This is a genomic window from Burkholderia sp. MSMB1078WGS, from assembly GCF_001528895.1.
GTDB lineage: Bacteria > Pseudomonadota > Gammaproteobacteria > Burkholderiales > Burkholderiaceae > Burkholderia.
Map to the genome: position 1 here is coordinate 1 of NZ_LPDI01000093.1, position 53,271 is coordinate 53,271.

The 53,271-nt window shown below is 67.6% G+C and carries 45 protein-coding genes and 1 other RNA gene; 33 read left to right on the forward strand and 13 right to left on the reverse strand.

Going from position 1 to position 53,271, the window contains the following annotated elements:
• Positions 1-210: 210 nt before the first annotated feature.
• Together WT24_RS22890 and WT24_RS22895 are read left to right on the forward strand one after the other, a co-directional pair.
• A complete protein-coding gene (locus WT24_RS22890; protein WP_060035951.1) occupies positions 211-954 on the forward strand; it encodes a hypothetical protein in 744 nt (247 codons plus the stop codon).
• A gap of 65 nt (positions 955-1,019) precedes the next feature.
• A complete protein-coding gene (locus WT24_RS22895; protein ID WP_060035952.1) occupies positions 1,020-1,832 on the forward strand; it encodes a hypothetical protein in 813 nt (270 codons plus the stop codon).
• A 6-nt stretch (positions 1,833-1,838) separates the two neighbouring features.
• Here the strand turns inward: WT24_RS22895 and WT24_RS22900 are convergent, their stop codons facing one another.
• The 3 genes from WT24_RS22900 to speE form a co-directional block, all read right to left on the reverse strand.
• Entirely contained in the window at positions 1,839-2,606 is a 768-nt protein-coding gene (locus tag WT24_RS22900; RefSeq protein ID WP_060035964.1) for a 16S rRNA (uracil(1498)-N(3))-methyltransferase, read from the reverse strand.
• Positions 2,607-2,623: 17 nt separating this feature from the next.
• Positions 2,624-3,040, reverse strand: a complete 417-nt coding sequence (locus tag WT24_RS22905) for a glyoxalase/bleomycin resistance/extradiol dioxygenase family protein (protein WP_060035953.1) — start codon at positions 3,038-3,040, stop codon at positions 2,624-2,626.
• 150 nt (positions 3,041-3,190) lie between these two features.
• Positions 3,191-4,048: a polyamine aminopropyltransferase gene (gene speE / locus WT24_RS22910; RefSeq protein WP_034206387.1), complete on the reverse strand. Its 858-nt coding sequence runs from the start codon at positions 4,046-4,048 to the stop codon at positions 3,191-3,193.
• Between the two features lie 211 nt (positions 4,049-4,259).
• On the opposite strand from speE, the gene tkt reads away from it, so the two are divergent.
• Both tkt and gap read left to right on the forward strand, forming a co-directional pair.
• Entirely contained in the window at positions 4,260-6,332 is a 2,073-nt protein-coding gene (tkt, locus tag WT24_RS22915; RefSeq protein ID WP_059500961.1) for a transketolase, read from the forward strand.
• 87 nt (positions 6,333-6,419) lie between these two features.
• Positions 6,420-7,430, forward strand: coding sequence for a type I glyceraldehyde-3-phosphate dehydrogenase (gene gap, locus WT24_RS22920; RefSeq protein WP_059500962.1), 1,011 nt, complete (start codon positions 6,420-6,422; stop codon positions 7,428-7,430).
• A gap of 76 nt (positions 7,431-7,506) precedes the next feature.
• Here the strand turns inward: gap and WT24_RS22925 are convergent, their stop codons facing one another.
• On the reverse strand, positions 7,507-8,397 hold the full coding sequence (locus WT24_RS22925; protein WP_060035954.1) for a LysR family transcriptional regulator: 891 nt from the start codon (positions 8,395-8,397) through the stop codon (positions 7,507-7,509).
• A gap of 151 nt (positions 8,398-8,548) precedes the next feature.
• On the opposite strand from WT24_RS22925, the gene WT24_RS22930 reads away from it, so the two are divergent.
• Together WT24_RS22930 and WT24_RS22935 are read left to right on the forward strand one after the other, a co-directional pair.
• On the forward strand, positions 8,549-9,322 hold the full coding sequence (locus tag WT24_RS22930; RefSeq protein WP_059500964.1) for an SDR family NAD(P)-dependent oxidoreductase: 774 nt from the start codon (positions 8,549-8,551) through the stop codon (positions 9,320-9,322).
• Positions 9,323-9,335: 13 nt separating this feature from the next.
• Positions 9,336-10,394 carry an L-idonate 5-dehydrogenase gene (locus WT24_RS22935; protein WP_060035965.1) on the forward strand — a complete coding sequence of 353 codons (1,059 nt, stop codon included), beginning with the start codon at positions 9,336-9,338 and terminating at the stop codon, positions 10,392-10,394.
• Between the two features lie 117 nt (positions 10,395-10,511).
• Here WT24_RS22935 and WT24_RS22940 read toward each other — a convergent pair whose 3' ends face one another.
• Positions 10,512-11,711: an MFS transporter gene (locus WT24_RS22940; RefSeq protein WP_060035955.1), complete on the reverse strand. Its 1,200-nt coding sequence runs from the start codon at positions 11,709-11,711 to the stop codon at positions 10,512-10,514.
• Positions 11,712-12,023: 312 nt separating this feature from the next.
• Here WT24_RS22940 and cynR point away from each other — a divergent pair, with 312 nt between their 5' ends.
• Complete coding sequence (cynR, locus tag WT24_RS22945) at positions 12,024-12,914, forward strand: transcriptional regulator CynR (protein ID WP_059500966.1); 891 nt, start codon at positions 12,024-12,026, stop codon at positions 12,912-12,914.
• Between the two features lie 43 nt (positions 12,915-12,957).
• Here cynR and WT24_RS22950 read toward each other — a convergent pair whose 3' ends face one another.
• Positions 12,958-13,680: a FadR/GntR family transcriptional regulator gene (locus tag WT24_RS22950; RefSeq protein ID WP_179949386.1), complete on the reverse strand. Its 723-nt coding sequence runs from the start codon at positions 13,678-13,680 to the stop codon at positions 12,958-12,960.
• A 211-nt stretch (positions 13,681-13,891) separates the two neighbouring features.
• Here WT24_RS22950 and WT24_RS22955 point away from each other — a divergent pair, with 211 nt between their 5' ends.
• From WT24_RS22955 to WT24_RS22965, 3 genes are all read left to right on the forward strand, one after another.
• Positions 13,892-15,211 (forward strand): C4-dicarboxylate transporter DctA, encoded by a 1,320-nt coding sequence (locus WT24_RS22955; RefSeq protein WP_059500968.1) that lies wholly within the window; start codon positions 13,892-13,894, stop codon positions 15,209-15,211.
• Positions 15,212-15,314: 103 nt separating this feature from the next.
• Positions 15,315-16,322, forward strand: a complete 1,008-nt coding sequence (alc, locus tag WT24_RS22960; protein ID WP_060035956.1) for an allantoicase — start codon at positions 15,315-15,317, stop codon at positions 16,320-16,322.
• A gap of 14 nt (positions 16,323-16,336) precedes the next feature.
• Positions 16,337-16,870, forward strand: coding sequence for an ureidoglycolate lyase (locus WT24_RS22965; RefSeq protein WP_060035966.1), 534 nt, complete (start codon positions 16,337-16,339; stop codon positions 16,868-16,870).
• Between the two features lie 94 nt (positions 16,871-16,964).
• On the opposite strand, the gene fur is transcribed toward WT24_RS22965, so the two are convergent.
• A complete protein-coding gene (gene fur, locus WT24_RS22970) occupies positions 16,965-17,393 on the reverse strand; it encodes a ferric iron uptake transcriptional regulator (protein WP_006753314.1) in 429 nt (142 codons plus the stop codon).
• A gap of 141 nt (positions 17,394-17,534) precedes the next feature.
• On the opposite strand from fur, the gene WT24_RS22975 reads away from it, so the two are divergent.
• The 9 genes from WT24_RS22975 (at position 17,535) to WT24_RS23015 (ending at position 26,753) form a co-directional block, all read left to right on the forward strand.
• Positions 17,535-18,329, forward strand: coding sequence for an outer membrane protein assembly factor BamE (locus WT24_RS22975; protein ID WP_059500970.1), 795 nt, complete (start codon positions 17,535-17,537; stop codon positions 18,327-18,329).
• Between the two features lie 65 nt (positions 18,330-18,394).
• Positions 18,395-19,192 (forward strand): 4-hydroxy-tetrahydrodipicolinate reductase, encoded by a 798-nt coding sequence (gene dapB / locus WT24_RS22980; protein ID WP_034206397.1) that lies wholly within the window; start codon positions 18,395-18,397, stop codon positions 19,190-19,192.
• 18 nt (positions 19,193-19,210) lie between these two features.
• Positions 19,211-19,879 carry a MotA/TolQ/ExbB proton channel family protein gene (locus tag WT24_RS22985; protein WP_059791861.1) on the forward strand — a complete coding sequence of 223 codons (669 nt, stop codon included), beginning with the start codon at positions 19,211-19,213 and terminating at the stop codon, positions 19,877-19,879.
• A gap of 24 nt (positions 19,880-19,903) precedes the next feature.
• Positions 19,904-20,344, forward strand: coding sequence for a biopolymer transporter ExbD (locus tag WT24_RS22990; RefSeq protein ID WP_060035957.1), 441 nt, complete (start codon positions 19,904-19,906; stop codon positions 20,342-20,344).
• Between the two features lie 181 nt (positions 20,345-20,525).
• Complete coding sequence (leuS, locus tag WT24_RS22995) at positions 20,526-23,120, forward strand: leucine--tRNA ligase (RefSeq protein WP_060035958.1); 2,595 nt, start codon at positions 20,526-20,528, stop codon at positions 23,118-23,120.
• A 38-nt stretch (positions 23,121-23,158) separates the two neighbouring features.
• Positions 23,159-23,710 (forward strand): LPS assembly lipoprotein LptE, encoded by a 552-nt coding sequence (gene lptE / locus WT24_RS23000; protein ID WP_006476923.1) that lies wholly within the window; start codon positions 23,159-23,161, stop codon positions 23,708-23,710.
• Positions 23,711-23,728: 18 nt separating this feature from the next.
• Positions 23,729-24,823, forward strand: a complete 1,095-nt coding sequence (gene holA, locus WT24_RS23005) for a DNA polymerase III subunit delta (RefSeq protein ID WP_059791857.1) — start codon at positions 23,729-23,731, stop codon at positions 24,821-24,823.
• A gap of 212 nt (positions 24,824-25,035) precedes the next feature.
• Entirely contained in the window at positions 25,036-26,307 is a 1,272-nt protein-coding gene (locus WT24_RS23010) for a glutamate-5-semialdehyde dehydrogenase (protein ID WP_059791855.1), read from the forward strand.
• A gap of 23 nt (positions 26,308-26,330) precedes the next feature.
• Positions 26,331-26,753: a CopD family protein gene (locus WT24_RS23015; RefSeq protein ID WP_095211718.1), complete on the forward strand. Its 423-nt coding sequence runs from the start codon at positions 26,331-26,333 to the stop codon at positions 26,751-26,753.
• 97 nt (positions 26,754-26,850) lie between these two features.
• On the opposite strand, the gene WT24_RS23020 is transcribed toward WT24_RS23015, so the two are convergent.
• On the reverse strand, positions 26,851-27,696 hold the full coding sequence (locus tag WT24_RS23020) for a MurR/RpiR family transcriptional regulator (RefSeq protein ID WP_034206404.1): 846 nt from the start codon (positions 27,694-27,696) through the stop codon (positions 26,851-26,853).
• 294 nt (positions 27,697-27,990) lie between these two features.
• On the opposite strand from WT24_RS23020, the gene edd reads away from it, so the two are divergent.
• From edd to WT24_RS23040, 4 genes are all read left to right on the forward strand, one after another.
• The gene (gene edd, locus WT24_RS23025; protein ID WP_060035959.1) at positions 27,991-29,847 is read left to right on the forward strand and encodes a phosphogluconate dehydratase; all 1,857 of its coding nucleotides are present in this window, start codon (positions 27,991-27,993) and stop codon (positions 29,845-29,847) included.
• A gap of 19 nt (positions 29,848-29,866) precedes the next feature.
• Positions 29,867-30,493 carry a bifunctional 4-hydroxy-2-oxoglutarate aldolase/2-dehydro-3-deoxy-phosphogluconate aldolase gene (gene eda / locus WT24_RS23030; RefSeq protein WP_059500978.1) on the forward strand — a complete coding sequence of 209 codons (627 nt, stop codon included), beginning with the start codon at positions 29,867-29,869 and terminating at the stop codon, positions 30,491-30,493.
• Between the two features lie 502 nt (positions 30,494-30,995).
• Positions 30,996-32,357, forward strand: a complete 1,362-nt coding sequence (locus WT24_RS23035) for a GntP family permease (protein ID WP_060035960.1) — start codon at positions 30,996-30,998, stop codon at positions 32,355-32,357.
• 13 nt (positions 32,358-32,370) lie between these two features.
• Complete coding sequence (locus WT24_RS23040) at positions 32,371-32,874, forward strand: gluconokinase (protein ID WP_059791853.1); 504 nt, start codon at positions 32,371-32,373, stop codon at positions 32,872-32,874.
• Positions 32,875-32,945: 71 nt separating this feature from the next.
• Here the strand turns inward: WT24_RS23040 and WT24_RS23045 are convergent, their stop codons facing one another.
• A complete protein-coding gene (locus WT24_RS23045) occupies positions 32,946-33,593 on the reverse strand; it encodes a TetR/AcrR family transcriptional regulator (protein ID WP_060035967.1) in 648 nt (215 codons plus the stop codon).
• 276 nt (positions 33,594-33,869) lie between these two features.
• On the opposite strand from WT24_RS23045, the gene WT24_RS23050 reads away from it, so the two are divergent.
• Positions 33,870-35,291: an FAD-binding oxidoreductase gene (locus WT24_RS23050; RefSeq protein ID WP_060035961.1), complete on the forward strand. Its 1,422-nt coding sequence runs from the start codon at positions 33,870-33,872 to the stop codon at positions 35,289-35,291.
• A 78-nt stretch (positions 35,292-35,369) separates the two neighbouring features.
• Here the strand turns inward: WT24_RS23050 and purB are convergent, their stop codons facing one another.
• The gene (gene purB / locus WT24_RS23055) at positions 35,370-36,758 is read right to left on the reverse strand and encodes an adenylosuccinate lyase (RefSeq protein WP_059500983.1); all 1,389 of its coding nucleotides are present in this window, start codon (positions 36,756-36,758) and stop codon (positions 35,370-35,372) included.
• Between the two features lie 252 nt (positions 36,759-37,010).
• Between purB and WT24_RS23060 the strand changes: the two genes are divergently transcribed.
• The 6 genes from WT24_RS23060 (at position 37,011) to WT24_RS23085 (ending at position 42,866) form a co-directional block, all read left to right on the forward strand.
• Positions 37,011-37,979 carry a LysR substrate-binding domain-containing protein gene (locus WT24_RS23060; RefSeq protein WP_059500984.1) on the forward strand — a complete coding sequence of 323 codons (969 nt, stop codon included), beginning with the start codon at positions 37,011-37,013 and terminating at the stop codon, positions 37,977-37,979.
• Positions 37,980-38,241: 262 nt separating this feature from the next.
• Entirely contained in the window at positions 38,242-39,528 is a 1,287-nt protein-coding gene (locus tag WT24_RS23065) for a Glu/Leu/Phe/Val dehydrogenase (RefSeq protein ID WP_059500985.1), read from the forward strand.
• A 220-nt stretch (positions 39,529-39,748) separates the two neighbouring features.
• Entirely contained in the window at positions 39,749-40,642 is an 894-nt protein-coding gene (locus tag WT24_RS23070) for a glutamate/aspartate ABC transporter substrate-binding protein (RefSeq protein ID WP_059501113.1), read from the forward strand.
• Positions 40,643-40,726: 84 nt separating this feature from the next.
• Complete coding sequence (locus WT24_RS23075) at positions 40,727-41,467, forward strand: amino acid ABC transporter permease (protein WP_059500986.1); 741 nt, start codon at positions 40,727-40,729, stop codon at positions 41,465-41,467.
• Complete coding sequence (gene gltK / locus WT24_RS23080) at positions 41,467-42,144, forward strand: glutamate/aspartate ABC transporter permease GltK (protein WP_059500987.1); 678 nt, start codon at positions 41,467-41,469, stop codon at positions 42,142-42,144. Before WT24_RS23075 ends, gltK begins: the two co-directional genes overlap by 1 nt.
• A complete protein-coding gene (locus WT24_RS23085) occupies positions 42,141-42,866 on the forward strand; it encodes an amino acid ABC transporter ATP-binding protein (RefSeq protein WP_034206415.1) in 726 nt (241 codons plus the stop codon). Before gltK ends, WT24_RS23085 begins: the two co-directional genes overlap by 4 nt.
• Positions 42,867-42,947: 81 nt before the next feature.
• On the opposite strand, the gene WT24_RS23090 is transcribed toward WT24_RS23085, so the two are convergent.
• Positions 42,948-48,221, reverse strand: a complete 5,274-nt coding sequence (locus WT24_RS23090) for an autotransporter outer membrane beta-barrel domain-containing protein (RefSeq protein WP_060035962.1) — start codon at positions 48,219-48,221, stop codon at positions 42,948-42,950.
• Positions 48,222-48,821: 600 nt separating this feature from the next.
• Complete coding sequence (locus WT24_RS23095; protein ID WP_059500989.1) at positions 48,822-49,736, reverse strand: class II glutamine amidotransferase; 915 nt, start codon at positions 49,734-49,736, stop codon at positions 48,822-48,824.
• A 203-nt stretch (positions 49,737-49,939) separates the two neighbouring features.
• Between WT24_RS23095 and pyrC the strand changes: the two genes are divergently transcribed.
• The 3 genes from pyrC (at position 49,940) to rnpB (ending at position 52,303) form a co-directional block, all read left to right on the forward strand.
• Positions 49,940-51,004: a dihydroorotase gene (gene pyrC / locus WT24_RS23100; protein WP_059500990.1), complete on the forward strand. Its 1,065-nt coding sequence runs from the start codon at positions 49,940-49,942 to the stop codon at positions 51,002-51,004.
• Positions 51,001-51,879: a DUF3025 domain-containing protein gene (locus WT24_RS23105; RefSeq protein WP_060035963.1), complete on the forward strand. Its 879-nt coding sequence runs from the start codon at positions 51,001-51,003 to the stop codon at positions 51,877-51,879. The genes pyrC and WT24_RS23105 overlap by 4 nt, the downstream gene beginning before the upstream one ends.
• A 12-nt stretch (positions 51,880-51,891) precedes the next feature.
• An RNA gene (rnpB, locus tag WT24_RS23110) (RNase P RNA component class A) lies at positions 51,892-52,303 on the forward strand.
• A 68-nt stretch (positions 52,304-52,371) separates the two neighbouring features.
• On the opposite strand, the gene WT24_RS23115 is transcribed toward rnpB, so the two are convergent.
• Entirely contained in the window at positions 52,372-52,836 is a 465-nt protein-coding gene (locus WT24_RS23115; protein ID WP_074801272.1) for an OsmC family protein, read from the reverse strand.
• Between the last annotated feature and the right edge of the window lie 435 nt (positions 52,837-53,271).

The following is a 53,271-nucleotide window of genomic DNA, read 5'->3' on the forward strand; positions in this document are numbered from 1 at the left end:
ACCGCCCGGTGCGGACCCGCATGCCGGGTGGTGTGGGAGGGGATCGGTCAGACTCTCTGACCGCCCCTATCCCGATCTGCACATATCGTGCGCGGTACGCGACCCGACACGAGCCTTTCATCGCACACTTTTTTCCGCGACAATCGGTCGGCCCGGGCTGCGGACGACGCGTCGGGCGCACACAATCATTCGAGAGAGGGCCGTCTTCCCATGATCGCTACCCGATTTGCGGCGCGCGCGCGTGCGCGTCGTCCGCTCGCATGCGCGCTGACCCTGTGCGCGCTGTCGTTCGGCATCCCGCCGGCCGCGCAGGCTGCGCTGCTGACCCCCGAGCAAACCGCCGACCTGTATCTCGGCGCATTCGTCAATGGCGACGCGTCGAAGGCCGAGCAGTTCAACGAGGCAACGCGTACGCACTTCGACGGCAAGGGTGTGCTCGACGTGGCGGAAGTTGCGAAGCTCGCCGACAAGGTGAGCGAGGCTATCGTCGCCTCCATCCTGAACAAGGTGCCGGCGACGGTGCGCGCAACGGTGAGCGGGCCGGCCACCGCGGCGATCGAGTCGTTTCAGCATGCACTCGCGCGTTCCGAGTGCAAGGCCACCGGCTCGACGCGGAAACCGAACGAATCCGTGGAAGGCGAATCGATCGCGACGGTCGAATTCGCATGCCGCGTCGCCGAGGTGGAGCCTGGCTTGCGGGCGCTGCGGGAGAAGGTCGACGAGCCGCGCTCGGAGGACGACAACGTGCGCGCGGCATACCTCGCGACGTTCCTGAAGGGCATGGTACCCGTGTTCGACCACGCGCAGACGAGCCGGCCGATGACGGGCCGGATCGACCTGCATGGCGCGGACGGCAAGGGCTGGATCATGGATTCCCCCGCTCAGGTGCTGCGGCCGGTCGTCAACGCGCTGATGAGCCAGATGCGGGACGCGGACGGCGACGCCGGCAAGTAATCGGCAGCGTCCGGGCTGTCGTGCACGTCGCCGGCGCGCCGGACATTCGAACGGGGGCATCAACGATGAACGCTTTCACGCGAGGGCTGCTGGTTGCTGCAGCCGTGGTTTCGATGGGGGGCGCGGCGGCCGCGAATGCCGTCGCGGCCGAACCGGCGTCGACGCCGGTTGCGTATCCGGCGGTAGAGCGGCTGCTGGCCGATTTGCGCACGCGCTCGACGCCCGGCCAATACGCGACAGTGGCCGGCGCGATTCACGCGTCGGCGGCGTTGGCCGGCCAGTTGAACGAACTGGTCGATGCGGGGCTGCTGACGCGCATCGCGGTCGACAGCGGCGAACCCGCGCTCGGCAGGACATCCGGCGCGTTGCGTAACGGGAGCGTCTGGATCCTGACGCCGGCCTTCGTCGACAGTCAGGCGCCGCGACGCCTGTCCCACGTCGTGCATGACGACGACATCCTGCCGGACAACATGGTCTTCGCGCTCGGCTACATGGCGTGGCGCGCGAAGCACGATACGGATGTCGGCCGCGAAGCCGCCGCATTGCGCGCATCGGGCGACAGCCCGGACGAGAAGAAGCGGCGCTGGATCGAGCTGAACACGCGGATCGACGCCGGCGGCTTCATCCAGGGCTGGAACGATACGGTCGATGCCGCCACGGTGCAGCACGGCGGCCGGCCGGTCGGTATCGCACAGGTCGTGCCGATGCTGATGAACCTGCGCTATCGCGGCCCACTGATCGAGGCGATCCAGGCGACGCCGCCGTTGCGGGTCACCGCGACGACCTTCTCGTTCGATCCGGCCAGCATCGATGCGCTTGCGCTGGCGCTCAAGGGTTCCGGCGTCATCGACATCGAGCCGTTCAACGCGGCGCGCTGACGCGCTTCACCACCCACCCCAGCGCGCCGCCAGCGCCGCGAGCACGGCCGCGCCGGCCGTCTCCGTGCGCAGCACGCGCGGCCCGAGCGACAGCGCGGTGAACCCGCGCGCACGGGCCGCGTTTTCCTCATCGGGCGACAGTCCGCCTTCGGGCCCGATCAGCAGCGTGACCGATGCCGCGGGTGGTGCATCAGGCAACGACGAAAACGGAATGCTTGCGCGCGGCGACAGCAGCAGCCGCAGTTCGCCGTCGCCCGGCGCGGCAGGCAGCGTATCGAGCCATGCGCCGAAGCCGCGTACTGCCGCGACGTCCGGCACACGGTTGCGTCCGCACTGTTCGCACGACGCGCGCACGACGCCGCGCCAATGCGCGACGCGCTTGTCCGCCCGTTCACCGGACAGCTTCACGACGCCGCGCGCGGTCGACAGCGGCACGACCGCCGCGACGCCGAGCTCGACGGCCTTCTCGATCACCCAGTCCATCTTGTCGCCGCCGGCGATGCCTTGCGCGAGCGTCACGCGATAGGGCGGCTCGGCTTCGACCGGTTCGAACGCCTCGATCTGTGCGATTGCGTTGCGCTTGTCGATCTCGACGAGCCGCGCGCGGTATTGGCCGCCCGTGCCGTCGAACAGCGCGAGCACGTCGCCGGGCTGCAGCCGCAGCACCTGCGCGTGGCGCGCGACCTCGGCCGGCAGCGCGAGCGTGGTGTCGGCGCGCAATGCCGCGTCGACGAAAAAGCGCGGCACGGCCGCGGTGGTGGTGGCTTCGTTCATGCGTGTGGCGGTGTCGGTCATGCGTCGAGGCGGCACCCGAGCGCCCAGCGGTAGCCGTCGAGATCCTCGATCTGCGCGAACCGGTCGCCCCAGAACTGATCCTGCGGCTCGCTCAGCGATTTCGCGCCGGCGTCGAGCGCGCGCTGCCAGGTGGCGTCGACGTCCTCGACATACAGATAGAACGATTGCGGCGCGACGGCGTTTGCGCGTTTCGGCGTCAGGGCCTTCGAGCCGAACGCGCCCTCGGGCGCGAACATCACGATCAACTGGCCGCGATAGGTCATCTCGACGTGCATGATCGCGCCGTCCTCGTCGTGCACGTCGCGCAGCTCGAAGCCGAATGCGGCCTTGAAGAAATCGATGGCCGCGCGCACGTTGCGCACGGTCAGGTACGGCGTCAACCAAGGCACGTCGGCCGGACGTGGATCGGTCATGAAAATCTCCTGTTTTCGCGGTCGAACGGTGCGTTGCGGCGCGGTCGGTCGAATGGCGTTCGCTGCATCCGGGTCGTTCCGGCTCCGCGTTTCGCAGGCGAACCATGCGAAGCCTCGAAGGAAAACGGAGCGATGCGGCCGTCCGGACGTTCAGCGGCGAACGCCCAGTGTATCGCGCAGCGCGCGGGGCAGGGCAAAGAGGGCCGCATGAAGTCGTGCATCGTAATAGCGCAATCCCTGCACGCGGCGCGCAGCGAGCCGTTCGTCGACGTCGTGCGCGAACAGCGCGGCCGCGTCGAGCGTGTCGCTCGCGATCGCCATCAGCCACTGCGAGCCGTACAGCGGCACATGGGCGGACAACGGATCGACGAACGCGAAACTCGCGCGCAGGTCGTCGAGCAGCGCGGCGATGCGCGTCGCATGGAACACCGGCGAGCCGAGATGCATCGAGATCGCGCCGCGCGGCGTGAGGATCCGCTTGAGTCGGGCGTAGAACGCCCGCGTGTAGAGGCCGGCCGCCGGCGAATCGGGCGGCGTGAGGTCGAACACCACGAGATCGAAATGCTCGACGGTCGACGCGACGAAATGCGCGGCGTCGCCGATCACCACTTCCACACGCGGGTCGTCGAGCGCGCCCTGGTGCACGTCGTCGAGATAGCGGCGCGCCATCCCGACCACCTCGTCGTCGAGTTCGGCGATCACGATCCGTTCGATGCATGCGTGCTTGAGCAACTGCCGCGCGGCGCCGCCGTCGCCGCCGCCGAGCACGAGCGCCTTGCGCGGCGACGGATGCGCGAGCGCGGCCGGGTGCGTCATGCACTCGTGATAGACGTACTCGTCGCCGACCGACGTCATCGGCCGGCCATCGAGCGTGAACAGGCGGCCGAGCTGCGGGGTGTCCCAGACTTCGATCTGCTGGTGCGGGGACGCGACGTGCGCGAGCCGCCGCGCATTCGGGAAGCCGTAGGTGGCGTCGGGCGTCGGGTGAAAGAGAAGGGTGGTACTCACGGGCAGGCCGCTGGGGCAGTTCCGACGCCTGAATTATAGGCGGCGGCCGGTTTGGCGGAAAACCGTGCCGGAACACGACGCGCCGACAAGGGAAATGTCGGCCCATCTGTTAAAATGACGAGCTTTGCAGCCCCGTCCGTTGGCTCCGTCCGCTTCGCGTCCGTCAGGCGCCGCACCGCGCGCCGGGAACGATTGACGCTCGAGCTTCCGGATGCCGCCGTGCTCCCGTTTCCTCGACTCGTTCTCCGGACTCGACATGACGACTTCGTCTCCCGCCTCCACCACCCTGATGGCCAACGCGATCCGTGCGCTCGCGATGGACGCCGTCCAGCAAGCGAACTCCGGTCACCCCGGCATGCCGATGGGCATGGCCGAAATCGGCGTGGCGCTCTGGTCGCGCCATCTGAAGCACAACCCGGCGAACCCGCACTGGGCCGACCGCGATCGTTTCGTGCTGTCGAACGGCCATGGCTCGATGCTGCTGTACTCGCTGCTGCACCTGACCGGCTACGACCTGCCGATCGAAGAGCTGAAGAACTTCCGCCAGCTGCACTCGAAGACGCCGGGCCACCCGGAATACGGGATCACGCCGGGCGTCGAGACGACCACCGGCCCGCTCGGCCAGGGTCTCGCGAACGCGGTCGGCATGGCGCTCGGCGAAGCGCTGATGGCCGACGAGTTCAACCGCGACGGCGCGAAGATCGTCGATCACCACACGTACGTGTTCCTCGGCGATGGCTGCCTGATGGAAGGCATCTCGCACGAGGCCTGCTCGCTCGCGGGCACGCTGAAGCTGAACAAGCTGATCGCGCTGTACGACGACAACGGCATCTCGATCGACGGCGACGTCGTGAACTGGTTCCACGACGACACGCCGAAGCGTTTCGAAGCGTACGGCTGGAACGTGATCCCGAACGTGAACGGCCACGACGTCGACGCGGTCGACGCGGCGATCGCGAAGGCGAAGCTGTCGGACAAGCCGACGCTGATCTGCTGCAAGACGGTGATCGGCAAGGGTGCGGCGACCAAGGCCGGCGGCCACGACGTGCACGGCGCCGCGCTCGGCGCGGAAGAAATCGCGAAGACGCGCGAAGCGCTCGGCTGGAAGTGGGAGCCGTTCGTGATTCCGCAGGAAGTCTATGCGGCATGGGACGCGAAGGAAGCCGGCAAGCGCGCCGAGACCGAATGGGACGCGACGTTCGCGGCCTATCGCGCGAAGTACCCGGCGGAAGCGGCCGAATTCGAGCGCCGGATGGCCAACAAGCTGCCGGCCGACTGGGCCGAGAAGGCTGCCGCGATCATCGCCGGCGCGAACGAGCGCGCCGAGACGGTCGCGACCCGCAAGGCGTCGCAGCAGGCGATCGAGGGCCTCGCCGCCGCGCTGCCCGAGCTGCTCGGCGGCTCGGCCGACCTGACCGGCTCGAACCTGACCAACTGGAAGGCGTCGAAGGCCGTGCGCGCGAATCCGGAAGGCGCGGGCGTGCGGCTCGGCAACCACATCAACTACGGCGTGCGCGAATTCGGCATGAGCGCCGCGATCAACGGCCTCGCGCTGCACGGCGGCCACAAGCCGTTCGGCGGCACGTTCCTGACGTTCTCCGACTACAGCCGCAACGCGCTGCGCGTGGCCGCGCTGATGAAGGTGCCGTCGATCTTCGTGTTCACGCACGATTCGATCGGCCTCGGCGAAGACGGCCCGACGCACCAGTCGATCGAGCATGTGTCGAGCCTGCGGCTGATCCCGAACCACGACGTCTGGCGCCCGGCCGACACGGTCGAGACGGCCGTCGCATGGACCCAGGCGATCGCCGCGGATCGTCCGTCGAGCCTGATCTTCAGCCGCCAGAACCTCGCGTTCAACCCGCGTACCGATGCGCAGATCGCCAACATCGAGAAGGGCGGTTACGTGCTGAAGGACTGGGACGACGAAATCGTCGCGCGCAAGATCATCCTGATCGCGACGGGCTCGGAAGTCGAACTCGCGATGAAGGCCGTCGAGCCGCTCGCGCAGCAGGGCATCGCGGCGCGCGTCGTGTCGATGCCGTCGACCAACGTGTTCGACCGCCAGGACGCCGAATACCGCGAACGCGTGCTGCCGCACGGCGTGCGCCGCGTCGCGATCGAAGCGGGCGTGACGAGCTTCTGGCACAAGTACGTCGGCCTCGAAGGCGGCGTGGTCGGGATCGACACGTTCGGCGAATCGGCGCCGGCCGGCGTGCTGTTCAAGTACTTCGGCTTCACCGTCGAGCACGTCGTCGAGACGGCGAAGGCCGTGCTGGCCTAAAAGCATACGCGACGCGCGCCGCCCGATGCGCGCGTCGCACCGTGAAGCTGCACGAAACGAATTTTTTCAGCCATCAGGAGATAGACCATGACGATTCGCGTCGCAATCAACGGCTACGGCCGTATCGGCCGCAACACGCTGCGCGCGTTTTATGAAAACGGCAAGAAGCACGATATCGAGATCGTCGCGATCAACGACCTGGGCGATGCGAAGACCAACGCGCACCTGACCCAGTACGACACCGCACACGGCAAGTTCCCGGGCGAAGTGTCGGTCGACGGCGACTACCTCGTCGTGAACGGCGACAAGATCCGCGTGCTCGCGAACCGCAACCCGGCCGAACTGCCGTGGGGCGAGCTGGGCGTCGACGTCGTGATGGAGTGCACGGGCTTCTTCACGACCAAGGAAAAGGCGAGCGCGCACCTGAAGGGCGGCGCGAAGAAGGTGATCATCTCGGCGCCGGGCGGCAAGGACGTCGACGCGACGATCGTCTACGGCGTGAACCACGACGTGCTGAAGGCCGAGCACACGGTCATCTCGAACGCATCGTGCACGACGAACTGCCTCGCGCCGCTCGTCAAGCCGCTGAACGACAAGATCGGCCTCGAAACCGGCCTGATGACGACGATCCACGCGTACACGAACGACCAGGTGCTGACGGACGTCTACCATGAAGACCTGCGCCGCGCGCGTTCGGCCACGCACAGCCAGATCCCGACGAAGACGGGCGCGGCTTCCGCCGTCGGCCTCGTGCTGCCGGAACTGAACGGCAAGCTCGACGGCTACGCGATCCGCGTCCCGACGATCAACGTGTCGATCGTCGACCTGTCGTTCATCGCGAAGCGCGACACGACGGTCGAGGAAGTCAACGCGATCATGAAGGAAGCATCGGAAGGCGCGCTGAAGGGCATCCTCGGCTACAACGACGCACCGCTGGTGTCGATCGACTTCAACCACAACCCGGCTTCGTCGACGTTCGATGCGACGCTGACCAAGGTGTCGGGCCGCCTCGTGAAGGTGTCGAGCTGGTACGACAACGAGTGGGGTTTCTCGAACCGCATGCTGGATACGGCCGTCGCATTCGCGAACGCGAAGTAATCCCGCACGTCGCGCAGCCGCCGCAACGCGGCCGGCGTGGCGGACGAACCCGGCCCGGGTTTCCCGGCCGGGTTTTTTATTGCCCGCCGTTCGCTGTCGCGTGTTCGATCGCGGCGACGAACGCGCGCTTCAGCGGGCCGTCGAGATCGGTCCACGCGAGACCGATGCCGCTGCGATGACCGGGCAGGTCGAGCGGCCGCGCGAGCACGTTCGGCGGCAGCGCGCTGGCCGCTTCCGCCGGGATCAGCCCGATCCCCATTCCCGCCGCGACGAGCGCGAGCATCGTCGTGAATTCCCCGAACTCCTGGGCGATCTCGAGCGTCGTGCCCGCGCGGCTCAGCGCGAGCAGCATGTCGTCGTGAAAGCCGGGCGCGTAGCGGCGCGCGAGCACGAACGCGGGGTGGCCGCGCAATGCGGCGGGCGAAATCGCATCGCGCGCGGCGAGCGGATGGCCGAGCGGCAGCGCGACGACGAAGCCTTCCTCGAGCACCACGCGGATATCGATGCCCGCATACGCGGCCGGCAGCCGGATCATGCCGAAGTCGATCCGCCGGTCGCGCAGCGCGGCGATCTGGTCGGGCGTCGGCATGTCCTTCAGCTCGAGCGCGATCAGCGGATAGCGCTTGCGCATCGCGCGCAGCACGGCCGGCAGCAGCGCCGGCAATACCGACGACACGAACGCGATCCGCAGCGTGCCGATTTCGCCGCGGCTCGACAGCCGCGCCATCTGTTCCGCGCGTGCAGCCTGCTGCAGCGTCGCCCGCGCTTCGGGCAGGAACACGCGCCCCGTGTCGCTCAGCTCGACCTTGTGCCGGTCGCGCTCGAACAGGCGTGCGCCGAGTTCCGCCTCGAGCGCCTTGATCTGCATGCTCAGCGCGGGCTGCACGATGCACAGGCGCTGCGCGGCGCGCCCGAAATGCAGCTCTTCCGCGAGCGTGACGAAGGCGCGCAATTGCTTGAGTTCCATGGGCGGCGGGCACGAAAGGACGGTAATCAGTTTTCATGATAACCGGATCAAGAAAGACCATTGGCGCGGCGCCCCGGTTGCGACGGAAGATACCGTTCACACGAGACCGGCCGTGACGGGCAGCCGGCTCGACGGGTACGAGGAGACATCCATGACTGACGCGCTTGACCGGTTCCGCCTCGACGGCCGCCGCGCGCTGATTACCGGTTCCGGCCGCGGGATCGGGCTGACGCTTGCCCGCGGGCTCGCGGAAGCGGGCGCGGCGATCGTCATCAACGATCGCAATGAAGAGAAGGCCGCGACGCTCGCGCGCCGTTTCCGCGACGAAGGCTTCGCGGCCGACCATGCGGTGTTCGACGTGACCGAGCACGCGCAGGTACGCATGGCGATCGACGATGTCGAGGCGCGCGTCGGCGCGATCGACATCCTCGTGAACAACGCGGGCATCCAGCGTCGCGCGCCGCTCGACGCATTCGACCCGGACGACTGGCATGCGCTGATGCGCGTGAATCTCGACGGCGTGTTCAACGTCGCACAGGCCGTCGCGCGGCACATGATCGCGCGCGGCCGCGGGAAGATCATCAACATCTGTTCGGTGCAGAGCGAGCTCGCGCGGCCGACGATCGCGCCGTATGCGGCGACCAAGGGTGCGGTGCGGATGCTGACCAAGGGGATGTGCGCCGACTGGGCACGTCACGGCATCCAGGCCAACGGCCTCGCGCCTGGCTATTTCGAAACCGAGCTGAATCGCGCGCTGGTCGACGACGCGGCGTTTTCGGACTGGCTGTGCAAGCGCACGCCGGCCGGCCGCTGGGGGCAGGTCGACGAGCTGTGCGGCGCGGCGATCTTCCTCGCGTCGGCCGCGTCCGATTTCGTGAACGGCCAGACGCTGTTCGTGGATGGCGGGCTGACCAGTGCCGTCTGACAAGGAGCGTGTCATGCGTATGCGTTGCATGTGTGTCGTGATCCACGGGCCGAACGACCTGCGGGTCGAGGAGCAGGACGCGGGCGAGATCGGCCCGGGCCAGGTGCGCGTCGACGTCGCGATGGGCGGCATCTGCGGCTCCGATCTGCATTACTTCCGGCATGGCGGTTTCGGCGCGATCCGGCTGCAGCAGCCGATGGTGCTCGGCCACGAGGTCGCCGGCACGGTCGCGGAAGTGGCGCCGGACGTGACGTCGGTGAAGGTCGGCGATCGCGTCGCGGTCAATCCGAGCCGGCCGTGCGGCGCATGTCGCTACTGCCTCGACGGGCTGCCGAACCAGTGCCTGGACATGCGCTTCTACGGCAGCGCGATGCGCATGCCGCACGTGCAGGGCGCGTTCCGCAACGCGCTCGTGTGCGACGCGGTGCAGTGCGTGAAGGTCGCCGATCACGTGCCGCTGTCGCTCGCGGCGCTCGCCGAGCCGTTCGCGGTCGGGCTGCATGCGGTGTCGCGCGCGGGCGCGCTGATCGGCAAGCGCGTGCTCGTGTCGGGTTGCGGGCCGATCGGCGTGCTGGCGGTCGCGGCGGCGCGCGTGCACGGCGCGGCGGAGATCGTCGCGACCGACGTCGTCGACGCGCCGCTGGACGTGGCGCGCGCGCTCGGCGCGGACCGCACGATCAACGCGGCGGCCGATGCCGGCTGGGTCGAACGCTACAGCGCCGACAAGGGCACGTTCGACGTGATGATCGAATGTTCGGGCAATGCGCGCGCGTTGCGCGACGGACTGGACGTGATGCGTCCGCGCGGCGTCGTCGTACAGCTCGGGCTCGGCGGCGACGTGAGCTTGCCGCAGAACGTCGTGGTCGCGAAGGAGCTGTCGATCTGCGGGTCGTTTCGCTTTCATGCGGAATTCGCGCTGGCGGTGCAGCTGATCAACGCGGGGCGCGTCGACCTGCGGCCGGCCGTCACGCGCGTGTTCCCGATGCGCGATGCGAACCTCGCGTTCGAACTGGCGGGCGACCGCCAGCGTGCGATGAAGGTGCTGATCGATTTCGCGAACGAGGCCGCGTGACGGTGCGGCGTCGGCGCGTCGCGACGGCTGCGGCATCCTTGGTGAAAAGGCACGCCCGCGATGCGCGCAGCGTGCCTTTCTCGTCGTGCGGCGCAAACGGATCGCCGGCCTGCCGCATCACTGCGTGACCCGTCGCGTGCCGACACGTTGCGATGCGAGCCACAGCGCGATCAGCGCACCCGACAGCGCGGCGCCCGCGACGCACACGCCGCGCCAGCCGTCGAGGCCGTACGCGACGCTCGCCGCGAACGACCCGAACGCGCCGCCGATGAAATAGCTCGTCAGGTAGATCGTCGTCACGCGGCTGCGTGCGTTGCCCGCGAGCGCATAGATCACGCTCTGGTTCGAGATGTGCATGCCCTGCACGCCGACGTCGAGCAGCAGGATGCCCGCGATCAGCGCCGCGAGCGAATGCGAGCCGGTCGCGATCAGCGCGAACGACGCGAGCACGGCCGCCGCGAACAGGCCGGTGGCCGCATTGCCGTGACCGCGATCGACGAGCCGGCCGGCCGACGTCGCCGCGAGCGCGCCGACCGCGCCGACGATCCCGAACAGGCCGATCTGCCCTTCCGAATAGCTGTACGGCGGTTGGCTCAGCAAAAACGTGAGGCCTGTCCACAGCAGGCTGAAGCACGCGAACACGAGCGCGCCGTAGGTCGAGCGCAGCACGATCGGCGGCTGCGCGCGCACCAGCGCGACGAGCGACTTCATCAGCGCCGCGTAGTCGACGCGCACGTCGCGGCGGTCCTTCGGCAGCTTCACGGCGAGCACGGCGGTCAGCGCGAGCACCATCGCGGCGGCGATGCCGTACACCGCGCGCCAGCCGAGCCAGTCGGCGATCGCGCCGGCCGCGACGCGCGCGAGCAGGATACCCAGCAGGAGCCCGCTCATCACGGTGCCGACCGCGCGGCCGCGCGAGCGCGCATCGGCGAGCGACGCCGCGAACGGCACGAGCAACTGCGTCGAACAGGTGACGAAGCCGACCGCGACGTTCGCGACGACGAACATCGTGAAGTTCGTGCTGGACGCGACCGCGATCAGTGCGACGACGTTGAGCATCAGCAGCCGCACGATCAGCGTATGGCGATTGACCGCGTCGCCGAGCGGGACGATCAGCAGCAGGCTGGCCGCATAGCCGAGCTGCGTCAGCGTGACGAGATAGCCGAGCTCGGTCGGCGCGCGCCCGAAGCTGTGCGCGATCGCGGCGAGCAGCGGCTGCGCGTAGTAGATGTTGCCGATGACGATGCCGCACGCGCACGCGAACAGCAGCGTCATGCCGCGGGTGAGGGGAGGGTGGTCGTCGTGATGCGGTTCCATGATCGCGAAAAACGGCGGCGCCGGCCGGCGGCACGGGCCGTCGGTTGCGCGGGGTGAAGGAAATCGGGGGCCGGCGTCGACGGATCGGCGGTGAGCCGAAGCGCGCCGGGCGGACCGCGGCCGAGCCCGGATCGGGCGGGCGGCGGATCGCCGTGCGGCGGGCGGAAGCAGGGCGGGCCCGGGCGTGCCGCTTCCATGCGGCGACAGCGGCGCTGCACGGAGGCGGATGTGCGTATGATGCGGGTATCGACCCATAGCGTCCAAGACTGGATCGTTATGGTCTCTATTGGCAAAACCAATACGTTGGTTGCGATGCTTCTCCGCCACATCCGCTATTTCCTGGCCGTCGCCGAGCAGCGCAGTTTCACGCGCGCGGCCGATGCGCTGCACGTGTCGCAGCCGACGCTGTCGCAGCAGGTCCGCCAGCTCGAGGAAACGCTCGGCGTGCAGTTGTTCGACCGCTCGGGCCGCACGGTGCAGCTCACCGAATTCGGCGAGGTCTATGCGCGGCATGCGCGCGCCGCACTGCACGCGCTCGATACCGGGCAGCGCGCGCTGCACGACGTCGCCGATCTCGGCAGCGGCTCGCTGCGGCTCGCGATGATGCCGACGTTCGCGGCTTACCTGAGCGGCTCGCTGATCGACGCATTCCATGCCGACCATCCGAACGTCGCGCTGACGATCGACGCGATGCCGCAGGCGCGCATCGAGGCGCTGCTCGCCGACGACCGGCTCGACGCCGGCTTCGCGTTCATGCCGCCGCGCGCGCCGGACATCGACGCACTGCCGCTGTGGGACGAGCCGCTCGCGCTGGTGACGGGGCGCACTCACCGCCTCGCGCGCCGCCGCCGCGCGCTGACGCCGGCCGAGCTCGGCGGCGAGCCGCTGGTGCTGCTGAGCCGTGCGTTCGCGACGCGCGAGCACATCGACCGGTATTTCGTCGAGCACGGCGCGCGGCCGTCGATCGCGATCGAGACGAATACGGTCAGCGCGGTGCTGGAACTCGTACGGTGCGGCCGGCTCGCGACGGTGCTGCCCGACGCGGTCGCGCGCGAGAGCGGCGACCTGTGCGCACTGGAGATCGATCCGCCGCTGCCGACGCGCACGGCCGCGCTGCTCACGCGCAAGGGCGCGTACCGCAGCGTCGCGGCGCGCGCATTCATCGAGCGCGTGCTCGCCTATCGCGATTCGTCGGAACGGTGACCGGCGCGGCCGGCCGGACGGGCAGACGGCGGCGCGGGGGGAATTACGTGCCGGGCGTCGGGAAGAATACGCCCGCGCGCTGTGCGGCGTTCGCGATGTGCGTTTCGATCGCGATGCCGGCGGCGGCCGCATCGCGCGCGATCAGCGCGTCGACGATCGCACGGTGCTCGTGCCAGGTCGACAGCAGCAGTTCGCGGCGGTAGAACGGCATGCGCTGGCTTTCCTTCATGATGTCCGCGCTGCTGCGCAGGATGGATTCGATCGCTGCGTTGCCGGCCAGATGGATGATCCGCATGTGGAAGTCGAAGTCGAGCCGCGAGGCTTCTTCGAGTGCGTTCTCCGTCAGCGCGACGTGCAGGTCGGCGAGGTTGTCCTCGAACCATGCGATGTCGGCGTCGCTGACCACGCGCGCGGCCATCCGCGCGGCGAAGCCTTCGAGCGCATAGCGCATCTGGTAGGTGTCGGGCGGCGACGACTGCTCGGCGAATTGCCACGGATGCGCGGCCGACGCCTGCGCGCTTTCGACGTACACGCCCTTGCCCGCGCGGATGCGCAGCATCCCGAGCGCCTCGAGCGTCGACAGCGCCTCGCGCAGCGACGCGCGGCTGATTTCCAACTCCTCGGAGAGCTGGCGCTGGGCCGGCAGCAGGCTGCCGACCGGGTACACGCCTGTCTCGATCCGGTCGCGGATCGTCGCGATGGCGGTGTCGGTCACGGTATGCGGAACATTTTTCATGGTGTGAACGATGGCCGGTCTGACCGGCATTGTAATCCGCCCGCGAGTGGTGCACGACCGCCTACGGGAAAGCCACGATCCGCCCCTTTCCGGGGCGCCGCAAGCCCGTGCGCGGGGGCGGGAAATCCCTATTTTGTTCGTCCTTGACGCCACTATATCGGCTTCCTACTATCCCCCATAACATCACTGGTCTTACCAGTATGAACAGACGAAACTGCAACCGTTGGATCGGGAGAGCGCCGTGTCGAAATTCCTCAATTCGCTGTTTGGCCGGGTAGTCGTCGCATTAATCCTAGGGGTGGCGCTCGGTGCGTTCTTCCCGCACTTCGCCGAGTCGCTGCGTCCGCTCGGCGACGGCTTCCTGAAGCTCATCAAGATGGTCATCGGCCCGATCGTGTTCTGCGTCGTGGTCAGCGGCATGGCCAATGCGGGCGACCTGAAGAAGGTCGGCCGGGTCGGCCTGAAGGCGGTCGTCTACTTCGAGGTGATGACGACGCTCGCGCTCGGCATCGGGCTCGTCCTCGCCTGGGTCACGCGCCCCGGCGTCGGGATGAACATCGACCTGCGCTCGCTCGACGCGGCGTCGCTGTCGACGTACGCGAAGAACGCCGAAAGCCTGAAGGATACGGCCGGCTACCTGATGAAGATCATCCCCGAGACGGCGATCGACGCGTTCGCGAAGGGCGACATCCTGCAGATCCTCGTGTTCGCGGTGCTGTTCGGCTCCGCGCTGTCGCTGCTCGGCGACAAGGCGCAGCGCGTCAATTCGCTGATCGAGGAGCTGTCGCACGTGTTCTTCCGGATCATCGGCTTCATCATCAAGCTCGCGCCGCTCGGCGTGCTCGGCGCGATCGCGTTCACGACCGGCAAGTACGGCGTCGCGTCGCTCAAGCAGCTCGGCTACCTTGTCGCGGTGTTCTACCTGAGCTGCTTCGTGTTCGTCACGGTCGTGCTCGGCGCGGTGATGCGGCTTGCGGGCTTCTCCGTGTTCAAGCTGATCCGCTATCTGCGCGAGGAACTGTCGATCGTGCTCGGCACGGCGTCGTCGGACGCGGTGCTGCCGCAGGTGATGAGCAAGCTCGAATACATGGGCATCAAGGATTCGACCGTCGGCCTCGTGATTCCGACCGGCTATTCGTTCAATCTCGACGGCTTCTCGATCTACCTGACGCTCGCGGTGCTGTTCATCGCGCAGGCCACCAACACGCCGCTGTCCACGCACGACCTGATCGTCGTGCTGCTCGTGTCGCTCGTCACGTCGAAGGGCGCGCACGGCATCCCCGGCTCGGCGATCGTGATTCTCGCGGCGACGCTGTCGGCGATTCCCGCGATTCCGGTGCTCGGCCTCGTGCTGATCCTGCCGGTCGACTGGTTCGTCGGCATCGCCCGCGCGTTGACCAACCTGATCGGCAACTGCGTCGCGACGGTGGTGGTCGCCGTGTGGGAGAACGACATCGACCGCGCCCGCGCACAGCGCGTGCTGAACCGCGAGCTGCGCTACGTGGCCGATGCGCCGGGCAGCGCCGCACCGGTCGCCGGCGACCAGGCTCACGCGCTCTGAACACGCCGCTCGCGCGGCGCGGCTTCCCCGGCCGCACCGCGCGAGCGCACTTCATGCGACCGGCGCGCCGATGCGCCGGCGCTTGTCAAAAAATGGAGACGACATGGCAGCCCCCATCCTCGATCCGAACGCGCCGGCTTTCACGCGGCGCTACATGAACCTCGCCGACCCGCGCCTGGGCGCGCAGGCGCTCTTCGCGAGCGACGAATTCTTCGCGCCGAAGGAGCGCATGCTCGATCCCGAGCCGGCCGTCTTCATTCCCGGCAAGTACGACGACCACGGCAAGTGGATGGACGGCTGGGAAACCCGCCGCAAGCGTACGACCGGCCACGACTTCTGCGTGATCCGGCTCGCGCGGCCGGGCGTGATCCATGGCGTCGATCTCGATACGAGCCACTTCACCGGCAACTTTCCGCCGGCCGCGTCGATCGAGGCCTGCGCGGTGGACGGCGACACGCCGCCGGACGACGCTGAATGGCGCACGATCGTTCCCGCGACGACGCTGCAGGGCAATTCGCATCACTACGTGAGCGTCGACGATGCACAGCCGGTCACGCATCTGCGCGTGAACCTGTATCCGGACGGCGGGCTCGCGCGGCTGCGCGTGTACGGCCAGCCGCAGCGCGACTGGCGCCACGTGCCGGCCGGCGAGCTCGTCGATCTCGCGGCGATCGAGAACGGCGGCTACCTGGTGGCCGCGAACAACCAGCATTTCGGGCCGGCGTCGCAGATGCTGATGCCGGGGCGTGGCGCGAACATGGGCGACGGCTGGGAAACGCGGCGCCGCCGCGAGCCCGGCAACGACTGGGCGATCGTCGCGCTCGCGCGGCCGGGCGTCATCCGGCGCGTCGAGGTCGATACGGCGTTCTTCAAGGGCAATTTCCCCGATCGTTGCTCGCTGCAGGCCGCGCACGTGACGGGCGGCACCGACGATTCGCTCGTCACGCAGGCGATGTTCTGGGCCGAACTGCTCGGCGAGCAGAAGCTGCAGATGGATCACGTGCACACGTTCGACTCGCTCGCGGCGCTCGGCCCCGTCACGCACGTGCGGTTCAACATCTTCCCGGACGGCGGCGTGTCGCGCCTGCGTCTGTGGGGCGAGCCGGCTTGAAGGAGGGCGGCGGCATGAGCGGAACTCCCACTCTGCGCGTCGAGCGCCTGACCCGCGAAGCGTTCGCGCCGTTCGGCGACGTGATCGCGCTCGAAGGCGCGCGGCATTTCCCGATCAACGGCGGCACGACCGAGCGCTTTCACGATCTCGCGACGATCGACGTGTGCGCGGACGGCGGCCGGCCGCTCGTCAGCGTGTTTCGCGCGCAGCCGCGTGCGCTGCCGGTCGCGGTCACGCTGATGGAGCGCCACCCGCACGGCAGCCAGGCGTTCATTCCGCTCGCGGCGGTGTCGCGCTACGCGATCGTCGTCGCGCCGGCCGGCGAATTCCGGCCCGACGCGATGCGCGCGTTCCTGGCCGAAGGCTGGCAGGGCGTCAATTATGCGAAGGGCGTCTGGCACCATCCGCTGCTCGCGCTCGACGTGGTCAGCGATTTCGTGATCGTCGATCGCGGCGGCCCGCAGCCGAACTGCGACGAGATTCCGCTGGAACGTGCGTGGGCGCTCGATTTCGAGTCGGCCTGCGCGGGCGTCGAAGGGCTTTCGTAAGCCTGCCAGGCGCGCGGCACGCTCGCCCAAAAAAGCAGACGGCCCGGGCGGCGAGATGCCGGCCGGGCCGTGCTGCGTGCGCCGGTGGCGCGAGTCAGTGCTTGCGGTGCGGGCAGTTCTCGGTCGTGCACGAGCCGTACATCGCGAGCGAATGCTCCTGGAGCCGGAAGCCGCGCTCCTTCGCGATCGCCTGCTGGCGGCTCTCGATCTCGGCGTCGAAAAATTCCTCGACGCGGCCGCAATCGAGGCACACGAGGTGGTCGTGGTGCGAACCTTCGTTCAGCTCGAACACCGCCTTGCCGGATTCGAAGTTGCTGCGCGTGAGCAGGCCGGCCTGCTCGAACTGCGTGAGCACGCGGTAGACGGTGGCGAGCCCGATGTCGAGCTGCTCGTTGAGCAGGTTGCGGTAGACGTCTTCGGCCGTCAGGTGGCGCACGGGGCTCTGCTGGAAGATCTCGAGAATCTTGAGGCGCGGTAGGGTGGCCTTTAGCCCGATATTCTTGAGATCCGTCGGATTGGTCATGGCTAGGCATCCCTAGAGTACAATGCAGGGCTTCAATGTTACCGGCTTTTCGCCGTTCCAGATATACGCGCGGCCTGCACGCGGGCCAGCACGGTGAAGGAAATGATCCCAGAATCGCTTTCGCACTTTCAGAGGAGTCGCATGCGAAGTGCCATCATCGCTGCCGCCGCCGTTGTCGCGCTGGCGGGTTGTTCGTCGTACGACAGCGTGACGCAGCGCATTGCGCAGAGCATCACGCCGTATCGGATCACCGTCGTGCAAGGCAACTTCGTGTCGCAGGAGAAGGCCGCACAGTTGCAGGTCGGGATGACGCGCGAGCAGGTCCGCGCGCTGCTCGGCACGCCGCTGCTGGCGGACATGTTCCACGCGGATCGCTGGGATTACCTTTTCTACTTCAAGCGCGGCTCGACGTCGATCGTCCAGCAGCGCGACCTCGTGGTCAATTTCTCGGGCGATCGCGTGGCGAGCTGGACCGGCGCCGACAACCTGCCGTCCGAGCTCGACCTGCTGGCCGACATCGACGGCGACCGCGGCGGCAAGAAGGCGAAGGCCGCTGCCGCGGCGAAGAAGGCTTCCGAAGCCGCCGCCGCGAGCGCCGCGGAGGCTGCCGCTGCCGCGAGCCCGGCCACGGTGCCGGCGTCCGGCGCGGCGGTCGACCAGGATGCGAACGCCCAGGCGGCGCGCGCGGCGAACCGCGCGACCAACCAGGTGTCGGGTCAGGGTTCGGGTTCGCGCCGGTTCACGCCGGCCGCGCAGGCCTCGGGCGGCGCGCCGGTGCCGGGCGGCCAGCCGCCGGGCGCTGCGCCGGCGATCCAGCCGCAGTTCCAGTTCCATCGTCCGCCGCAGCCGAACGTGTCGAACGAGGCGTCGCCGCCGGTCGGCCCGCAAGGCTCGGACAACCTGCAGAACCAGCCGCTCACCGCACCGGCCCAGTAAGCGGCCGGCGTGCGGAAACGGGGCGGCATGCGCCGCCCGCCTTTAGACCTGTCGTGTAGAAAGCCATGAAGATTGCGATTGCCGGCGCATCGGGCCGAATGGGCCGGATGCTGATCGAAGCCGTTCTCAACGACGCCGACGCGCAGCTCGTCGGCGCGCTCGACCGCGCCGGTTCGCCGTTCCTCGGCCAGGACGCCGGTGCGTTCCTCGGCAAGGACACCGGCGTCAAGCTGACCGACGACCTCGACGCCGTGTTCGCGCAGGCCGACTACCTGATCGATTTCACGCGGCCGGAAGGCACGATGGCCCACATCGAGGCCGCACTGCGCCACGACGTGAAGCTCGTGATCGGCACGACCGGCTTCACCGCCGAGCAGAAGGCCGAACTGCAGGCCGCTGCGGCCAAGCTCGGCATCGTGTTCGCGGCGAACATGAGCGTCGGCGTGAACGTCACGCTGAAGCTGCTCGAATTCGCGGCGAAGCATTTCTCGCACGGCTACGACATCGAGATCATCGAGGCGCATCACCGCCACAAGGTCGACGCGCCGTCGGGCACCGCGCTGATGATGGGCGAGGCCGTGGCCGGCGCGCTCGGCCGCTCGCTCGACGACTGCGCGGTGTACGGCCGCCACGGCGTGACGGGCGAGCGCGATCCGTCGTCGATCGGCTTTGCCGCGGTGCGCGGCGGCGACATCGTCGGCGACCACACCGTGCTGTTCGCCGGGATCGGCGAGCGCATCGAGATCACGCACAAATCGTCGAGCCGCGTGTCGTACGCGCAGGGCGCGCTGCGCGCGGTCCGGTTCCTGTCGGCGCGCGGCGCCGGCCTGTTCGACATGCAGGACGTGCTCGGCCTGCGCTGACCCCGCGAGGAAACTCCGATGGCGATTCCCACCGGCGTTGTCCACTACCTCGAAAGCGGCGATGCGATCACGCACGCCGTCTCCTATGTGCTGCTGGCGATGTCCGTCGCCAGCTGGTGCTTCCTCCTCATGAAAGCCTGGCTGCTGGTCCGCGCGAAGCGGCAGGGGCCGCGCGCGCTCGCCGCGTTCTGGCGCGCGCCGTCGCTCGACGCGGGGATCGCCGCGCTCGCCGGCGCCGATCGCGAGCGCGTGTTCGTGCCGCTCGCCGAAGCCGCGCGCGACGCGGCCGGCGACCACGACCCCACCGCGCTGGCCGCGCGCGTCGAGCGCGGCGAGCGCGTGCTGCGCGCGTTGCGTCATGCGATGCTGCGCTCGCAGCGGCGCCTCGAATTCGGCCAGGTGCTGCTCGCGTCGATCGGCAGCACCGCGCCGTTCGTAGGCCTGCTCGGCACCGTGTGGGGCATCTATCATGCGCTCGGCAGCATCGCCGCGAGCGGGCAGGCGCAGATCGAGAACGTCGCGGGGCCGGTCGGCGAGGCGCTGATCATGACCGCGTTCGGGCTGGTCGTCGCGATTCCCGCGGTGCTCGCGTACAACATCCTCGGCCGGCTCGTCCGGCAGCTCGCCGAGGAACTCGACGGCTTCGCGCGCGATCTGCACGTATTCGTATGCGCACAGGGCGCCTGACGCGCCGGCTCCGGAGGAACGATCATGGCATTCGGCGGGCTCGAGCACCACAAGACGTCCGCGCCGATGGCGGAAATCAACATGACGCCGCTGATCGACGTGATGCTCGTGCTGCTCGTCATCTTCATCATCACCGCGCCGCTGATGACGCACGCGATCCGGCTCGACCTGCCGAAGGTTGCGGCCGGCGTCGCGCGCGACACGCCGCAATCCGTCACGCTGTCGATCGACGACGCGGGCAAGCTCTACTGGGACGACGCGCCCGTCGCGCTCGACGCGCTGCCCGCGCGCTTGCGGGCCGCCGCCGCGGGCGCCGCGCCGCCCGAACTGCGGCTGCGCGCGTCGCGCGCGACGCGCTACGACGTGATCGCGCAGGTGATGGGCGCCGCGCAGGCCGCGGGCCTCACGCGGATCGGCTTCGTGACCGACGTGCCGCCGGCTGGCGCCGCCGGCGCGAAGCCCTGATCCGTCGTCGTTGCGGGCCGCCGGCCCGCGAGACCGGCCGTGCGGGCCCGCACGGGCGGTATAATCGACGTTTTTCCCGGCCCGGAACCGGTCAGCACGTTCCTGCGCCGGGCACGCACGATTTCGATCCAATCCTGCGCGCGCGCCGTCGCGCCGCCTAAAGCCTAGCCCGAACCACACCATGCACGAGAGATACGTACCCGCCGACGTCGAAGCCGCCGCCCAGGGCGACTGGCGCGCAGCCGATGCCTACAAGACGAAGGAAGATTCGCAGAAGCCGAAGTTCTACTGCGTGTCGATGCTGCCGTACCCGTCCGGCAAGCTGCACATGGGTCACGTGCGCAACTACACGATCAACGACGTGATGTACCGCTATCTGCGGATGAACGGCTACAACACGCTGATGCCGATGGGCTGGGATGCATTCGGGATGCCGGCCGAGAACGCCGCGATGGCCAACGGCGTGCCGCCCGCGAAGTGGACCTACGACAACATCGACTACATGAAGGGCCAGATGCAGTCGATGGGCCTCGCGATCGACTGGTCGCGCGAGATCGCGACGTGCAAGCCCGACTACTACAAGTGGAACCAGTGGCTGTTCCTGAAGATGCTCGAGAAGGGCATCGCGTACAAGAAGACGGGCACCGTGAACTGGGACCCGGTCGACCAGACCGTGCTCGCGAACGAGCAGGTGATCGACGGCCGCGGCTGGCGATCGGGCGCGCTCGTCGAGAAGCGCGAGATCCCGATGTACTACCTGCGGATCACGCAGTACGCGGATGAGCTGCTGAACGACCTCGACGGCCTCGGCTGGCCCGAGCGCGTGAAGATCATGCAGCAGAACTGGATCGGCAAGAGCTTCGGCGTGAACTTCGGCTTCCCGTACGAACTCGACGGCGAGCAGAAGCTGCTGCGCGTGTTCACGACGCGCGCCGACACCATCATGGGCGTCACGTTCTGCGCGATCGCGGCCGAGCACCCGCTCGCCGCGCGTCTCGCGCAGGACAAGCCGGAGCTGCAGGCGTTCATCGACGAGTGCAAGCGCGGCGGCGTCGCCGAGGCCGACGTCGCGACGATGGAGAAGAAGGGCGTCGCGACCGGCTTCTCGGTCAAGCACCCGCTGACCGGCGAGCCGGTCGAGGTGTGGATCGGCAATTACGTGCTGATGAGCTATGGCGAAGGCGCGGTGATGGGCGTGCCGGGCCACGACGAGCGCGATTTCGCGTTCGCGAAGAAATACGATCTGCCGATCAAGCAGGTGATCGCGAGCGAAGGGCAGACGTACTCGCTCGACGCATGGCAGGAGTGGTACGGCGACAAGGAAACCGCGGTCTGCGTGAACAGCGGCAAGTACGACGGCCTGCGCTACACGGAAGCGGTCGACGCGGTCGCCGCCGACCTGAAGGCCGGCGGCTTCGGCGACAAGCAGGTCACGTGGCGCCTGCGCGACTGGGGCGTATCGCGCCAGCGCTACTGGGGCACGCCGATCCCGATCATCCACTGCCCGTCGTGCGGCGACGTGCCGGTGCCGGAGCAGGATCTGCCGGTCGTGCTGCCGGAAGACCTCGTGCCGGACGGCTCGGGCAACCCGCTCGCGAAGTCCGAAGCGTTCCTGAACTGCACGTGCCCGAAGTGCGGCGCGGCCGCGAAGCGCGAAACCGACACGATGGACACCTTCGTCGATTCGTCGTGGTACTTCTCGCGCTACACGGCACCGGACGCCGAGACGATGGTCGACGCGCGCACCGATTACTGGATGCCGATGGATCAGTACATCGGCGGCATCGAGCACGCGATCCTGCACCTGCTGTATTCGCGCTTCTGGACCAAGGTGATGCGCGACCTCGGCCTCGTGAAATTCGGCGAGCCGGCGAAGAACCTGCTCACGCAGGGGATGGTGCTGAACGAGACGTACTACCGCGAAGACGCGGCGGGCAAGAAGACCTGGTACAACCCGCTCGACGTGACGGTCACGCACGACGACAAGGGCCGCCCGGTCGGCGCGACGCTGAATGCGGACGGCCAGCCGGTCGTGCTCGGCGGCATCGAAAAGATGTCGAAGTCGAAGAACAACGGCGTCGATCCGCAACTGCTGATCGACCAGTACGGCGCCGATACCGCGCGCCTGTTCACGATGTTCGCGGCGCCGCCCGAGCAGCAGCTCGAGTGGTCGGGCGCGGGCGTCGAGGGCGCGAGCCGCTTCCTGCGCCGCGTGTGGAGCTTCGGCTACGCGAATCGCGAAGCGCTCGCCGCGCGCGCGGGCTTCGACGCCGCCGCGCTCGGCGACACCGACAAGGCGCTGCGCCGCGAGATCTACGGCGTGCTGAAGCAGGCCGATTTCGACTACCAGCGCCTGCAGTACAACACGGTCGTGTCGGCCGCGATGAAGATGCTGAACGCGATCGACGGCGCGAAGGGCGCGACGCCCGCCGTGCTGCGCGAGACCTACGGCGTGCTGCTGCGCGTGCTGTACCCCGTCGTGCCGCACGTCACGTTCGAGCTGTGGAAGGCACTCGGCTACGCGGACGAATTCGGCCCGCTGCTCGATGCGCCGTGGCCGAAGGTCGACGAGGCCGCGCTCGAGCAGGCCGAGATCGAACTCGTGCTGCAGGTGAACGGCAAGGTGCGCGGTGCGCTGAAGGTCGCGAAGGACGCGAGCCGCGACGCGATCGAAGCGGCGGCGGTGGCCGACGAGGCATTCGCGAAATTCAGCGACGGCAAGCCGGCGAAGAAGATCGTCGTCGTGCCGGGCCGCCTCGTGAACATCGTCGTCTGACGGCCGCCGGCCGTCGGACGTACCCAGAAGGAGCGAAGGTGATCCGCAGATCGTTTTTGATGCTCGTCGGCAGCACGGTCGTGCTGTCGGCATGCGGCTTCCAGTTGCGCGGCCAGCAGGACTACGCGTTCAAGCACCTGTTCGTGGCCGGTGCGCCGGCGCCCGTCGAGGCGCGGCTCACGCGCCTCGTCCAGGCCGGCAGCGACACGAAGATCGTCAAGTCGGCGGACGACGCCGACGCCGTGCTGCGCATGTGGGAGTCGCGTGGCCAGAACACGCTGACGCTCAACAAGTACGGCTCCGCGCAGGAATACGCGCTGTTCTACACGCTGAACTACACGCTGACGAGCAAGGACGGCACCGTGCTGATCCCGCCGAGCGCGATCGCGCTGAACCGCGCGATGACGTACAGCGACCAGTACACGAACGCGAAGGCGCAGGAAGCCGACATCCTGTACGGCGACATGCAGAACGACGCGGTCGATCAGTTGATGCGGCGTCTCGCGATCGTCCACTCGCTGACGCCGGCGCCGGAGGACGTGGTGCCGGGCGTGGCGCCGCGCGCGCCGCTGCCGCCGCCGCCGCTCTGATCGCGGGCGCACGCAGCGATGCAATTGCGACTTGATGCGCTGGAGCCGCACCTCGCGAAGGGGTTGGCCGGGCTCTATACCGTCTACGGCGACGAGCCGCTGCTCGCGCAGGAAGCGTGCGACCGCATTCGTGCGGCCGCGCGCGCGGCCGGCTTCACCGAGCGTTCGGTGCATACGGTCGAGCGCGGTTTCGACTGGAGCGTGCTGCTCGGCGCGACCCAGGCGATGTCGCTGTTCGGCGAGCGCCAGCTGATCGAGCTGCGCATTCCGTCGGGCAAGCCCGGCAAGGAAGGCGCCGATGCGCTGAAGACGCTCGCGGCCACGCCCAATCCGGACGCGCTGATGCTCGTCACGTTGCCGCGCCTCGACGCGGCCACGCAGAAATCCGCCTGGTTTACCGCGCTGCAGAACGGCGGCGTCGCGCTGAAGATCGATCCGGTCGACCGTGCGCAGTTGCCGAACTGGATCGGCCAGCGACTCGCGATGCAGGGCCAGCGCGCCGCGCCGGGCGACGACGGGCGCCGCGCGCTGCAGTTCATCGCGGAGCGCGTCGAGGGCAACCTGCTCGCCGCGCACCAGGAAATCCAGAAGCTCGGGCTGCTGTATCCGCAGGGCGCGCTGTCGTTCGAGCAGGTGCACGACGCGGTGCTGAACGTCGCGCGTTACGACGTGTTCAAGCTGAACGAAGCGATGCTCGCCGGCGACGCCGCGCGGCTCGCGCGGATGATCGACGGGCTGAAGGGCGAGGGCGAGGCGATCGTGCTCGTGATGTGGGCCGTCGTCGAGGAGTTGCGCACGCTGTTGCGGATCAAGCGCGGCACGACGGCCGGCAAGCCGCTCGCGACGCTGCTGCGCGAGAACCGCGTGTGGGGGCCGCGCGAGCGGTTGATCGCGCCTGCGCTGAACCGCGTGTCGGAAGCGGTGCTCGAAAAGGCGCTCGCGTTCGCCGCGAAGCTCGACCGGCAGGTCAAGGGGCTCACGGCCGTCGCACCGGGCCGCCGCACGCAGGACGAGCCGCCGCCCGACCCGTGGGACGGGCTGTTCCAGCTCGCGATGACGGTCGCGGGCGCCCGCGGCGAGCGACCGCCGACCGCGGGTCGCGTGCGACGCTAGGTCCCCTCCGGGCCGTCAGCGCGCGCTGCGCAACCCGCTTACAATGCTTCGATGGCTGGCGCGGCATATCGGCCGCTGCCCTGCACGGATGGCTGTTCCGCGGATCGTCGCGCCCGGATGGTCGTCCCCCGGATGGCCGGCCCCCGGATGGCCGGCCCATGCTTCCCCACGAATTCATGCCGCTCCGCGCGGCTCGCTTCTCGAGTCACACGATGGATATCGATCAGTACATGACCGACCTGGGCCGCCGCGCCCGGCACGCTTCCCGCGCGATGGCGCGCGCCAGCACGGCCGCGAAGAACGCGGCGCTCGACGCCGTGGCCCGCGCGATCGAACGCGACGCGCAGGCGCTGAAGGATGCGAATGCGCGCGACGTCGCCCGTGCCCGCGAAAAGGGGCTCGATGCGGCGTTCGTCGATCGCCTGACGCTGTCGGACAAGGCGCTGAAGACGATGGTCGAAGGGCTGCGCCAGGTCGCGTCGCTCGCCGATCCGATCGGCGAGATCGGCAACCTCAAGTTCCGCCCGAGCGGGATCCAGGTCGGCCAGATGCGCGTGCCGCTCGGCGTGATCGGCATCATCTACGAGTCGCGCCCGAACGTGACGATCGACGCGGCCGCACTGTGCCTGAAGTCGGGCAACGCGACGATCCTGCGCGGCGGCTCCGAGGCACTCGAATCGAATACCGCGCTCGCGAAGCTGATCGGCGAAGGGCTCGCGGCGGCCGGGCTGCCGCAGGACGCGGTGCAGGTCGTCGCGACGGCCGATCGCGCGGCGGTCGGCAAGCTGATCACGATGACCGAATACGTCGACGTGATCGTGCCGCGCGGCGGCAAGAGCCTGATCGAGCGCCTGATCAACGAGGCGCGCGTGCCGATGATCAAGCACCTCGACGGCATCTGCCACGTGTATGTCGACGATCGCGCCGATCTGGCCAAGGCGCTGACGGTGTGCGACAACGCGAAGACGCACCGCTACGGCACGTGCAACACGATGGAAACGCTGCTCGTCTCGAGCGGCATCGCGGAGAAGCTGCTGCCGCCGCTCGGCAAGCTGTATCGCGACAAGCAGGTCGAACTGCGCGTCGACGCGGCCGCGCGCGCGGTGCTCGCCGATGCGGGCGTCGGCCCGCTCGTCGACGCGACCGAAGAAGACTGGCACACCGAGTATCTCGCGCCGGTGCTAGCGATCAAGGTCGTCGACGGGCTCGACGCCGCGATCGAGCACATCAACCACTACGGCTCGCATCACACGGATGCGATCGTCACCGAGGATCACGACCGCGCGATGCGGTTCCTGCGCGAAGTCGATTCGGCGAGCGTGATGGTCAACGCGTCGACGCGCTTCGCGGACGGTTTCGAATTCGGCCTCGGCGCGGAAATCGGCATCTCGAACGACAAGCTGCACGCACGCGGCCCCGTCGGCCTGGAAGGGCTGACGTCGCTGAAATACGTGGTGCTCGGGCACGGCGAAGGCCGTCAATAAGTCAACAACGAGGCGCATCACCAATGGCAATGCTCTGGGTCAAGACGTTCCATATCGTTCTGATCGCCGCGTGGTTCGCGGGGCTCTTCTATCTGCCGCGCATCTACGTGAACCTGGCCATGGAGACCGATCCGGCCGCGGTGCGGCGCCTGCTCTTGATGGCGCGCAAGCTGTTCCGCTTCATGACGATGATCGCGGTGCCGGCGCTGGCCTGCGGGCTGTGGCTCTGGCTCGCGATCGGCATCGGGCAGGGGCAGGGCTGGATCCATGCGAAGGTGACGGTGGTGCTGCTGCTCGTGATCTACCACGCGTATTGCGGGCACCTGCTGCGGGTGTTCGAGCGCGGCGAGAACCGCCGCACCGACAAGTGGTATCGCGTGTTCAACGAACTGCCGGTGCTCGGCATGCTCGCGGCGGTCGCGCTGGTGGTGATCAAACCGTTCTGAGCGGCGCGGCCGGCGGTTACGTCGCCGCCGAATCATGCGCAACGGCGCCCCTCGGGGCGCCGTTGTTCGTTGACGTGCGGCTCCGTGCGTCGCCGGCTCAATCCTTCGCGTCGTCGATCCGGCGCCGCGTGATCGCTTCCTTCGCGCGACCGACCCGTTCCATCAACGCCGGCCCGCGCGACAGCGCGACACCGACCGCGAGAATGTCGCCGATCGCGAGATGCGACATCCGCGACGTCATCGGCGAGAACACGTCCGTTTCCTCGGCGACGTTCGACGCGAGGCTGACCGTCGCGAGCTTCGCGAGCGGCGAATGGCTCTGCGTGATCGCGACGACTTTCGCGCCGCACGCGAGCGCGGAGCGCGCGGCGTCGACGATGTCGCGCGTGCGGCCGGTGTTCGAGATCGCGACGACGACGTCGTGCGGCCCGAGCAGCGCCGACGACATCGAGAACGTGTGCGGATCCGAATACGCGACGCTCGGCACGCCGAGCCGGAAAAACTTGTGCTGGATGTCTTGCGCGGCAATGCCCGAGCCGCCGGCGCCGTAGAACTCGATGCGCGACGCGTTCGACAGCAGCGCGATCGCGTCGGCGACGCTGCCCGCTGACAAACTGTTGCGTACTTCGATCAGCGCGCCGATCGTGCGGTCGAACACCTTGCCGATGATGCCGGGCGCCGGTTCGTCGGGCTCGACGTCGCGATACACCGACGACACGCCCGGCGCCACGCTCTGCGCGAGCCGGATCTTGAATTCGCGAAAGCCGCTGCAGCCGAGCGCCTGGCAGAAGCGCGCGATCGTCGGCTGGCTGACGCCCGCACGAGTCGACAGCTCGGTCATCGCGAGGTCGAGCACCTCGCGCGGCGCGGCGAGAATGTAGTCGGCGAGCTTGCGCTCGGACGGGCGCAACTCGGCGCGGATCGCTTCAATGCGAGGCAGCATGGGACGGCGAATGGAAATCGGGTTCGGATGAGCGAGTGTATCGCAATCGAATTGTAGAAAATCTACATGAAAATACTAGCCCAGCCGCGAAGATTCCGGTGCAGGATCAGCAGCGTGAATTAGGGTTTTCACTGATCAAGCCCTTGCTGGTGGCGGGAATAACGGTTGCGAGTGAGTCGATCGGCATTGCGTGCTTGTAGTTTTTCTACTAGACTGCCTTCGTTCGATCGACGAAGCTCGACCGTCCCCACGATTCCAACCGCCGGTGTCGGCCGGCATACAGGAGCGCCCAGCATGACGTCGCTGCACCCCACTCTGGCGAAGGTCACCGAACGCGTGATCGCCCGCAGCCAATCGACCCGTTCCGCCTATCTGCAGCGCATCGCCGGCGCGCAAGGCAAGTTCCCGGCGCGCGGCGCGCTGTCGTGCGCGAACCTCGCGCACGGCTTCGCGGGCCTCGAGGGCAACGACAAGTTCGCGATCAAGGCGATTCGCGAGCCGAACATCGGCATCGTGTCCTCGTACAACGAAATGCTGTCCGCGCACGCGCCGTACAAGGATTTCCCCGAGATCATCAAGGCGGCCGCGCGCGAGAACGGCGGGGTCGCGCAGTTCGCGGGCGGCGTGCCGGCGATGTGTGACGGCGTCACGCAGGGCAACCCGGGGATGGAGCTGTCGCTGTTCTCGCGCGAGGCGATCGCGATGGGCACGGCGATCGCGCTTACGCACAACATGTTCGATGCGGCGCTCTGCCTCGGCATCTGCGACAAGATCGTGCCGGGCCTGCTGATCGGCGCGCTGCAGTTCGGCCACCTGCCGACGATCTTCGTGCCGGCCGGCCCGATGACGAGCGGCCTGTCGAACGACGACAAGGCGAAGATCCGCCAGCAGTTCGCGACCGGCCAGGTCGGCCGCGACGCGCTGCTCGAAGCCGAATCGGCCGCGTATCACGGCCACGGTACCTGCACGTTCTACGGCACCGCGAACAGCAACCAGATGCTGATGGAGCTGATGGGGCTGCACCTGCCGGGCTCGGCGTTCGTTCACCCGCATACGCCGCTGCGCACCGCGCTGACGGCCGAGGCCGCGCGCCGCGTGCTCGACCTGACCGTCGAGCGCGGCCACTACACGCCGATCGGCCACGTGATCGACGAAAAGGCGATCGTCAACGGGATCGTCGCGCTGCTCGCGACGGGCGGCTCGACCAACCACACGCTGCATCTCGTTGCGATCGCGCGCGCGGCCGGCATCCTGATCGACTGGAACGACTTCGACGAGCTGTCGGCCGTCGTGCCGCTGCTCGCGAAGATCTACCCGAACGGCAAGGCCGACGTGAACCACTTCCACGCAGCGGGCGGTGTCGCGTTCCTGGTGCGCAACCTGCTCGAAGGCGGGCTGCTGCACGAAGACGTGACGACGGTCGCGGGCAAGGGCCTGTCGCACTACACGAAGGAGCCGAAGCTGATCGACGGCAAGCTGACGTGGGTCGACGGTGCGGCCGAGAGCCACGACACGAAGGTGCTGCGCGGCATTCGCGACCCGTTCCAGCCGGACGGCGGCCTGCGCCTGATGCAAGGCCGGCTCGGCCGCGGCGTGATCAAGATCTCGGCGGTCGCGCCGGAGCACCGCAAGGTGACGGCGCCCGCGATCGTGTTCGACTCGCAGGAGGCCGTGCAGGAAGCGTTCGATCGTGGCGAACTGAAGCGCGATTTCGTCGCGGTGGTGCGCTTCCAGGGCGCACGCGCGAACGGCATGCCCGAGCTGCACCGTTTGACGCCGCTGCTCGGCGTGCTGCAGGATCAGGGCTTCCATGTTGCGCTGGTGACCGACGGCCGCATGTCGGGCGCGTCGGGCAAGGTGCCGGCGGTGATCCACGTGTCGCCGGAAGCGCTGCTGGCCGGCCCGATCGGCAAGGTGAAGACGGGCGATACGCTCGTGATCGACGCGGAAGCCGGCGTGCTCGACATCGAGATCGACGACGCCGAGTGGCACGCGCGCCCGGTCGCGCAGCCGCAGCACCAGGCCGAGAACGAAGTCGGTTTCGGGCGCGAACTGTTCGGCGTGTTCCGCGCGGCCGCGGCGCCGGCCGAGCAGGGCGCATCGGTTTTCGGGGCGCTGGTCGGCGAAACGGCCGTCAGCGTCGCCGCATGAATTTCAAGGAGCCAATTCAATGAAGACGATTGCTGAAATCGTGAAGCTGGGCCCGGTGATTCCGGTGCTCGCGTTCGACTCGGTCGAGCAGGGCGAAAACGTGTCGCGCGCGTTGCACGCGGGCGGCGTGAAGGTGCTCGAGATCACGCTGCGCACGCCGGCGGGCCTGGAGGCGATCCAGCGCGCGAGCCAGCTCGCGGACGACATCGTCGTCGGCGTCGGCACGATCACGAAGCCCGAGCATTGCGCGCAGGCCAAGCGCGCGGGCGCGACGTTCGGCGTGTCGCCGGGCCTGACGAAGGAGCTGCATCTCGCGTCGCTCGACGCCGGCCTGCCGTTGCTGCCGGGCGTGATGACGCCGAGCGACATCATCCAGGCGCTCGAATTCGGCTACGAGATCGTGAAGTTCTTCCCCGCGCAGCAGGCGGGCGGCGTGCCGATGCTGCAGGCGTTCCACGGCCCGTTCCCGGCGCTGAAGTTCTGCCCGACCGGCGGCATCACGGTCGACACCGCGCCGAACTTCCTGAAGCTGCCGAACGTCGTGTGCGTCGGCGGCTCGTGGCTCACGCCGAAGGCCGCACTCGCCGCGCAGGACTGGGCGGAAGTCACGCGTCTCGCGCAAGCGGCGAGCCAGTTGCCCCGCTAAGACTTGTACCGGATACAAGGGCCTGTTCGCGCCAGTAACGGGCTTGCGAACGAGCCTTTCCGCCCGCAGTGCAAGGCGTGAGGAGCGCCGTTTGGCCGAGCCAAACAAGCGACGAACGACGCCGCAATGTGGGCGGAAAGGCTCGTTCCCGTGTTTGTGGAAAAATAATTCGTGGGGCTGGCCACCAGAAGGGCCAATCGCTGCGTCATGCTCCTCGCGAATACGCCAAGTATTCGCTTCGTCGCATTCCTTGCGCTCGGCCCTTCCGGTGGCCAGCGCAAGCCCGTTACTGGCGCGAACAGGCCCTTGACCCTCGGAAAGCAAGCGTTAGTGCTTGTTTTACCGAGGGTTTTTGCTGATGGAACCGGTTCTATCCGCGGATCGCAAAGATAAGTAAAATTCAGCGTCCTGACGGGGGGTACCCCCGTGTTTCGGAGACCTGCATAGCCGGGCATACTCGCAACGACTCGCCCGGTTCGAACAATTCTAGGAGGAGTGCCACATGGGGGCCGTCCAAGGCAGCATGCTGCTTGTATTCACGCTGATCGCGATTGCCGCGCTGATCCTGATGATCGCGCGCTACAAGATCTACCCGTTCCTGGTGCTGATCATCGTTTCGCTCGGCCTCGGCCTCGTCGTCGGCATGCCGATGGACAAGATCGTCAAGTCGTTCGAAACGGGCACCGGCGGCACGCTCGGCCACATTGCGATCGTCGTCGGCCTCGGCACGATGCTCGGCAAGATGATGGCCGAATCGGGCGGCGCCGAACGGATCGCGACCACGCTGATCGACTGGTTCGGTGAAAAGAACATCCACTGGGCAATGATGTTCGTCGCGATCATCGTCGGCCTGCCGGTGTTCTTCGAAGTCGGCTTCGTGCTGCTGATCCCGATCGCGTTCAACGTCGCGAAGCGCACCGGCAAGTCGCTGCTCGTCGTCGGCCTGCCGATGGTGGCCGGCCTGTCGGTCGTGCACGGGCTGATCCCGCCGCACCCGGCCGCGCTGCTGGCCGTCCAGCAATACGGCGCCGATATCGGCAAGACGATCGCATTCGGCCTGGTCGTCGGCGTGCCGACCGCGATCATCGCCGGTCCGCTGTTCGCGCTGACGATCTCGAAGTTCGTGAAGTTGCCGGACAACAACCCGCTCGCATCGCAATTCGTCGATTCGAACGCGGATGGCCGCAAGCGCGAACTGCCGAGCTTCGGCATCACGCTGTTCACGATCCTGCTGCCCGTCGTGCTGATGCTCGTCGGCAGCTGGGCCGACCTGGTGTTCGCGCCGAAGTCGCTGCCGAACAACCTGCTGCGCTTTGCCGGCAACTCGGACGTCGCGCTGCTGATCGCCGTGCTCGTGAGCTTCTTCACGTTCGGCAAGCTGCAGGGCTTCAACCGCGACCAGATCCAGAAGTTCTGCGGCGAGTGCCTGGCGCCGATCGCCGGCATCACGCTGATCGTCGGCGCGGGCGGCGGTTTCGGCGGCGTCCTGCGCGACAGCGGGATCTCGCAGCAGATCGTCGAGACCGCGAAGCACGCGCACCTGTCGCCGCTGCTGCTCGGCTGGTTCGTCGCGGCGCTGATGCGTCTCGCGACGGGTTCGGCGACGGTCGCGATGACGACGGCCTGCGGCATCGTCGCGCCGATCGCGGCGGCGGCCGGCACGGCGGTCAGCCCGGAACTGCTGGTGCTCGCGACCGGCTCGGGCTCGCTGATCTTCTCGCACGTGAACGACGGCGGTTTCTGGCTGATCAAGGAATACTTCGGGATGACGGTCGGTCAGACGTTCAAGACCTGGTCGCTGCTTGAAACCATCATCTCGGTGCTCGGTCTCAGTTTCACGTTGCTGCTGAGCATGGTTCTGTAACAAGGGGTAGTCAATGATTCTGATCGCAATGGGCGTGTCGGGCGCGGGCAAGTCGCTGATCGGCGAAATGCTGGCGGAACGCCTGTCGTGCAGCTATACCGATGGCGACGCGTTTCACAGCGCGGCGAACAAGGAAAAGATGCACCACGGTATTCCGCTGACCGATGAAGACCGCTGGCCGTGGCTGCGCACGATTCGCGCGGCCATCGAGGAAAAGCAGCGCGCCGGCGAAACGGCCGTGTTCACGTGCTCGTCGCTGAAACGCTCGTACCGCGACGTGCTGCGCGGCGCCGATACCGACGTGCGGTTCGTGTATCTGAAGGGCTCGTTCGAGGTATTGCAAGAGCGCCTGAAGAGCCGCACCGGCCATTTCTTCGATCCGTCGCTGCTGAAAAGCCAGCTCGACACGCTCGAGGAGCCGGGTCCCGACGAAGCGATCGAGGTCAGCATCGAGCTGACGCCCGAGCAGATCGTCGATCAGGTCATGCTGAAGATCGGCCTGCCGCACCCGCACTGAGCGCGGTTCGCGGCCGTCGTCATGAAAAAGGCGCCTTCGGGCGCCTTTTTCGTTGGCGGCGCGTATGCCGGTCAGGCGGTGCGCGCGCGCTGCGCGATGCCGTCGAGCAGCACGTCGAGCATCGTGTCGTGTACGACGGCCGGATCGAGCCGCGCATAGAGCGGGGCGGCCGATTTGACGAGCGGATGCCCGGCGTCGGACAGCGCGTGCATTTCCGCGAGCTCGACGTCGTTCGCGGGACGTGTGAGGCCGCCCGCTTCGGCGGCGGCGAGGCCGATCACGCTCGCGTACCAGCCGACGCATACCGACGGCAGCGCCGCGCGCGGGATGCCGGCGTCGGTCAGTGCGCGATGCACGGCCTCGATGTGCGCGAGATCGACCGGCCCCGTGCTCATGTGCCGCTGCAGCAGCGCGAACGCGGCCGGGTAGCGCAGCGCGAGCGCGCGGTACTGGCGCGCGAGATCGCGCAGCCGTTCGCGCCACGGCTGCGACGGATCGACCGGCACGAGCGAGCGCGACAGCGCATTCGCGATCGCGCGACTCAGGCCCTCCTTCGACTTGAAGTGATACAGCACGCTCATCGGATCGCAGCCGACCGATTGCGCGAGCTTGCGCACGCTGAACGCGGCTTCGCCGACATCCTCGAGCAGTGCGAGCGCGGCCGCGACGATCGCGTCCTTGTCGAGGCCGCGCGGGCCTTGGGCGGGTTTGTCTTTCATCGAGACGGACGGACAGGCCGGCATGGCGCCGGTTGTAAACTTGACGAAAGCTTATTCTACACTGTAGAATTATTTCTGCGGTGTAGAAATTGGGTGTCCCGGCACCTTTCGATACGTGCTTTCGCACAGTCCGGGATCCAGGCGGCACGAGCGTGCTCGCCGTCAACACGGGCCCTCGCGCCTCCTTTCTCGTTGACACCCAAGTGGAACCGGCTGCCCCACCCGCGAAGCCAGAAGGCTCTTCGACAGGCGGCCCAAGACCATGCAAGTGCAATCATGACGTCCGATAACAAACCCCTGATCCAGGGCGAAGCGCGTTTCGAGCAAACGCAACTGAACATCGAAAAAGACAATTGGAACTGGTGCGATCCGGCCCGCTACGACGGCGCGTGTCCAGCGAACTGGTACGAAGCGTCGCTGTCGCGCCACGAAAACAGCGCGCCGCTCGCGCGCGACGCCGTGTGCGACGTGCTCGTGATCGGCGCGGGCCTGCTCGGCGCATCGGCCGCACTGCATCTCGCGCAAGCGGGCGTCGACACGATCCTCGTCGACAAGCATCACGTCGGCTCGGCCGCGTCGGGCCGCAACGGCGGGCAACTGACGCCCGGCCTCGCGCGCTGGGAAGCCGCCGACATGATCGACCACCTGTCGCACGACGATGCGAAGCGGCTGTGGCGCTTCGCATCCGCCGAGTCGATGGACCTGATCGACGAGATCGGCGTGCGTTACGCGCTCGATCTCGACCGCAAGCGCGGCCACGTCACGGCGGCGGTTCACCCCGGCCACATGAGCGCGCTGCTCGACGGCGCGGATGCGCGCCGCCATCTCGGCGATGCGGGCGTGACGCTCGTCGGCCGCCATCAGTTGCACGACGAATACGTGCGCTCCGGGCTGTATCACGGCGCGGCGATCGATGCGCTCGGCGGCCAGATTCACCCGCTCGCGCTGGTGCGCGGCATGGTGCACGGCTTCCGGCTGAACGGCGGCGCGCTGTTCGAAGGCACCGAGGTGCTCGAGCTCGACGAGACGCCGGCCGGCGTCGTCGCGACGACGCCGGGCGGCACGATCACCGCGCGCCGCGGCGTCGTGCTCGCGCTGCACAACACGACGTTCCGGCTGCTCGACGACGGCGCGGCGACCACGGTGCCGTTCTTCACGTACGTGAGCGTGACGGCGCCGCTCGACGTCGACGTCGCGACGCTGATGCCCGCCGGCATGCCGGTGTACGACACGCAGTTCCAGATCGACTACTACCGGCCGGTGCGCGGCAACCGCCTGCTGTTCGGCGGGCAGGGCACCGGCAGTTGCTGGGCGCAGCCCGACGTCAACGCGTATCTGCTGACGCGGCTGAACATGGTGTTTCCGCAGGCCGACGGCAGCTTCGCGCTCGACTACTGCTGGAGCGGCGTCAGCGACTTCACGCTGAACGGCGCCACCGACAGCCGCAAGACCGACGGCCGCGTGCCGATGTACATGGTGCAGGGCTGGAGCGGCCACGGCGTCGCGCAGACGGTGCGGATCGGCAAGGCGATCTGCGACGATTTCGTCGGCCGCAACGACGATTTCTCGATGCTCACGGGCATCGACCACCGCGCGATTCCGCTCGGCCGGCAGTTGTCGCCGATCGCGATTCCCGCCGCGAAGGCCGCGATGAGCGTGATGAGCGCGCTCAACCCGGGCCGGATGATTTCATTCTGATCTTCGTCCCGCGCGCGAGCGCCCATGAAAAAGCCCGATGCGATTGCATCGGGCTTTTTTGTCGGGCGACGGCGCTGCTTACGCGATCCGCTTCGCGAGTTCGACGGCCTTGCCGATGTACGACGCCGGCGTCATCGCGAGCAGGCGATCCTTCGCGTCCTGCGGGATCGCGAGCGTGCCGACGAATTCCTGCAGCGCTTCGCGCGTGATGCCCTTGCCGCGCGTCAGTTCCTTCAACTGCTCGTACGGGTTCTCGATGCCGTAGCGGCGCATCACCGTCTGCACCGGCTCGGCGAGCACTTCCCAGCAGTTGTCGAGATCTTCGTTCAGGCGCTGCGGGTTCACCTCGAGCTTGTCGAGGCCACGGATCAGCGAATCGTACGCGAGCAGCGAATAGCCGAGCGCGACGCCCATGTTGCGCAGCACCGTCGAGTCGGTCAGGTCGCGCTGCCAGCGCGACACCGGCAGCTTGTCGGCGAGGTGGCGCAGCGTCGCGTTCGCGAGGCCGAGGTTGCCTTCCGAGTTCTCGAAGTCGATCGGGTTGACCTTGTGCGGCATCGTCGACGAGCCGATCTCGCCGGCCTTCGTCTTCTGCTTGAAGTAGCCGACCGAGATGTAGCCCCACACGTCGCGATCGAGGTCGAGCAGGATCGTGTTCGCGCGCGCGACCGCGTCGAACAGTTCGGCCATGTAGTCGTGCGGCTCGATCTGGATCGTGTACGGGTTGAACGTGAGCTTCAGGCGGTTTTCGATCACGTCGCGCGAGAACGCTTCCCAGTCGAATTCCGGATACGCGGACAGGTGCGCGTTGAAGTTGCCGACCGCGCCGTTCATCTTGCCGAGGATCTCGACCTTCTCGATGCGCGCGATGGCGCGGGCGAGGCGCGCGGCGACGTTCGCGAGTTCCTTGCCGAGCGTCGTCGGGCTGGCCGGCTGGCCGTGCGTGCGCGACAGCATCGGCTGTTCGGCGTGTGCGTGCGCGAGTGCGACGAGGCGCTGGTGGACCGTGCGCAGCGCCGGCAGGATCACGTGTTCGCGCGCGCCGGCGAGCATCATCCCGTGCGACGTGTTGTTGATGTCCTCGGACGTGCACGCGAAGTGGATGAATTCGCTCGCCTTCTCGAGTTCGGCCTGGCCCTTCACCGATTCCTTCAGCCAGTATTCGACGGCCTTCACGTCGTGGTTCGTCACGCGCTCGATTTCCTTGATGCGCGCGGCGTCGTGCGCGGTGAAGCGCTCGGCGAGCTGCAGCAGGAACTGCTCGGACGCTTCCGAGAAGCGCGGGACTTCCGCGAAGCCGGCGCGCGATAGCGCGATCAGCCAGTGCACCTCGACGGTGACGCGGTGGCGCATGAAGGCGGCTTCGGAGAGCCAGTCGCGCAGCGCTTCGGTCTTGCTGGCGTAGCGGCCGTCGATGGGCGAGAGCGCGGTGAGGGCGAAAAGCGTATCGGGACGAGTGTCGGACATGATCGGGCGGGGCCTTGGGGCCGGGTCGAGCGAGGGGAGAGAATCCGGCATTTTACCATTGGCGCGGGACGATCCCGGCCGAACCGGCCCGGTCGCCGGCGCCACGGCCGAACGATGCCCGGGCGGCGCGCGAACGGCCTGCGGGCAGGCGCCCGCGCCGGCTCGTCGGGCCGCCAGGCAAGCCGCCGGCCGGGCCTGCCCGCCGGTAGAATGCAGGCTTCTTCCCGACCGCCGCCCGCCGCGCCCGCCTGCATGGAACTGAAATGGCTCGAAGACTTCGTCTCGCTCGCGGAAACGCGCAGCTTTAGCCGGTCCGCCGAGTTGCGGCACGTGTCGCAGCCGGCGTTTTCGCGGCGCATCCAGGCGCTCGAGGCATGGCTCGCGACCGAGCTGATCGATCGTTCGGTCTATCCGACCCGGCTCACGCAGGCCGGGCAGATCTTCTACGAACAGGCGCTGACGATGCTGTCGCAGGCGCACGAGGCACGGACGCTGCTGCGCGGCCACGTCGGCGCACCGGTGCCGACGATCGAATTCGCGGTGCCGCACACGCTGTCGCTCACGTATTTCCCGCGCTGGCTCGAGCGGATCGAGGCGAAGATGGGGCAGGTCCACACGCGGCTGCGCGCGCTGAACGTGCACGACGCGGTGCTGTCGCTCGTCGAGGGCGGCTGCGACCTCGTGATGGGCTACCACCACCCGAGCCATCCGGTCGCGCTCGACCCGGCTCGCTACGACATGCTGATTCTCGGCAGCGAGCCGATCAGCCCGTTTTCCGCGCCCGGCCGCGCGGGCCGGCCGCGCCATACGCTGCCGGGCGCGGCCGACGCGCGCGTGCCGTATCTGTCGTATACGCCGAACGCGTATCTCGGCCGGATGACCGAAGTCATCATCGCGAACGCGCCGACGCGGCTGTTCCTCGATCGCGTGTACGAAACCGACATGGCCGAAGGGCTGAAGGCGATGGCGCTCGCGGGCCACGGCGTCGCGTTCCTGCCGCACAGCGCGGTCGACGACGCGGTCGCGGGCGGCCGGTTGATCCGGCTCGACCGCTCGGCGCGCGGCGGCGGCGCGCATCCGTTCACGTTGACGATGGAGATCCGGCTGTACTGCGACAAGCTCGCGCTGCAGGGCGACGATCCGCGGCAGAAGCTCGTGCGCGCGCTGTGGGACGTCGTGCGCGACGAGCTGCGCGAAACCGCCGGCGGCGGCACCGGCTAACCGCCGACGGTTGATCCGGCCGGCTGACGGCGGCCTTGCGGCGCCTGTCGGACGGCTGTCCGCGGGCCGGCTCGCGCGTCGGCAAAGCGGTTTTCACGAGCGCGATGCCCGACCGATCGCGGGTGTTCTTGCGCAAATCGACCGCGATTTTGCGAAAAATCGCGATCATGCAAGAAACGCATAATCGAATAAACAAACGGCATTGGATAAAAAAAACGGGTTTTTCGACAATGTGCGCAATCCGTTGAACGTTGGAGCCTCCATGTCTTCGCAACAGCAGTCCATCCCGTCCTACCTGCACGCCGACGATCTCGGCCCGTGGGGCAACTACCTTCAGCAGGTCGATCGCGTCGCGCCGTACCTCGGCTCGCTGTCGCGCTGGCTCGAAACGCTGAAGCGTCCGAAGCGCATCCTGGTCGTCGACGTGCCCATCGAGCTCGACAACGGTACCGTCGCGCACTTCGAGGGCTATCGCGTGCAGCACAACGTGTCGCGCGGCCCGGGCAAGGGCGGCGTGCGCTACCACCAGGACGTGACGCTGTCGGAAGTGATGGCGCTGTCGGCATGGATGTCGGTGAAGAACGCGGCCGTGAACGTGCCGTACGGCGGTGCGAAGGGCGGCATCCGCGTCGACCCGCGCAAGCTGTCGCGCGGCGAGCTCGAGCGCGTGACGCGTCGCTACACCAGCGAAATCGGCATCATCATCGGCCCGAACACCGACATTCCGGCGCCGGACGTCAACACCAACGAACAGGTGATGGCGTGGATGATGGACACCTTCTCGATGAACCAGGGCCAGACGTCGACCGGCGTCGTGACCGGCAAGCCGATCGCGCTCGGCGGTTCGCTCGGCCGCAAGGAAGCGACGGGCCGCGGCGTGTTCGTCGTCGGCTGCGAAGCGGCGAAGAAGAAGGGCCTCGAGATCGAAGGCGCGCGCATCGCGGTGCAGGGCTTCGGCAACGTCGGCGGCATCGCGGCGAAGCTGTTCCAGGAAGCGGGCTCGAAGGTGATCGCGGTGCAGGACCACACGGGCACGATCTACCAGCCGGCCGGCCTCGATTCGAACAAGCTGCTCGACCACGTCGCACGCACGGGCGGCGTCGCGGGCTTCGAAGGCGCCGAGCCGATGCCGAACGACGAGTTCTGGACGGTCGAGACCGACATCCTGATCCCGGCGGCACTGGAAAACCAGATCACCGAGAAGAACGCATCGAAGATCCGCACGAAGATCATCGTCGAAGGCGCGAACGGCCCGACGACGACGGCGGCCGACGACATCCTGAGCGCGAACGGCGTGCTCGTGATCCCCGACGTGATCGCGAACGCGGGCGGCGTGACCGTGTCGTACTTCGAGTGGGTGCAGGATTTCTCGAGCTTCTTCTGGACGGAAGACGAGATCAACCACCGTCTCGAGCGCGTGATGCGCGAAGCGTTCGCCGGCGTGTGGGCGGTCGCGGAAGAGCACAAGGTGACGGTGCGTACGGCGGCGTTCATCGTCGCGTGCAAGCGCATCCTGATGGCGCGCGAAATGCGCGGCCTGTATCCCTGATCGGTTCGACTACGATCGACGCATGACGCAATCCTCGCGATTGCGTGCATGAACCCTCGCGGGCGGTGCCGAATCCGGCGCCGCCCGCGTGCGCATTCAGGCGCCGGAAGCCGGGAGGACGGCTTCGCACGGGGCGATTCGTAGTGCGGTAAACAACCAGTACTTTCAAAAATATTACTTTGATACACTGGCGCGGGTTTTAGCCAAGGAGATGACCAAAATGAAATACCACAAGGCAGTCCTGATGGTGGCGGCGCTTTGCGCGTTCGCAAGCGGCGCGCATGCTCAGGAGACGGGCACGCTGAAGAAGATCAAGGACACGGGCGTGATCGCGCTGGGCCACCGCGAATCGTCGATTCCGTTCTCTTACTATGACCAGAACCAGCAGGTGGTCGGCTATTCGCGCGACTTCCAGATGAAGGTCGTGGATGCGGTGAAGAAGAAGCTGAACCTGCCGAACCTGCAGGTGAAGAACATCCCCGTCACGTCGCAGAACCGTATTCCGCTGGTGCAGAACGGCACGGTCGACATCGAGTGCGGCTCGACGACCAACAACGCCGAGCGTCAGCAGCAGGCCGCATTCTCGAACACGATCTTCGTGATCGGCACGCGCCTGATGACGAAGAAGGATTCGGGCGTCAAGGATTTCGGCGACCTGAAGGGCAAGACGGTCGTGACGACTGCCGGCACGACGTCGGAGCGCCTGCTGCGCAAGATGAACAACGACAAGCAGCTCGGCATGAACATCATCAGCGCGAAGGATCACGGCGATTCGTTCAACACGCTGGAATCGGGCCGCGCGGTCGCATTCATGATGGATGACGCGCTGCTCGCGGGCGAGCGCGCGAAAGCGAAGCAGCCGGGCGAATGGGTGATCGTCGGCACGCCGCAATCGGAAGAGGCCTACGGCTGCATGATGCGCAAGGGCGATACCGACTTCAAGAAGGTCGTCGACGACGCGATCTCGCAAGTCGAGAAGTCGGGCGAAGCCGCGAAGATCTACGCGAAGTGGTTCGAGAACCCGATCCCGCCGAAGAACCTGAACCTGAACTTCCCGCTGTCCGAGTCGATGAAGAAGCTGTACGCGAACCCGAACGACAAGGCGCTCGACTGATCACACTGCCGTTGATGCAGAAATGACGCTCATGAGACGGAAGAGGCCACGCTTCTTCCGTTTCTTTTTGCTGGAGTCTTGCCCATGTCTTACCACTGGAACTGGGGCATCTTCCTGAGCCCCGTGTCGACCGGCGAGCCGACGACTTATTTCGGATGGCTGATGTCCGGCTTCTGGGTGACGATCGAAGTGTCGCTCGTCGCCTGGGTCATCGCGCTGATCGTCGGATCGCTGTTCGGCGTGCTGCGTACCGTGCCGAACAAATGGCTCGCCGCGATCGGCACCGTGTACGTGTCGATCTTCCGGAACATTCCGCTGATCGTGCAGTTCTTCATCTGGTATCTCGTGATACCCGAGCTGCTGCCCGCGTCGATCGGCACCTGGATCAAGCAGTTGCCGCCCGGCACGCAGTTCTTTACCGCGTCGATCGTCTGTCTCGGTCTGTTCACGGGCGCGCGCGTGTGCGAACAAGTGCGCTCGGGGATCAACGCGCTGCCGAAGGGCCAGCGCGCGGCCGGCCTCGCGATGGGCTTCACGCAATGGCAGACGTATCGCTACGTGCTGCTGCCCGTCGCGTACCGGATCATCGTGCCGCCGCTCACGTCGGAATTCCTGAACATCTTCAAGAACTCCGCCGTCGCGTCGACGATCGGCCTGCTCGATCTGTCCGCGCAGGCGCGCCAGCTCGTCGACTACACCGCGCAGACCTACGAGTCGTTCATCGCGGTCACGCTCGCGTACGTGCTGATCAACCTCGTCGTGATGGCGTTCATGCGCTGGATCGAAGGCCGCACGCGGCTGCCCGGCTATATCGGAGGCAAGTGATGCATCAGTTCGACTGGAGTAGTATTCCCGGCGCGCTGCCGACGCTGTGGTCGGGGGCGGTCGTCACGTTCAAGATCACGCTGATCGCGATCGTGGTCGGGATCGTCTGGGGCACGCTGCTGGCGCTGCTGCGGCTGTCCGGCGTGAAACCGCTCGCGTGGTTCGCGAAGGGCTACGTCACGGTGTTCCGCTCGATCCCGCTCGTGATGGTGCTGCTGTGGTTCTTCCTGATCGTGCCGCAGCTGCTGCAGGGCGTGCTCGGGCTGTCGCCGACGATCGACATCCGCCTCGCGTCGGCCATGGTCGCGTTCTCGTTGTTCGAAGCCGCGTATTATTCCGAGATCATCCGCGCCGGCATCCAGGCGGTGCCGCGCGGGCAGGTGAATGCCGCGTTCGCGCTCGGCATGAACTACGCGCAGGCGATGCGCCTCGTGATCCTGCCGCAGGCGTTCCGCGCGATGGTGCCGCTGCTGCTCACGCAGGCGATCGTCCTGTTCCAGGATACGTCGCTCGTGTACGTGATCAGTCTCGCGGACTTCTTCCGCACGGCCGCCAACATCGGCGATCGCGACGGCACGACCGTCGAGATGGTCCTGTTCGCCGGCGCATGCTATTTCGTGATTTGCTCGTTGGCGTCTGCTCTCGTCAAGGGTCTCCAGAAAAAGGTCACAAGATGATTTCCATCAAGAACGTTTCGAAGTGGTACGGCCAGTTTCAAGTCCTCACCGAATGCACGACCGAGGTCAAGAAAGGCGAAGTGGTCGTCGTATGCGGCCCGTCCGGCTCCGGCAAGTCGACGCTGATCAAGACCGTGAACGGCCTGGAGCCGTTCCAGCAGGGCGAGATCCTCGTGAACGGCCAGTCGGTCGGCGACAAGAAGACGAACCTGTCGAAGCTGCGCTCGAAGGTCGGGATGGTGTTCCAGCATTTCGAGCTGTTCCCGCACCTGTCGATCACCGAGAACCTGACGCTCGCGCAGATCAAGGTGCTCGGCCGCGGCAAGGACGAGGCGACCGAAAAGGGCATGAAGCTGCTCGATCGCGTCGGCCTGAAGGCGCATGCGCACAAGTTTCCGGGCCAGTTGTCGGGCGGCCAGCAGCAGCGTGTCGCGATCGCGCGCGCGCTGTCGATGGACCCGATCGCGATGCTGTTCGACGAGCCGACGTCCGCGCTCGATCCCGAGATGATCAATGAAGTGCTCGACGTGATGGTCGAACTCGCGCAGGAAGGGATGACGATGATGGTCGTCACGCACGAGATGGGCTTCGCGAAGAAGGTCGCGCATCGCGTGATCTTCATGGACAAGGGCGCGATCGTCGAGGACGACCGCAAGGACGATTTCTTCTCGAATCCGAAATCGGACCGCGCGAAGGACTTCCTCGCGAAGATCCTGCACTGAGCGTTCGCGCGTCTTGCGCGCACCCAGCCAGAAACCGCCCGGCATGCCGCCGGGCGGTTTTTTTTCGTCCGCCGCCGGGCGTTACCAGCTGTACCGGTAGCCGACCTGCCCGACGATCCCGCGCCGGTAATCGCCGCCGATGTTGCGCGCGATCTTCGCGTTCGCATACAGCTCGCCCGACTTGCCGAAGCCGGCGGTCACGCCGACGCCGAGCTCGTACCACGTGCGCCCGAGATGTGTCGCGAACGGCGTGCCGCCGACGACGGTCTGCCCCAGCGACAGGAAGTCGTGCAGCACGTCGGCCGTGAAGTACGGCGTCGCGGCGCCGCCGCCCGCGTCCGACTGGAGGTTCGGCCGGAAGAAGCGCACGCCGACGCGGCCGCGCAGCGCATGCGTCGTCGTGCCCGAGACGGCCGACACGTTGTCGTTGAACCCGTTCAGCTTCAGGTACTGATACATCAACTGCGCCTGCGGCTCGACCGCGATCGGCAACGTGCCGATCGCGAACGGCTTGCCGACTTCCTGCGACAGCGCGACGCCGAAGCCGTTCTGCGACGCTTCGTTGCCGTAGCTGTCGCGATAGCGGTTGCCGTAGTGCGTGACCTGTCCGACGCTGTCGAAGTAGGTGCCGTCAGGCAGATAGCGCGTCCAGTAGCCGCCCACGCTCTGCGCGTGCATCTCGACCGAGCCGGTCGACGTCGACAGGTCGGGCGAGCCGGCACGCGCCATGTCGCTGAAGCTCGCATTCGCCACGCCGATGCTGGCCGTCACGCCCGCATGCGTGCTGCCGGCGCCGTTCGGCGCCTGGTCGAGGGTCCAGTCCTTGCCGAACTGCGCGAAGAACGTGCGTTCGTCGGCCGAGAAGCGGCCCGCGTTCGCATCGAGACTCTGGCCGCCGATGCGCCCCCACACGCCGTCGCGATTGCCGGGCTGCTGCTTCTCGACGTTGTAGATGTCGCCGACGCGCTCGTGCAGCCGGCCGAGCGTCGAGAAGCCGTAGTCGGCGTTCAGCAGCGGCGTCATCGCGTAGCCGGAGACGCCCGGGCGATACGCGAGCGCGCCGCCGTTGCCGTTTCCATTGCCGTCGTTGCCGCCGTCGCCGCCGCCGGACGGGTGGATTGGGTCGCCGGGGTCGGTCGGGTCGAGCTGCGAACGCAGGTACCAGCCGTTCGCGTCGCTCTGCCCGCCGCGATAGAGCCGGTACTCGTATGCGCCGGCTTGTACCGGGCCCGCGAGATGGAACGCCGACACGGCGGTCGTGCCGCCGTTGGTCGTGACGACCACCGGAATCCCGTCGCCGGTGGTCAGTGCGCCCGTGCCGGCCGTATTGGCGATCTTCAGGCCGGTCGTGCCGGTCGCCGCGCCGCCGTTCACGATCAGCCGGTCGGTCGGCGACGCGTCGGCGCCGAGGTACGTGTTCAGCGCGACCGTGCCGCCGTTGCCGACGTAGCCGCCGGTCGTCAGCGTCTTGTAGCTGCCGGCCAGCGTCGGCGAGCCGGTCGGCGCGGCGAATGCGACGAGGCCCGCGTTGCTCAGGCGGCTCACGACCGAGCTGCCCGTCATGCGCCACGTGCTCGTGCCGTCGATGGTCAGCGCGACCGGGTCGATCTTCCCGGTCAGCGTCGTGCCGTTCGCGAGGAACACATTGCCGGTGCTCGACGCGTCGGAAACGATGTCGCCCGCGAGGTTCACCGCCGATGCGTCGAACGTCACGTTGCTGCCGTTCGCGAGGTTCAGCAGCGTGCCGTTGCCGGCCGTCACGACCGTGCCGTTGCGCACCGCGATGTCGGCCGTGCCGCCGCGCGCGGCGAAGGCCGGCCCGGTGGCGGCCGTCACGCTGCCGCCGTCGACGAGTATCGAGCTGGTCGCGCCGTTCGCGAGCGTGTCCGACGTGAGCACGCCGGCCGTCGCGCCCGCGAGCGTCGTGCCGGTCAACGCGAGCACGCCGCCGCTGTTCGCGGTTGCGCCGTTGCCGGCCGCGCTGGCGAGCGACGATCCCGCATCGGCGACGCGGCCGCCGTTTTGCACGACGACGGCATCGGCCGCGCTTCCCGATGTCGAGATTTTCGCGCCCGACAGCAGGGCCGTCGCGCCGGCGTCCATGACGATCGCATGGGCGTTCGTGCCGGTCGTCGCGACGGTCGTTCCATGGGCCGTGAGCGTGGAATCGGCCCCCGACACGGACAAGCCGCGCGCATCGGCGCCCGCCGTGCGGACGACCGTGGCCGCATCGGTCGCGATGCGCGCGCCCGCGCCGGCCGACGTCAGGCCGGCGGCGCCGTTGCCGGTCGTGGCGACCTGCGTGCCGGACAGCGCGATCGTTGCATTCGCACCGAGGTTGCGGATCCCGCTGCCCGCTCCGCCGACCGCGATCGACGTCGCACCGGCCGCGATACCGCCGCCCGTGACGGTCGAGTCGATCAGCACGCCGTCGGCGCTGCCGTTCGCGATGACGGCGCCGGCGCCCGACAGCGCGACCGATGCGCCGGCCCCCGTCAGGCGTACGCCCGCGATACCGTCGTCGGCTTCGATCGAACCTGCATTCGCGAGCGTGGCCGACGCGCCCTGCACGAGCGCGCCCGTGCCGTTGGCGACCCGGATCGTCGATGCGTTGTTCACCGTGCCGAGCGTGCCGGCCACGACGCCCGTCGAGCCGGCGCCGGTCAGCGACACCGTGCTGCGGTTCTCGAGCGTGCCGAGGTTTTGCGCGACGAAACCCGTCACGCCGGCGGTCGACGACGTGACGGCGGCATCGTTGATCAGCGTCGTCGCGACCGGTGCGCCGGCATTCGCGCCGGCGAGATCGTGCGCCTGGCCGTCCACGACGCCCGCGGTCGCGCCGCCCGCGTTCAGATTGATCGTCGCGCCCGCGTCGATCGTGCCTTTCGCGCCGCCTTCGACCGCGATCGCGATGCCGTTCGCGCCGTTGACGTTATAGACCGCGTTGCCGGTCGACAGCGTAGTGCCGGCGTCGGTCGCGAGCCCGCCGCGCGCCCGCTGGCCGTTGACGTCGGTCGTCAGCGCGCCGGCCGTCGACGCGCCCGTGTAGGCCGCGCCGCCCGCGACGCGGAACAGCGTCGAATCGTCGGTGTCGACGCTCAGGTGCTGCGCGGCGACGTTGATTTTCGAGCCTGCACCGTATGCATAGAAGCCGATCTGGTCGGTGCCGGACGTGAAGGCCGGCACGGCGTTCGCACCGACGTCGATCGTTGCGCCCGAACGCGCATGCACGCCGATCGCGCCCGTGCCGGTCAGGTTCAGCGCCCCGTCGACCGTGGCCTTCGCTAGCGGCCCTTCGGCCCAGACGCCGTAGTTGCGCGTGCCCGACGCGGGATCGAGGCCGCCGGCCACGTCGATCGTGCCGGTCGACGTCGCGGCCGTCGCGTTCGTGCCGGTGCCGACGACCATGATGCCGATGCCGTTCACGCCATTCAGCGTGATCGTGCCCGTGTTGGTCACGGCCGCCGCGGTGTTGGCGGCGAGCATGCCGACGTTGGCGAGCGGCGTGCCGGGCGCGGCGCCGTCGACGACGATCGCGCCCGCGTTGGTCAGCGCGCCGGAGGTCGAACCGATGCTCGCCAGCGCGGCGCCGTTCTGCGTTTGCGTGCCGATCACGATCGTGCCGAGGTTGCTCGCGGTGCCCGACGCGCCGAGCAGGATGCCGTACGCGTGCGCGGACAGCGCGACGTCGTTCGCGGCTTCGGGCGAGGCGGCGTCGTACTGCGCGGCGCGGCCGAGATAGATCGTGCCGCCGGCTTCGTTCGTGAAGCTGCCGCCGGCGACGAGGCCGCCGATCACCTGGCTGTCGAGCGTCGTCGCGTTGACGCCGACGTTGATCGTGCCGGCGTTCGATGCGCGTGCGCCGTCCGTGGCGGCTACCGCGTAGTTCTGCAGGTCGGGGCGCGTGCTGTTGAAGGTCCAGGCGCCGACGTTCATCACGCCGTTGTTGACGAAGGTCGTGCCGGCGCCGTTCGCGTAGATGCCGCTACCCTCGGTGTATGCGTTGAGGCTGAAGTTGTAGGGCCGCGCGGCGCCGCTGGTGTCGAAGTTGTCGCCGGCTGCGTAGCCGGACGAGATCACGCCGTTGTTCACGCCGCTCGCGCCGGTCAGCAGGCGCACGAGCGTGAAGTCGCCCGACAGCCGTCCGTCGTTGACGAAGTGCGCGCCGTTTTCGGCGAGGACCGCCGAGCTCGAGTCGATCGTGTTGGTGCCGCGGAAGTCGATCTGGCCGTCCTTGCCGATGTGCAGCGTCGCGTTTGCGCCGGTGCCGTGCATGACCGTCAGGTAATCCATCCGCAGCGTGTTCTTGTCGCCCGGCGTCACGTTGTTCGCATACTCGAACGATTGCGTGGAGAACGTGACGGCCTGGCTGAATGCTTGATCGTACGCGGCCTGCGAGCCGAGTGCGCCGCTCTGGACCGAGCGCACGAGAAAGGTGTTGTACGCGGCGAGCGACGCGGCGTCGGTGACCGTCCAGGCGCTGCCGTCGAACGCCGTGAAGGTGCCCGCATACGCCGGCACGTCGAGCAGCACGTGGCTGACGGGGCCGCCGCTCGCGAGATAGTCGCCGGTGCCGAGCCAGACCTGGTTGCGCGAGTTCCAGTTGACGACGCTTTGCGCCGTGCCCGTGCCGTCCGCGACGAACAGATCGGTCTGCTTGGGCGCCATCGTGATCGCATTGCCGGCCGCCGTCGGCGCGCCCGCGGGATCGCCGATCGACACGTCGAGCGTGCCGCCGGAGCGTTCGACGGTGCCGATCCGCGTGTTCACGTACTGGTTGCCGTTCACGTCGTGATAGACCGGCACGTTGATCGAGCCGGCGCTCGATGCCGCGAACGCACCCGAATCATAGATCGCGACCGACGTATGGCTGCCGGTGATCGAGTCGGGCGTGCTGACGCTGCGCGTCTTGCCGCCGATCGACAGCAGCGGCTGGTCGGGGTTGCCCGATACGACGGACGTGCTGCCGAGCGGCGTCAGCGTGTAGCCCATGTCGCCGGTCGCGCCGGTCCAGGCGCCCGTCAGGCCGACCCGGTCGCCACCCGACACGATCGTGGCGCCGGCCAGGTTGTCGTTGACCGTCGGGCTGAAGCTGTCGAGCGTGCAGGTGCCCCCGTTCGCGATTGCGGCGCCGCTGCCGCAGGTCGATGCGTGCGCGGCGCCGGCCGACAGCGCCGCCAGTGCGGCGCCGAGCGCCGCGACGCGAAGCGGCGACCGGCGCGTCGTTGCGTGCGCGGTGCGACGACTCGAGCCCGATGCGTTGCCCGAGCGCTTGCCGCGCGCCCGGGCCGTTTCCGCAACCGCGACCCAGCAGCCGGCGGCTTCGCTCCATATCGATCGAAATGAGTGATTCACGGCATACCCCTCTTTCTTCTTTTTGACGTGGCATTCGCCGCCATTCGGCGAATTCGCATTCCGCGGTGGGGAAACGATCCGAAGGGGCGTGCGGCGGCTATGGCCGCGTGTCGCGCCAATCGTGTTTCGTTACACCGAGGATGGGCGGAGTCTACTGATTCGGGTGGCCGTCGATTATCGAGAAACGGGAAACTGTAATGATGCGAACCGTAATGCGTGGTATTTTCGATTTGTGTGGTTAATCGAACCGAAGGCAATGGTGGTGGCGGGTTTGGGGGATTTTTTCGAAAATCCGGAAGGGCTGCCGGAGTAGGTGGGGTAACGCACGGTTCCGACGGGAGGGGCGCGCTAAAATGCGAGACCGGGATTTTCGTTTTAATCGGTCGTCGTTTTGTTTGTTGCGTCTTTTATTTATTTTCGCTTGTAAATTAATAAAATCAAGAAAATGTTGCATGACGTCGATCGGTTGCGCCGGGTGGTCGTCAAAATGAAACCATATTGGCCGCAGCGCGGCGATTTACGCCGATGACGGGCGTCGTCGGACGCGTCGCGTGAAGCTCGCGCGGCTGGCAGTGCGCAGGAAGCGGCCGATGCCGCGCTTCAGAAATCGATCGCGTCGTCGGAATCGCCGTCGGCCGCGGTGGCGAGCGCTTCGCGAACCGCCGTGCGCGGCGCGGACGCCGACGCGTCAAGCGACGGGTTGCGCAGTTTCTCGAGCACGCGCTCGGGCACCGGAATCCGCATCCGTGCGGCGACGTCGCCGCACTGGAACATGATCAGCTCGCCCGGCTCGAATGCGGTCCAGACTTCGTTGTCGGTGAGCGGCTGCGTCGCGATCACCGCGACGCGATCCTCCGGCGTCGTGTATTTCGCGAAGTCGATCGACAGGTCTTCATCGACGAGATGCGCGGTCGAGAACGGCCAGCGCCGCACGAGGTAGTGCAGCCGCGTCGAGCAGTGCGCGAAGAGCGCCTGGCCGTTCGACATCAGGAAATTGAACACGCCGTGATCGGTGATGCCGCGCGTCAGCTCGCCGACCCGCTCGAACAGTTCGGGCAGCGGCGGCTGCGCGCCGGGAAAGGCCTCGCGCAGCCCCTGCATCAGCACGCAGAACGCCTGCTCGCTGTCGGTCGTGCCGACCGGATGGTAGACGCTGCCGTCCATGTCCGGCGCGTAGTCCTGCAGATCGCCGTTATGCGCGAAGATCCAGTGCCGGCCCCACAGCTCGCGCATGAACGGATGGCTGTTCTCGAGCAGGATGTGCCCTTGCGTCGCCTTGCGGATGTGCGCGATCGTGTTCTTGGATTTGATCGGGTAGCGCTTCACCATTTCGGCGATCGGCGACGTGGCCGATGCCTGGTGATCGATGAAGAGACGGCAGGCCTTGTCTTCGAAGAACGCGATGCCCCAGCCGTCGGCATGGTGATCGGTGAGCCCGCCCCGGGCCGCGAAACCTGTGAAGGAGAATGTGACGTCCGTCGGCGCGGCGCAGTTCATTCCAAGGAGTTGGCACATTTTACGTGGGGCGGCAGGCTGAAGCGGGGTAACGAACCGGGCGAACCCCGGTACAATGCGGTTTCTAGCATATCACCGAGCCCTGAGCGGTAAAAAGCGGATTCCGCTGGCCAAAGGCCCCGTGTTGCGGTTTGCCGTCAGTCGGCCCGCGCACGCGCGTTCCGGCCCCGCCGATGGCAAGCCCGTTCCTCACGACGCCTCCTATGACTGCCTCGAACGCTTCTTCCCCGGCGACGCTTTCGCTCGCCCGTCCCGACGACTGGCACCTGCACCTGCGAGACGGCGACATGCTCGCCGCCGTGCTGCCGCACACCGCCCGTCAGTTCGGCCGCGCCATCGTCATGCCGAACCTGAAGCCGCCGGTCACGACCACCGCGCAGGCGCAGGCTTATCGCGAGCGCATCCTCGCCGCGCTGCCGGCCGGGCTGACGTTCGAACCGCTGATGACGCTGTACCTGACCGACAACACGCCGCCCGACGAAATCCGCCGCGCGCGCGAGAGCGGCTTCGTGCACGGCGTGAAGCTGTACCCGGCGGGCGCGACGACGAACTCCGACCACGGCGTCACCGATCTCGCGAAATGCGCGAAGACGCTCGAGGCGATGCAGGAAACCGGCATGCCGCTGCTCGTGCACGGCGAGGTGACCGATGCGTCGATCGACCTGTTCGATCGCGAGAAGGTGTTCATCGATCGCGTGATGACGCCGCTGCGCCGCGATTTCCCGGGCCTGAAGGTCGTGTTCGAGCACATCACGACGAAGGACGCGGCCGACTACGTGCGCGATGCCGACGCGGCGCCCGGTTTGCTCGGCGCGACGATCACCGCGCATCACTTGCTGTACAACCGCAACGCACTGTTCGTCGGCGGGATTCGCCCGCATTACTACTGCTTGCCGGTGCTGAAGCGCGAGACGCATCGCGTGGCGCTGGTCGAGGCCGCGACGTCGGGCAACCCGCGCTTCTTCCTCGGCACCGACAGCGCGCCGCATGCGCGCGGCGCGAAGGAAACCGCGTGCGGCTGCGCGGGCTGCTACACGGCGCTGCACGCGCTCGAACTGTACGCGGAAGCATTCGACACGGCCGGCGCGCTCGACAAGCTGGAAGGGTTCGCGAGCTTCTTCGGCGCGGATTTCTACGGGCTGCCGCGCAGCGCCGAGACGGTCACGCTGCGTCGCGAGGCGTGGGAACTGCCGCGCGAGATCTTCGCGGGCGATACGCCGGTCGTGCCGCTGCGCGGCGGCGAGACGATCGGCTGGAAACTCGCGTGACCGGCGCGCCGCCGCGTGAACCCGGCCCTGCGGCCGGTCTCGCGGCGGCGGAGTTCGCGCGGATCGACTGGTCCGCGCCGTGGCTCGCGCCTCACGCGGAGCCGGGTCGCGCGTGGCAGGCGGCCGCCCGTGCGGGCGAGGCCGCGCTGCTCGATGCGTTGAACGGCGCGTTGCGCGGCGGCGGTCGCGTCACCGGTCGCGGCAGGCCGCTGCGGTTCGTGCCGCAGGCCGAGCTGCCGCCCGGCATCGCGTACGAGACCCATATTGCGGCCACCGGCCGCGTGCCGACCCGCCACAATCTCCACGACTTCTTCAATGCGCTCGTCTGGTTCGCGTACCCGCGCACCAAGGCCGTGCTGAATGCGCGTCAGGCCGCCGCGATCGATGGGGCGGGCGGGGTCGGCCCCGTGCGTGGCACGTTGCGCGATGCGCTGACGCTGTTCGACGAGAATGCGGCGCTGTTCGTCACGGCCGACCGCGCGCTTGCCGACGCGCTGCGCGGCTTCGACTGGCAGCGGCTGCTGGTGGCCGCGCGCGATGCGTGGGGTACGCGCTGCGAAGCGCGGCTGGTCGGCCATGCGCTGCTCGAACAGCTCGTTGTACCGTACAAGTCCTGCACCGCGCACGCGTGGATCGTCGAAGTGAGCGCCGACTATTTTTCATGGCCCGACGCGCAACGGAGCGCGCATGTCGATGCGCGGATCGCCGCCGAACTCGCGACGCGCGCGCTGACGACCCGCGATTTCGCGCCGCTGCCGGTGCTCGGCGTGCCGGGCTGGTGCGCGGCGAACGCCGACGCCGCGTTCTACGACGATCCGGCCGTGTTTCGCAGCGGCCGCCGCTCGCGCGCTGCCGACGGCGGCGCGCAGTGCTAGAATGCGCGTCGCAAAGCAGGCCAGGCAGTCGCGGCCTCGCCGCCTTCGGGCGCGCGGGGGCGAGGAAAGTCCGGACTCCACAGGGCAGGGTGATGGCTAACGGCCATCCGTGGCGACACGCGGAACAGGGCAACAGAAAGCAAACCGCCGATGGCCCGGCGCAAGCCGGGATCAGGTAAGGGTGAAACGGTGCGGTAAGAGCGCACCGCGGCGACGGCGACGTTCGCCGGCACGGTAACCTCCACCCGGAGCAATTCCAAGTAGGCAGGCGCGCATTTTCGGATGCAGGACGGGGCCCCCGTCTCGTCTGCGGGTAGGAAGCTTGAGCGCGTCAGTAATGGCGCGCCTAGAGGAATGGCTGCCACGCGTTGCGCGCTTCGGCGCGCGGCGTGCACAGAATCCGGCTTATCGGCCTGCTTTGCCGTTCGAATGCGAAAGGGCCGGCGTCTCCCAGCGGAGCGCCGGCCCTTTTTTCATGCGTTCGCCGTGCGCTCAGGCGGCGACGATGTCGAACGAATGCGTGAGTTCGGCCGTCTTCGCGATCATGATCGACGCGGAGCAGTACTTGTCGTGCGACAGGTTAATCGCGCGCTCGACCGTGGCCGGATTCAGATTGCGGCCAGTGACCGTGAAGTGGAAGTGCACCTTCGTGAACACCTTCGGATCTTCGCTCGCGCGCTCGGCCTTCAGCGTGACCGAGCAGCCGCTCACTTCCTGACGGCTCTTCTTCAGGATCAGCACGACGTCATAGGCCGTGCAGCCGCCGGTGCCGAGCAGCACCATTTCCATCGGACGCGGCGCGAGATTGTGGCCGCCGCCTTCGGGCGCGCCGTCCATCGTGACGAGATGCCCGCTGCCGGTCTCGGCGGAAAACGCCATGCCGTCCTGGCCCATCCAGCTTACTTTGCATTCCATGCTTGCACTCCAGCGTTGCCTGATTCGGATTCGATCCGGCATTGTAGCCCGCGGCGCAACGGTCGGCTGATGCGCTGCACGACGTGCAACGCCGGCGCCATGCGAGTGGAGTGGCGAGCGGCGATTTCCCTGCTTAATTTAGGGGTTTTGCTCTAGGCGGGGACGGTTTCAGGTCGTGTCTGGTGCGATTATGTGGTTGATTTAAAACGATAATCCGGGTGCACAAGTTTGCTGGTCGAAATCCCATATCATGGGATGTAATTTCGCCATGCAAATTTTCTTGTGAAGTCCGCAGGCCATTCGTATAATGAACCTCATTGGTTGTCGCGCTGCGGCAACCTCCGAATGTCTCCTCCACCCTCCTCCTAAGGTGGATTAAGCCCGAACCAGCCGTTCGGGCTTTTTTTCGTGTGCGCCCAGCATGGGCGCATTCCTGCGGGTGGAAGTCCCGCCATAAGCTGATCACGGCAAATGAAG

What these genes read in the sequence shown, in the direction of transcription:
- WT24_RS22890 (WP_060035951.1), top strand. Translation starts at nt 211, where the DNA reads ATGATCGCTACCCGATTTGCGGCGCGCGCGCGTGCGCGTCGTCCGCTC.
- WT24_RS22895 (WP_060035952.1), top strand. Translation starts at nt 1,020, where the DNA reads ATGAACGCTTTCACGCGAGGGCTGCTGGTTGCTGCAGCCGTGGTTTCG.
- WT24_RS22900 (WP_060035964.1), bottom strand. Translation starts at nt 2,606, where the DNA reads ATGAACGAAGCCACCACCACCGCGGCCGTGCCGCGCTTTTTCGTCGAC.
- WT24_RS22905 (WP_060035953.1), bottom strand. Translation starts at nt 3,040, where the DNA reads ATGACCGATCCACGTCCGGCCGACGTGCCTTGGTTGACGCCGTACCTG.
- tkt (WP_059500961.1), top strand. Translation starts at nt 4,260, where the DNA reads ATGCCGCCGTGCTCCCGTTTCCTCGACTCGTTCTCCGGACTCGACATG.
- gap (WP_059500962.1), top strand. Translation starts at nt 6,420, where the DNA reads ATGACGATTCGCGTCGCAATCAACGGCTACGGCCGTATCGGCCGCAAC.
- WT24_RS22925 (WP_060035954.1), bottom strand. Translation starts at nt 8,397, where the DNA reads ATGGAACTCAAGCAATTGCGCGCCTTCGTCACGCTCGCGGAAGAGCTG.
- WT24_RS22930 (WP_059500964.1), top strand. Translation starts at nt 8,549, where the DNA reads ATGACTGACGCGCTTGACCGGTTCCGCCTCGACGGCCGCCGCGCGCTG.
- WT24_RS22935 (WP_060035965.1), top strand. Translation starts at nt 9,336, where the DNA reads ATGCGTATGCGTTGCATGTGTGTCGTGATCCACGGGCCGAACGACCTG.
- WT24_RS22940 (WP_060035955.1), bottom strand. Translation starts at nt 11,711, where the DNA reads ATGGAACCGCATCACGACGACCACCCTCCCCTCACCCGCGGCATGACG.
- cynR (WP_059500966.1), top strand. Translation starts at nt 12,024, where the DNA reads ATGCTTCTCCGCCACATCCGCTATTTCCTGGCCGTCGCCGAGCAGCGC.
- WT24_RS22950 (WP_179949386.1), bottom strand. Translation starts at nt 13,680, where the DNA reads ATGCCGGTCAGACCGGCCATCGTTCACACCATGAAAAATGTTCCGCAT.
- alc (WP_060035956.1), top strand. Translation starts at nt 15,315, where the DNA reads ATGGCAGCCCCCATCCTCGATCCGAACGCGCCGGCTTTCACGCGGCGC.
- WT24_RS22965 (WP_060035966.1), top strand. Translation starts at nt 16,337, where the DNA reads ATGAGCGGAACTCCCACTCTGCGCGTCGAGCGCCTGACCCGCGAAGCG.
- fur (WP_006753314.1), bottom strand. Translation starts at nt 17,393, where the DNA reads ATGACCAATCCGACGGATCTCAAGAATATCGGGCTAAAGGCCACCCTA.
- WT24_RS22975 (WP_059500970.1), top strand. Translation starts at nt 17,535, where the DNA reads ATGCGAAGTGCCATCATCGCTGCCGCCGCCGTTGTCGCGCTGGCGGGT.
- dapB (WP_034206397.1), top strand. Translation starts at nt 18,395, where the DNA reads ATGAAGATTGCGATTGCCGGCGCATCGGGCCGAATGGGCCGGATGCTG.
- WT24_RS22985 (WP_059791861.1), top strand. Translation starts at nt 19,211, where the DNA reads ATGGCGATTCCCACCGGCGTTGTCCACTACCTCGAAAGCGGCGATGCG.
- WT24_RS22990 (WP_060035957.1), top strand. Translation starts at nt 19,904, where the DNA reads ATGGCATTCGGCGGGCTCGAGCACCACAAGACGTCCGCGCCGATGGCG.
- leuS (WP_060035958.1), top strand. Translation starts at nt 20,526, where the DNA reads ATGCACGAGAGATACGTACCCGCCGACGTCGAAGCCGCCGCCCAGGGC.
- holA (WP_059791857.1), top strand. Translation starts at nt 23,729, where the DNA reads ATGCAATTGCGACTTGATGCGCTGGAGCCGCACCTCGCGAAGGGGTTG.
- WT24_RS23010 (WP_059791855.1), top strand. Translation starts at nt 25,036, where the DNA reads ATGGATATCGATCAGTACATGACCGACCTGGGCCGCCGCGCCCGGCAC.
- WT24_RS23015 (WP_095211718.1), top strand. Translation starts at nt 26,331, where the DNA reads ATGGCAATGCTCTGGGTCAAGACGTTCCATATCGTTCTGATCGCCGCG.
- WT24_RS23020 (WP_034206404.1), bottom strand. Translation starts at nt 27,696, where the DNA reads ATGCTGCCTCGCATTGAAGCGATCCGCGCCGAGTTGCGCCCGTCCGAG.
- edd (WP_060035959.1), top strand. Translation starts at nt 27,991, where the DNA reads ATGACGTCGCTGCACCCCACTCTGGCGAAGGTCACCGAACGCGTGATC.
- eda (WP_059500978.1), top strand. Translation starts at nt 29,867, where the DNA reads ATGAAGACGATTGCTGAAATCGTGAAGCTGGGCCCGGTGATTCCGGTG.
- WT24_RS23035 (WP_060035960.1), top strand. Translation starts at nt 30,996, where the DNA reads ATGGGGGCCGTCCAAGGCAGCATGCTGCTTGTATTCACGCTGATCGCG.
- WT24_RS23040 (WP_059791853.1), top strand. Translation starts at nt 32,371, where the DNA reads ATGATTCTGATCGCAATGGGCGTGTCGGGCGCGGGCAAGTCGCTGATC.
- WT24_RS23045 (WP_060035967.1), bottom strand. Translation starts at nt 33,593, where the DNA reads ATGAAAGACAAACCCGCCCAAGGCCCGCGCGGCCTCGACAAGGACGCG.
- WT24_RS23050 (WP_060035961.1), top strand. Translation starts at nt 33,870, where the DNA reads ATGACGTCCGATAACAAACCCCTGATCCAGGGCGAAGCGCGTTTCGAG.
- purB (WP_059500983.1), bottom strand. Translation starts at nt 36,758, where the DNA reads ATGTCCGACACTCGTCCCGATACGCTTTTCGCCCTCACCGCGCTCTCG.
- WT24_RS23060 (WP_059500984.1), top strand. Translation starts at nt 37,011, where the DNA reads ATGGAACTGAAATGGCTCGAAGACTTCGTCTCGCTCGCGGAAACGCGC.
- WT24_RS23065 (WP_059500985.1), top strand. Translation starts at nt 38,242, where the DNA reads ATGTCTTCGCAACAGCAGTCCATCCCGTCCTACCTGCACGCCGACGAT.
- WT24_RS23070 (WP_059501113.1), top strand. Translation starts at nt 39,749, where the DNA reads ATGAAATACCACAAGGCAGTCCTGATGGTGGCGGCGCTTTGCGCGTTC.
- WT24_RS23075 (WP_059500986.1), top strand. Translation starts at nt 40,727, where the DNA reads ATGTCTTACCACTGGAACTGGGGCATCTTCCTGAGCCCCGTGTCGACC.
- gltK (WP_059500987.1), top strand. Translation starts at nt 41,467, where the DNA reads ATGCATCAGTTCGACTGGAGTAGTATTCCCGGCGCGCTGCCGACGCTG.
- WT24_RS23085 (WP_034206415.1), top strand. Translation starts at nt 42,141, where the DNA reads ATGATTTCCATCAAGAACGTTTCGAAGTGGTACGGCCAGTTTCAAGTC.
- WT24_RS23095 (WP_059500989.1), bottom strand. Translation starts at nt 49,736, where the DNA reads ATGTGCCAACTCCTTGGAATGAACTGCGCCGCGCCGACGGACGTCACA.
- pyrC (WP_059500990.1), top strand. Translation starts at nt 49,940, where the DNA reads ATGACTGCCTCGAACGCTTCTTCCCCGGCGACGCTTTCGCTCGCCCGT.
- WT24_RS23115 (WP_074801272.1), bottom strand. Translation starts at nt 52,836, where the DNA reads ATGCCGGATCGAATCCGAATCAGGCAACGCTGGAGTGCAAGCATGGAA.